Origin of the sequence: Agrilactobacillus yilanensis (assembly GCF_003946725.1) — a bacterium.
In the GTDB taxonomy this organism is placed as follows: Bacteria; Bacillota; Bacilli; order Lactobacillales; family Lactobacillaceae; genus Agrilactobacillus; species Agrilactobacillus yilanensis.
Genome location: NZ_RHOY01000003.1, coordinates 230,686 through 274,423 on the forward strand (window position 1 = coordinate 230,686; position 43,738 = coordinate 274,423).

Below are 43,738 nucleotides of genomic sequence, written 5' to 3' on the forward strand. Positions count from 1 at the left end.
AAACTGTCTGAACATCGCTCAAAATATGTGTTGAAAAAAGAATTGTGATTTTTCCCCTGAGGCGTGTTAACAACTGTAAAAAATCATGGCGGCCTTCTGGGTCTAATGCTGAAGTTGGTTCATCACAGATTAATAATTCAGGATCATTTAAAAGTGCTTGTGCGATCCCTAGCCGTTGCCGCATACCTCTTGAAAAGCCTTTAATCCGATGCTTGTTATTTGGCAGACCTACGAGTTGTAGCATTGTTTCAATTTTTTCAGCCCGTTCTTGTTTTGCTATTTTTGTAATTTCACCACATAACTGTAAATATTCTGTTGCTGTCATATAATCATAAAACTCAGGGACATCTGGTAAATAACCAATCACTTGATTTGTTGCCGTTTGCCCAAAATTAACTTGCTGTCCTTTTACAAAGATTGTGCCAGTGTCTGGTTTATCAAGCCCTAGAATTAACTTCATCGTTGTTGTTTTGCCAGCGCCATTTTCACCCACAAAGCCAAAAATACTGCCTTGTGGCACAATTAAATTTAAATCTTTTAATACTGACTTTGCACCAAAGGCTTTGGTGACACCCTTTAATTCCAACATGTTCATGCCGTTTCACCCCGGCCAAACATGAAATAAAATACTGGTCCGATAATTTGAAAGAAAATAACAATCACTAACCAGAGTACTTTATTGCCAAAACGATATTGGGGATGTTTGAGTACATGAACCACTGCAGCGATCATGAGACCAAATTCCAAAATTACTAGGGGAATCAATAAGGGTAAATTATCTAATAAAAGTTGTGCATTATTCATGATTTTACGCTCCTATACTTTTTATTTTCTGTAGAATTTCTTGAAATTCTGGCTTATTTTGATATGGCGCTAAATAGGGATTATTTATAATTAATGCGATTAAACCTGCCTGGACTTGTGAACTATTCCGTGGCATTTGCGCGCCTAAATCCAATTGATCTAACCATTCTTGAATTAAGTCAAAGTAGACATCCCCGTGGAGTTGCAACGGAAATTGTGTTTTTGCTAATAAGTCAGCATAGTTATTCAACACTTCAAACAGTTGAGGCTCTGCTTGCAATTGTGCAAAGCCAACAATTGCTGAAGCTTGAAAATTTAATAAGCTTACGGGATGTAACGTTTCTAATTCAAAAAGTTCGGCTAGTTTTTGTCCTCGACGATAGGTTTCATTAAATTTATCAGCATCATCCATAAGTTCAGCTAAATAATTGGAAAACAGACTCATCGTTACAAATACATATTGGGCTAAGGCACTCTGCAAAGTTCTTCTAGCGCGAACATGATCATTTTTTAGGCGAAAGGCCCCAGCAATTAAAGTTTCTGTGGGAAAATAAGGCGGAACATATGCGCCTAATGCGTCTAAAACAGCTTCAGGTTTTTCTAAAACTAATAACGTATAGGCTTCATAGTCCCGAGCCTGAATAATCAAAGCGGGATCCTTCGCATTTTTACGGACGTGGACAAATAAAGTTTGGGCTTCTTGCATGTATTTTGAGATTTTTGTTTCATCTTGCCCGGGAAATAAATCATAATGATTCATAATTAAGAGCCCCATCTGCAAAATGAATGGATAACATGCATAATAGCGTTGAATAAAACCACGAATTGTCTTTAAAACTTCTGCTCCAGATTGCTTATCAAAGGCCTTGGTCAACATTTTATAGATATGTCGAATTTCTTCACTTGTCAATTGAGCGTTATATCCTAATAAAGTATCTATACTAATGTCAAAATAAGCAGCCAAAAGCGGTAATAAATTAATATCTGGACAAGTTTGTCCAGTCTCCCATTTTGAGACGGCCGCTTTAGAGACACCAATAAAATCAGCGAGTTCCTGTTGTGTAATTTGTTTTTCTTTTCTATGCTGCGTAATAATAATGCCTAAATCCATTTCACAGCCCCCTTTATGTAACTTAATTGTACAGAAAGGAAAAGCGGCGTTCAACAGAGTTGTTGTTAACTTATAAGGTTTAAAAACAACTTAACGTTGACTAAAATCATTGCATAAGCAGTGCTAAATTTATATCAATCAAAAAAAACGCCAATTAAGTTATAAAACTTAATTGGCGTTCTCAACAGTTTATAATGACACAACCATGGACTATTTAATACTTTTAGATAAGCCATATCATTAAGATGTTTAAAACATTAACATTCTCTCATTATGTTGTCAAGATATTGTTAGAAATTAATTATCTTGTAGAATACATTTGGTTATGCTTCTTCTGCTGGTTCTAGCTCTACAGTTTCTTCAACATCAGGGTCTTTTTTAAAGACTTCTTTAAAATTGAAGAAAACATTTAAAGTAATTGCTGTGATTGACCCAGACAAGATCCCACTACCAAAAATATTTTGAACTAATTCTGGGAATTGAGCATAAAAGTTAGGATAAGTAGATGGTAACATTGCAACCCCAACACTCAAACCAATAATCAGCATATTTTGATTACCATCGAAATTGACGCCTTTCAAAATACCAACAGCACTACCGATGATAACTCCAAATAGGGCAAAGCCCACGCCCCCAAATACAGGTTTGGGAATAGCTGAAATCAAGGCAGAAAACTTAGGTACAAAACCTATCAGGATTAACATGAAGCCAGCCGTTGCAGTGGCATAACGACTCTTAACTTTTGATAAGTTCAAGACACCAACGTTTGGAATAAAAGCTGTTGGTTGAACTGAGTTAAATAAACCTGAAAGGAAAGTATTAATCCCTAATGTTTTTAGTGTTCTACCAAATTGATCTTTAGTCATTTTCTTATCCGCAATGTCATGAATACCCATGGCTGTTCCTGAAACTTCAACCATCCCTAAGATCATTACGATCAAGAATGAAATGATAGAAACAATATCAAACTTTGGTAAACCATAATGTAACGGTAAAATCAAACCAAAGAGTGGTGCTTCAGAGATCGATGAGAAATCCATCATGCCTAGGAAAATAGCCGCGATAGTACCAACAATCAATGAAATTAAAATTGTCAAATTACCTAATAAACCTTTGAAATATTTACTGATAATTATATGGAAGACAAAAATAGATAATGCAAGTAATAATGGCTTAGCATCAATACTTTTAGTTAAATCATATGCATTATTGCCCATCATCCAATGATAAGCGTTAGGTAATAGCGCGGTACTTAAAACGATTAGATTGGTACCAACGACAACTGGCGGGAAAAACCGCTGTAACTTAGCCCAAAACGGCGCTAACAAGAAACAGACAATACCACTGATTATCGTTGATCCGGCCATCACCTGAAAGCCGACATTTAGATTTGGTGCACTCTTTAACGTAGAAATCATAACTGGAACGACTGCAAAACTCGCACCCATGATCATAGGGACCATCGGGCTTGTCCTAGGAATAACATTTAATGCAGCTAAGATAGAAGATAACCCAGCACTGAAGATAACAGCACTGATCAAAAATCTGGTTTGTTCTTCAGGTAAGCCGACACTTGTTGCCACAATTAATGGAACTGGAATCGCACCTAAAACGGCAATAACTGTATGTTGAAATCCAAGAAGTAGATTTTTCCCCAAAGGTAGCTTTTCGTCTACTTCAGCAACGTGTTTATTTTCCATATGTTAAATACCCCTACATATTGACTGAACATCCGCTATTAACTACCTATTATTTAACTTTTCTACCTTCTGCAGCTATTTCAACCGCATCAACGATCTTTTGATAGCCTGTGCACCGGCACATATTCCCAGACAATGCCCGACGAATTTCTTCTCTTGAAGGATCAGGATTGTCTTCTAAGAATTGTTCACTAGAAACAACCATCCCTGGAATACAGAAACCACATTGAACTGCACCTGCTTTAACGAAGGCATCTTGAACATCGCTTAATGTACCATCAGGATTAGTAACACCTTCAATTGTTGTTACAACCTTGCCATCTACCCAAACTGCGAGATAGATACAAGAATCCACTGTTTCTTTATCTACACCGACTGTACAAGCGCCACATTCACCAACGCCACAGCCTTCTTTAGTCCCGGTTAAACCGAAGTCTGTCCGAAGCATTTCCAACAAACTTTTACGAACGTCAACACGGCATGATACGGGTTCATCATTTAATGTAAAATGAATAACTTTTTCCATGATTACGCCTCCCCAATTGCAGCCATAATATTACGGCCAGGCAAGATTTGAACTAAATGATCACGATATTCCTTAGACGCACGCCATGAATTCCGTGTATTCGTATCTTCTAAGCAAAGTTTACCGATTTCAGCCATTGTTTCTTCTGAAATTGCTTTACCTTTAGCATAAGCTTCGGCTTTTGCCATTCTGATTGGCGTTGGTGCAGCAACACCAAAGCAAACCCGTAGATCTTCAATAACGTCGTTTTCAACTTTAAGTAGACAAGCACAACTTAAGTTAGCAATATCTAAAGCATGACGTTGGGCAAATTTTGTGTAATGTCCTTGGTAGCCTTCGTAATCTGCTTTTGCAATCTTAATTTTTACTAAAATATCACCAGGTTCTAGGTCTACCCAACCAGCACCCTTATAAAATTCGGCAATTGGTACATTCTTAACACCATTTGGTGAATGAATTTCTAAAACTGCATTATAAGCAAATAGTGTTGGTGCACTGTCTGCAGATGTCGCTCCGTTACAAACATTACCGCCAATAGTTCCGGCATTTCTTGTTTGTGGTCCACCGACTAAAGCAACTGCTTCACTCAGTAATGGTGCATGTTCTTTAACTAATGGATTTGTTTCAACATCTGTAAAGGAATTCATTGAACCAATGACTAATGTTTCATCGTCATCAAGATAGATATCTTGTAAATCAGGAATACGTGTAATTCCGATTAATGGTGCATCCACAAAGCCTTCTTTACGTTCACGAGATTTTACTAACACATCAGTCCCGCCGGCAATTAAACGTGCCTTAGGATCTTCTTTGATTAAATCAAAAACATCTTGTAAGCTTTTCGCTTCATTATATCCAGTAATGTCATACATTTTTATTTGCCTCTTTTCTAAATGATGTCAGCTTTTTTCAAGTGTTCAAAGACGTTTTGGGTTGATAATGGCATATTGTTAATACCAACAGTTGTTGCATCTTTTACGGCATTACGTAAAGCTGCAGCTGGAGAACAAAGTGGGTTTTCACCTAAAGACTTGTTCCCATAAGGGCCCAAAGGATCTTCGCTTTCTACAAACATTTGATCTAGATCAGGGACGTCCATAAATGTTGGAATCTTATAATCCAACAAGTTATTGTTTAATGGTTTGCCTTTTGCATTATAGCGAACACCTTCGCCCATGCCATAGCCAATACCCATAACCATACCACCATCAACTTGACCAGAAGCCAATAATGGATTAATGATTTTACCTGAATCATGAACATTCATGATACTCAAAATCTCTGTACGGCCAGTTTCAACATCAACTTCTACTTGTGCAAAAGTACAGCCAGATGCATAAGAGTTATTATGGATATTCACTGAAGCGCTGGCTTCAAGAGCTTTACCATAATGCATATCATAATAAGAAGCCATTGCTACATCTTCAAGAGAAGCAATCTTTTGATTATTATGCACATAGACAACATTACCGTCTACAATATCAATAAATTCTGGACGAACATCATACATACGAGAAGACAAGTCAATTAACTTGTTCCGCATTTTTTCAGCGGCCTCTCGAACAGCATAACCAGAAATATAAGTTTGACGTGAAGCGTAAGCACCAGGATCAAACGGATCAATATCTGTATCGGTCATAGAATCTCTAATGATCTTGTCATAAGAAACGCCTAATGTATCAGCAGCCATTTGTGAGAAGGCTGTATCAGCCCCTTGTCCAATTTCAGTTGCCCCTAACATCAATTTGAAGGAAGCATCTGGCATTAAGATCAAGCGCGCACTAGAAACTTCTAGCCCGAATGGATAAACGGCAGTCCCATAAGAGAAGGCAGCTACACCAACACCACGACGTTTGTCGCCGGTTTTATGTTTTAAGCTATCTGCTAGTTTTTCATCCCAATGGAAAGCTTCTCTACCTTTTTCAAGACATTCAACTGGTTTGAAGTCAAATTGCTGTACCTTACTTAATTCATTAAAGAAGCCTTCTGGGCGACAGTTCATTGTTCTGAATTTAATTGGATCCATCCCAATTTTGTCACAAGCATCTTCAACTAAAGATTCTAAGGCAAATGTTACTTGCGGAATCCCGTAACCACGCATAGCGCCGGCAGTGGCGATATTTGTATAAACTGTTCTAGCATCATAACGGAAGTTTTCCATCTTATAAAGTGCATTGATGAATGAACCACCCTTACTACCAATTGCATGACCGTGTGATGCATAACCGCCTTGGTTAGAATAAACGTTAAAATCAACGGCAGTGATCGTACCATCTTTTTTAACACCCATTTCAACATCATAATCAATCGCATGACGTGTCCGTGTAAATGCAATTGATTCTTCACGAGTTAACCGTAATTGAACGGGTTTACCACCGCAAGCCATACTCATAGCAACGGTTAAAGGTTCAATTGTAATTTCCTGTTTGTTACCAAAGCCCCCACCGATAAATGGTTTTTTAACCCGAACTTGTGCCCATGAAATACCAATTGCTTGGGCAATAATCCGACGGCAAATATAAGGGATTTGTGTAGAACTGATACAAGTCCAACGTTGATCATCGCTTCTAAAAGCAACGGCAACTTGACTTTCCATATGAATATGTTGTTGTGGTGAAGTTGAGAATGACTCTTTCACAACGTAATCCGCTTCAGCCATGCCTTTCTTGACATCGCCATAGCCTGCTGTTGTATGTGCAATCGTATTATCACGTTCTTCATGAATACGCATTGCGTCATCAGCAATTGCTTCTTTTGGTGTCAAATAAACCGGATATTCTTCATATTCCACCTTAATTTTTTCAATTGCTTTAACAGCTTGTAATTCTGTCTTAGCAACAACGGCTGCGATTTCGTCACCATAAACTCGAATTTCACGTGTTAATAGTTGACGATCCTCAATATCCCGTTTAGCTGGATCCAAACCATAAGGATGGCCTGCTGTCCCGAACTTGTTTTGTGGTAAGTCCTCTGGTAAAAGAACTTTCACAACACCTGGCATTTTTTCAGCTTCAGAAATATCATACTTTACAACGCGACCGTGTGTAATTGTCGCATGCATGATTTTACCGTGTAACTGATTGGCAATCGGAAAATCCTCCGTGAATTTTGCCTGACCTGTGACTTTTGCAACCGCATCCCAGCGTTGCTCAGTCTTTCCAACGATACCTTTTTTCTCCATTGTGTTTTCCTCCTTCTTGAACTTTAGCTTTCATTTCAGAGTGTATGTAGTATTAAACAAAAGACGCTTTAATAATGTAAGCGTTTTTTGTTCCGAGTAAACTGTAACATATTGTTAAATTGTAAACAACAATAAATTATTATTAAAATCAGAATAACAAGACAGTTAAAATACTCTACAAACACTATTATACCACACTTTACAGCGGATTAATACAAAATTATCAATTTTGATTTTCGATCATTTTGCCATTAAAAACATTTTGGTTTGTGAATTTTTTTAGATGGTTTCTAGACAGATTATTTTTTAGGCACCTAAAAAATAATCAATCTATCTAATTGAGAGTGATTATTGATTAAGTGAAAAAAGCTGATTTTATCAGGCTTTTGATTCATTTTTGTTTGAAATACAACCATATTCTTTAAATATACTATTTTTATTCCTATGGTATATGATCAAGAACTGAATTTGAAATTAAAAATTATAAATCCTTTTCCTTCCTATTATAAGGGTCTATTTTTTGATTATAATTTAACGGCTAATTCAGCTGTTAGAGAACAGTTGAAAAAATGCATTAAAAAATTTGAATAATATTTTTAATTGTATTATTTAAAATTAAATAAATTAACATTTAATTTTAGTATAGTTTAACAAATTTAAATTATCTATTTTTGAATATTTCATTCAAAAATTACTTTGTGCAAAAAATCACTTGTAATTATTTTTTTGTCGTCTATAATGACAAGTGTGAACTACCTTAACAACGAGAGGGGAAATTAGCATGAAAGCTGCAGTTGTACGCGATCCAGTCGATGGTTTTGTCGATATTAAAGATGTTACACTCCGCCCTATCAAATCTGGGGAAGCACTAGTTGATATGGAATATTGTGGACTATGTCACACAGATTTACACGTTGCTGCCGGAGATTTTGGTGAAGTACCCGGTAGAATCATTGGACACGAAGGTGTTGGTATCGTTTCACAAATTGCCGATGACGTTACTTGTTTGAAAGTCGGTGATCGTGTATCTATCGCCTGGTTCTTTAGTGGTTGTGGTCATTGTGAATACTGCCTAACTGGTAGAGAAGCACTTTGCCGTAACGTTAAAAATTCAGGTTTCACTGTTGATGGTGCCATGGCACAACAATGTATTGTTGATGCTGCTTATGCTGTCAAAGTTCCAGAAGGTTTAGATCCAATTGAAGCAACTTCACTAACTTGTGCTGGCGTTACTACATATAAGGCTTTAAAAGTTGGTGAAACAAAACCTGGTCAATGGGTCGAAGTTGTTGGTGCTGGTGGTCTTGGTAACTTGGCCGTTCAGTATGCTAAAAATGTCTTTGGTGCACATGTCATTGCTGTAGATGGTAATGATGATAAACTTGCTGCTGCTAAAGAAAATGGTGCTGATATCTTGATCAATCGTCATGATTCAGATGTTGGTCAACAAATTCAAGAAAAAGTTGGCGGTGTTCATAATTCTATCGTTACAGCGGTTACAACAGACGCCTTTAAACAATCTGTTGATGCGCTACGTCCTGATGGCCGCTTAGTAGCCGTAGCATTACCTAGTGGTGCTATGGAATTAAATATTGCTAAAACTGTTTTAGACGGTATCCAAGTCGTTGGTTCTTTAGTTGGTACCCGGACAGACTTAGCTGAAACTTTCCAATTCGGCGCTGAAGGCAAAGTTCATCCAATTGTTCAAACTTGTCGCCTAGATGATATTAATGACATCATTAAAGAAATGAAGTCAAATAGTATCGTAGGCCGGATGGTTGTTGACTTTACCAAAGAATAATTTAAATTAATTAATTAAAAACGAATAAGTCCCTAACTTGACCAGTGATGATTGAGTTAGGGACTTATTTATTTAATTTAAAAACTGCTCTCTCTTTTAATGAACTCAGTAGCATACACCGTCAACTGAGGTGTATGTTTATGTTTCGGATCTTCTATTTGCTTTTTTAATAAAGAAACTGCTTTGCGTCCCATGAGTTCAGTTTGCGAATGGATCGTACTCAAAGCAGGTGTTGTAAATTTTGCAATGGCCACATCATCAAAACTCACAATATTAACCCGATCGGGTACTGCTATCTCATGCTGTGCCAAGGCCTTTAAAGCCCCTACAGCCATCGCATCACTCCCGATAATAAAGCCATGGGGTAATTGATCCCCTAGTTTTTGAATGGCATCAGACATCAATTTAAACCCTGATTCTGGTGTATATGCGCCTTTAAATACAAAGTTTGGATTAAACAAGTTCAATGATTTTAAATAATTAGTAAACGTAATTAACCTAGGGTCTCGAACTATTTTTTGTTCCCGCAAAGTTGCCTCTTGTCCGATCAGCATGCCAATATCTTCAATCTGATGCTGACGATAGTAATCAATAATTACCTCAATTGGTGTTTCATAGTCACTGCAAACACTGTCAAATCCTTGAGCCAATAAACTTTGATCTACAAAAACCAGTGGAACTTTTAATTGTTTTAAAAGTTCCACTTCCGTTAAGTCAAATTTACCAACTAAAATTAAACCATTTAAATCAACCGACTTCAGATCTAATAATTGCTCTAAGGTTAATATTTCTGTAGTCATGCCAAAGCCATTTGCCCGATCTTCAGCGCCATATTGCACCTGTAGATAATATAAATCACTGAGTTCTTGATTAATTTTACGCCATTGAACAATACCAATTTTAGCCTTTATTGGTTGTTTTGTCTTTTTGGATTTGCGTTTGTAATGTAGCTGTTCTGCAGCTTGCAAGACCCGTTGCCGTGTCTCTTCAGTCACTGAAAGTGTCTCGTCAAAATTCAAAATTCTAGATACAGTGGCAATCGACACTTCAGCTAACTGTGCAATATCTTTAATTGTTGCCATAATTTCACCCTTACATCTTTTATGCGTTAGTATAACTACAATTATACTTCACGAAACTATTTTTTAGTAAAAATTAAATAAAATACTAAATTAATTTAGCAAAAATAACCAGTACTGCTGCAAATGCTATAATGAAGTTAATTCAACAAAGGGGTGATTTGATGGCCAATTATATTAAAGACATCCGTGCTAAAGTAGATCACATGCCAATTCTGTTAAATGCTGCTGCAGGTGCGATTGTCAATGACCAGCACCAAATTTTATTGCAAGAACGGGCAGATACCCATGACTGGAGCCTCCCCGGCGGCTATATGGAATACGGTGAAAGTTTCGAACAAACTGTATTGAGAGAAGTTGCCGAAGACAGTGGTCTAAATGTCGAAATCATTGCACCAATCAATATTTTTGATCAGGGATTCACTGAATATCCTAATGGTGATGTCGCACAAGTCATCAGTATGCTCTATCTTGTTGCGCCAATCGGTGGCCACTTGATTGAAGCACCCACTGATGAAACATTAAGCTTGCGTTATTTTGATTTTGATAATCTTCCACCATTGTTAAATCAGCAAAACAAAGACATGATCCAAGCAACTAAAAATTATATCCCACAAACAAATATGTAATCAAAAAAGCCAGGTCAACATTGACCTGACTTTTTTTGATTATTAAACTAATTTACGTTCATAAGGATCTGAGCTAATACCGGCTTCAAGAATCACTTTAGACCATTCTTTTGCTGAGAATAATGAATGATCTTTATAATTACCACAGCTATAAATATCCGTTCCTGGTACATCTGACCATTGAATATCATTAGCGATTGCTGTTAAAGCAGACTTCAAAGCTTGTGCAACCTCTACAGTACTGTGTTGACCCCAAACAATCAAATGAAACCCAGTCCGACAGCCAAATGGTGAACAGTCAATTACACCAGTCATTCGATCACGTAAAAGCCCAGCTAGTAAATGTTCAATGGTATGTAATCCAGCCGTTGGAATGGCATTTTCATTTGGTTGAACTAATCGTAAATCATAATTAGAAATAATATCACCTTTTGGTCCTTTTTCTTCAGCAATTAAACGGACATAAGGCGCTAAAACCTTTGTATGATCTAATTTAAAACTTTCAACTTCTGCCATAATTTTACAACTTCCTTTATATTAAAATTTAAGAATTCAAGGTTCCATCTTTAATGTAACCACGAATTTAAAGAATACTCAAATCTTATTTAGTTATCCCCTAAAATACATCAAAAAATCACTTCAGGACCTACACTTATTTCACAGACTCTGTTATGATTAAATTCAACTTGTTTTTTCTAATCATAATGCAATAAAACATATTTACATTTTTGAAAAGTTAAACTAGGGTACATGTTGGGAGGCCCTCGTACATATGAATGATGTTCTTGATTTTCGAAATGGCATTAAAGATGTCGTGCCCACCTTATTTGGCTATATTGGGGTTGGGATTGCTTTTGGAATTGTTGCTAAAACCAGCCATTTATCCGTGTGGATGGTTTTATTTATGTCGCTGATTGTTTATGCTGGTTCAGCACAATTTATCATCGCCAGTATGTTGCTAGCCAGTAGTCCGATTAGTGCTATTGTTATTTCCACAATTTTAATTAACGCTCGGATGAGCCTGATGAGTATGGCTGTGGCGCCTTACCTTAAGGATGAAAGTTTTGCTAAAAATATCGGTGTGGGTACCTTATTGACCGATGAGACCTTCGCACTTTCGATGAATAAAATGAATTATACAGATAATAAATTAGATAGCCACTGGTTCAATTCCGCCAATTTAGTAGCTTATCTTGTTTGGGCTTTAGCAACCGTTGCTGGTAATTTGATTGGCGGCCTTTTTCCGGACCCAGCTGTGTTAGGTTTAGACTTTGCAGTGGTTGCCATGTTTATCGGTCTTTTATATTTACAAATCATCGCTGATCGTACGAGACCCCTAGCCCGTCATTTTCAAGTATTTTTATTTGTTGCCTTAGCCATGTTTATTTTAATGCGCTTTTTACCGGGTAATTCAGCAATTCTAGTAGCCACAATTTTAGGCTGCATCTTTGGTATGGTGGTGAATCATAATGACTAGTAAAGTTTATCTCACAATTTTTCTATGCGGACTAGCAACTTGGTTGATTCGAGTTGTACCGTTTATGCTTGTAAAAAACTTTAAGATTCCGCCAATGCTAATGCGATTTTTAAGTTTTGTCCCCGTGGCTATTTTGAGCGCCATTTTTGTAGAAAGTCTCTTAATCTACCATACTGGTCATTGGCCAAGTATTAACTTTGGTAATTTCTTAGCTTCAATCCCGGCGATTATTACGGCGATCATTTCAAAAAGTCTCTTAGCTGTGGTTGTTGTCGGTGTTATTGCGATGGCGTTAATTCGTTTTTTAGGATTAGTTTGAAAAAAATAATTAAAAAGTGTTGACAAATATATAATAATAATCTAATATAAATTTCATAATTTAATTCGTCCATAAACCGTTGAAGTGGAGATCAAGATTATCGTGCCCGTAAAGAGAGTTGCTAGTTGATGGGAATGCAACCGAACGCAGATAGTTAAATGGACCACAGAGGGTTCTTCTGAAAGTATTGTCTAGTATGAAGAAACGTCAGGTATACGTCAGTTACCGGAGGGGTGTTGGCCCCTTGCTAAGGGTGATCGAATCGTTATTTGGGGTAGTTTACTATCTAAAAATAACGTTATTTGGTCAAATTAAGGTGGCACCGCGGGTAAATCCGTCCTTAACAATTCAACTTGTTATGGACGGATTTTTTTGTACCCAAATGGAGGTTTTAACTATGAAATCATTTAAACGATGGCAAAGATTACCGTTAGACTTTAATAACCGTATTTAATATAAGTCAATTTTGGAGGTAATCTCATGATTAAAGAAGCATTAATGAAAGTTGTTAATCAAAAAAATTTATCTTTTGATGAAAGTCACGCTGTTCTGACAGAAATTATGACAGGTCAAGTTCCAGAATCACAAATCGCCAGTCTTTTGACTGCCTTAACCATTAAAAATACAACGCCTGATGAAATCGCTGGTGCAGCTTTGGCGATGCGTCAACAAGCTTTGGCTTTTCCCAAAACCGATGATCTTTTAGAAATTGTCGGTACTGGTGGTGATCATTCTAATTCCTTTAACATTTCTTCTACAGCAGCGCTAGTCATTGCTGCTGCAGGTACTAAAGTTGCCAAGCACGGCAATCGCGCTGCCTCTTCTAAGAGTGGTGCTGCTGATGTTTTAGAAGCTTTAGGCCTTAACATCAATCAAACACCAGCTGAAAGCTTTCAAAGTTTAGAAAAAAACAACTTCTGCTTCTTGTTTGCTCAAGAGTACCATCGTTCAATGAAATACGTCGCACCAGTACGCAAAGCTTTAGGTTTTAGAACCATCTTTAACGTTTTAGGGCCTTTAGCTAATCCGGCAAATCCACAAAAAATATTATTCGGCGTTTACGATGCCAACTTATTAGAACCTATGGCAGCCGTGTTAAATAAATTAGGTATTCAACACGCCTTGATCATTCATAGTGAAGATGGCCTAGATGAGTTAACGACCACTGCTGATAATCAGATTGTAACCTTGGATAATGGCAAAATGACACATAGCGTTTTGACACCAGAATCCTTAGGCTTCAAACGCGCCCGTTCCGAAGATCTTCTGGGTGGCACACCTTTAGAAAACGCACAAATTACTAAGGCAATCTTGAATAATCACGCCGGTCCTAAATTAGATACCGTCTTATTAAATGCCGGTGTTGCTTTACATTTAGCACATCCCGAATTCAGTATTCCCGAAGGCATTTTATTAGCCCGCGAAACAATCGCTAGCGGTGCAGCTACTCAATTATTAACTCGTTTAATTCGCTTTTCAAACAATCAGGATGTGGTGGCATGATTTTAGATGATCTCGTTGCAGCAACGACCAAAAGATTAGTTACTGAAAAATCAAAATTATCACTTGCTGCCTTAAAAGCAGAGGTCAGCCAGTTGCCAATAACAAAAAGTACCTTTGCTAAAACCTTACAACAGCCAGGCTTGCATATTATCGGTGAACTAAAACAAGCTTCCCCCTCTAAAGGCCAAATTGTAACGGATTTTCCTTATTTACAAATTGCCAAGGAATATGCATTAGCCCAAGTAACAGCCATCTCCGTTTTAACCGAACCGGACTATTTTAAAGGACAGTTAACTTATCTTGAAAAAGTCCATCAAGTCACCGATTTACCATTGCTGCGCAAGGATTTTACAATTGATCCTTATATGATTTACCAAGCTAAAATCAGCGGTGCCAGTATTATTTTATTAATCGTTGCTATTTTGACTGACGCTCAACTACACGACTATCTTCATCTAGCAAAGGACCTAGGTTTAGATGCCATCGTCGAAGTCCACGATGCCCAAGAAATCCGTCGCGCTTTAGCTGCCAATGCAAAAATTATCGGTATTAATAATCGTAATTTAAAAGATTTCTCTGTTGATCTACAGCACAGCCAACAATTACGACAATTAATTCCTGCAACGATTCCAGTAATTGCAGAAAGTGGTTTAAAAACACCGACCGATGTAAAAACAGTCTATCAAGCCGGATTTAACGGTGTTTTAATCGGTGAATCTCTAATGCGTGCCAAAAATAAAGTTCAATTAGTTCAGCAATTTCAGGCGGTGATTTAATGACCCAAGTCAAAATATGTGGGCTAATGACCTTAAGCGATGTTGCTGCGGTCAATACAACAACGGCAGATTTTGCAGGTTTTGTATTTGCCCCTAGCCGGCATCAAATTGACATCCCCACTGCAACACTTCTGAAAAAGCATTTAAATCCGCGAATTAAAACTGTGGGGGTCTTCGTCCATGAAAGTTATGAAACCATTACTAAAATTTATCAATCTGGCCTAATTGATCTTGTTCAGCTACATCAAAATTATGAGTCCAATTTAAATCAACGATTACACAAAGATGGTCTACCAATTATTCAAGTTTTTCAAAATCAATCCCCAAAGAATCAAGTTCAAGCCGACTACATTATGGTAGATAGTGGTCAAGGTAGTGGTCAAACACTCACTTGGCAGCCCTTGCCAACAATCACCAAACCCTTAATTTTAGCTGGCGGCTTAACACCAGAAAACGTCGCACAAGCCATCTCCGTTGTCCAACCAACTATTGTTGATGTTTCCAGCGGCGTTGAAGTAGCCCATCACAAATCAATTGCTAAAATACAGCAATTTGTAAATAATGCAAAAGGAGCTTAATTATGAAAAATTCAATTAAATTAGATAAAAATGGTTATTACGGTGAATTCGGTGGTAAATATATTCCCGAAACACTGATGAATGAACTGGAAAAAATCGATCAAGCTTACCATCACTTAAAAACAGATCCTAAATTTCAAGAAGAATTAACTGATCTGCTCCGTAACTACGCTAATCGTCCCTCTTTATTGTATTACGCTAAAAATATGACCGATGATTTAGGTGGTGCTCAAATCTATTTAAAACGTGAAGATTTAAATCATACTGGTGCCCATAAAATCAATAATGTTTTAGGCCAAGCTTTAGTCGCTAAACATTTAGGTAAAACTCGATTGATCGCTGAAACAGGTGCTGGTCAACATGGGGTTGCAACGGCCACGGTTGCTGCATTATTGGGCATGTCTTGTGAAGTGTTCATGGGTAAAGAAGATACTGATCGTCAACGTTTGAATGTCTATCGAATGGAATTGTTAGGTGCCAAAGTGCATAGTGTCACCAGTGGTTCCATGGTTTTAAAAGATGCCGTTAATGCCACCATGCAAGAATGGGCTAGTCGCGTAGATGACACGTTTTACTTAATGGGTTCTGCTGTAGGTCCTTATCCTTTCCCAGAAATGGTACACGACTTCCAAAGTGTTATCAGCAAAGAAACTAAAATTCAGTTGGCCGCTCAAAAACATCAACTACCTGATATGGTGGTTGCCTGTGTCGGTGGTGGTAGTAATGCAATTGGTAGCTTTGCCGACTTTATTGACGATCCCACAGTTCAATTGGTTGGCGCTGAAGCAGCCGGTCGAGGTATTGATACAAAAGATACAGCAGCCACAATTGAACTAGGCAGTACTGGTATCTTCCATGGTATGAAATCTATTTTCTTACAAGATGAAAACGGCCAGATTAATCCGGTCTACTCCATTTCAGCAGGCCTTGATTATCCTGGCGTTGGCCCAGAGCACTCTGCTTTAGCCAAAGCAAATCGGGCGCAATATGTTGGCATTACGGATGATGAAGCCGTAAATGCTTTTGAATATATCGCAAAGCAAGAAGGTATCATCGCCGCAATTGAAAGCTGCCATGCTGTAGCCTATGTTCAAAAAATTGCCCCTAAAATGCGCAAGGATCAAATTATTGTTTGCACCCTTTCTGGCCGTGGCGATAAAGATGTATCTAGCGTTTTAAAATATAAAGGAGTCGATCTTGATGTCTAATTTAAAATCTGTTTTTAAAAATCGTAAAGCTTTTATTCCCTTTGTTGTTGCCGATGATCCTGATTTTGATACCACCGTTGCTAACGTCGTAGCTTTAGCCAATAATGGTGCGGACATTGTCGAAATTGGTATTCCATTCTCTGATCCAGTAGCTGATGGCCCCGTCATTCAAGCTGCTGATCTACGGGCATTTGAAAATGATGTCACCCCAACTAAAATTTTTGCAATGGTTGCCGAAATCCGCAAACAAACCGCTATTCCAATTGTCTTTTTAACTTACTTAAATATTGTTTTCAAATATGGCTATGATGCGTTCTGCCAAAAGTGCCAAGCTTTACAAATTGATGGTCTTGTTATCCCAGATATGCCTTATGAATCTAGAACTGATCTGGCCCCTTTTGCCGACAAATATAACATCGATCTCATTCCATTAATTACCCCTACTTCTGGACATCGAATCGAAAAAATTGCTCAGGCAGCAACTGGTTTTATCTACGTTGTTTCTTCCTTGGGTATTACGGGTCAACGAGATAGTTTTGATGAAAAGTTGACCGATCTAGTGACCGAAATTAACAAATATACAACGATACCAACAGCTATCGGCTTTGGGATTCATACTCCAGAGCAAGCACAGCATATGGCAACCATTGCTGATGGCGCTATTATCGGCAGTGCTATTGTTGATATCGTGGCGCAATACAAACAAGATGCACCCACACATCTAGCAGCTTATGCACAAACTATGCGTCAAGCGTTGGATAATGCTACAGAGAAAGTTTAAACAATTCTAATACCAAAAAATAAAAATTGGCTTTATTACTTGATGCACCTACCGTCTAGTAGTAAAACCAATTTTTATGTCAAATTTTTAGCTATACAGACATTTATTTTGTTTTCTATTAATGATATAATATTATCAGATTGTTGGAATCGCTTACAGATAGTACCTTGAAACTTCGTTCTAACAAAGGCCTAACATTAAAAATAGTATTGTTTGGTAAATACTAATTAGCATAGTTCACCTGTTACACTACATAATATTTTTAACCCTTATTTTAATTATAGGGATCTGGACTTTAATGAATGAAAATTATTAGTTCACATCATGTGAATTGATGAGCAACAGTACTCAATGTAAATGATTCGTTTTATAAATTAGCATAGTTACATTTAATGAGGAGGAAACAATAATGGATTACATGAAATTAGCAGCTCAAGAAGCCGAAAAGAATCTAAAAACTGGTGATGGCGGCCCATTTGGTTGCGTCATTATTAAAGATGGCGAAATCATCGCACAAGCACACAACCAAGTGTTAATTGACCATGATCCAACTGCCCATGCAGAAGTGACTGCAATTCGACAAGCCACTAAAAAGTTAGGTACTCATGATTTAAGCGACTGTATTGTTTATACTTCTTGCTACCCATGTCCAATGTGCTTAGGCGCTTTAATTTGGGCAAATGTTAAAGAAGTTTACTATGGCAATACCGCTAAAGATGCTGCCAATATTGGCTTTAGAGACGATTTCATTTATGATTTCATTAAGGGTAATGCTAGTGATGTTAGTGTCTTGCCATTGGAACAAATGGAAAGAGATGCTACGATTAAATCCTTTAATGCCTTCATGGATATGCAAGATAAACAATTGTACTAGACGATAACATTAAAAGATTATTGATGAGACTTTCTTAAGCGTGACAACAATCTAAAAAAAGGTCGAAACGAAATTAAAAAATTTCGCTTCGACCTTCTTTATTTGCATTAAACGCTCTTAGTTTTCCCCCGATAGATGAGTTGGTAAACTACGAACATTGCAGCAACTGCAATAATTGAAATAATCATTGATACTCGCGTTGAAGGATCAACTAATAAGAAAACCAAAACACCAATGAAGAAAATTAAACTTAAATAATCACTAATCGGATAGAATGGCATTTTGAATTTTGCCACCCCTTTTGGATTTTTTTGCCGATATTTAATATGACACCATAGTAAGATGACCCAGACAATTACAAAATTAATTATTGAAACACCCGAAACTAAGTTAAACACACCGGCTGGCATGAAATAATTTAAAACAACGATAATTAATAAAACAACTGTAGAGAAATTAAGCGCTAGCCCCGGTACCCCATTTCGATTCAACTCAGAGAATCGTTTAGAGGCATTACGGCCATTAGACAAAGCATGCAGCGTTCTACTTGTACTGAATAAACAACTATTTGTCGCAGACATAGCGGCTGTCAGAACAACAAAGTTTAAAATTCCTGCCGCACCGGCAACACCGATCCCTGCAAAGACCTGAACAAAAGGGCTCACATCGGTTTTAATTTTGTCCCAAGGATAAACACTCATTACTGCAATCATAGAACCAACATAAAACAGTCCAATTCGAATTGGCAAACTATTAATAGCCTTTGGTAAATTAGTCTCCGGATCGTCCGTCTCCCCAGCTGTTAACCCCACCATTTCAATACCGACAAAGGCAAAGACTACCATTTGGAAGGACATTAAAAAGCCATAACCACCTTTAGGGAAAAAACCACCATGATCCACTAAATGTGAAAACGATGCTGTGACACCACCACTGGTTTTTACATGAAAAATGGCTAATGCAAAACCAACAACGACTAATAATACGATGGCCACAACTTTAATCATTGAAAACCAAGATTCCATTTCGCCAAACAAGCGAACATTAACCAGGTTAGCCCCAAATAGTAAAACTAAAATCACTAACGGTGCCACCCACTGAGGCAATTCTGGGAACCAATACTTGATATAAATACCCGTAGCTGTTAAATCGGCCATTGCTAAACTAATCCAACAAAACCAATAAGTCCAGCCGGTTACAAATTCAAAACGATCACCGAGATAAATTTTAACAAAATCTAAAAAGGAATGTTTATCTGTATCAGATAATAGTAATTCTCCAATCGCACGCATCATAAAGAAACAAAAAATACCAACGACTAAGTAAGATAAAATGATTGCTGGCCCAGAAGTATGAATCGCACTTCCTGAACCTAAAAACAACCCCGTTCCAATAGCGCCACCAATGGCAATCATTTGAATATGCCGACTTTGTAATGATCTGGATAAAGTCCGTTGCTTTGTTTTTTCCATAGTGCCCTCCTGAGTTTTAACTTTAAAGACTGTTTTTTGAAACTAAATATATAAAAAAAGAGCCCTCCTAGTACGCTGCAAGTACTAGGGGCGCTCATAAACGCGGTTCCACCCATGTTTTACAATACAATCTAAAAAACAGTATTGTTTCTTTATTTGCTGATAAAGGTTGCTACCATTAAGAAAGGATGCCATTTTAAATGTTGACTTTCAGCGCTGCCAACGTCTCTGTCTTACTAATACACGATTCAGTATACCAAGTAAAATTAGAATGTCAAGAGATTAGATTAAATTACAATGAGATTTGTTTTTTCTTCAAACTTAATTTTCCTTAAATTTACTAGACTCACAGCGTTTTCATCTTTGCCAAATTTTCTCGGATAATTTTAGCAGAAATTTGATATTTTTGCTGTTCTGCAGCGGTTAAAGTTAGATCCAGCGCTTCAACAATACCGTGTTTGCCAACTTTTCCAAGATGTCCAATATAAGTTTGGACTGCAGTATCAAAATAAGATAAAGCATAAATTTGATGGCTGTCACTCATAACCGCTTTTATAAGTTCAACCGCCGTCATTGCAATCCCATAAGAAGTGTAGTGTTTGCCATCAAAAATTGTCCAGCCGCCTAATCGAGCTGCTTTTTCAACTGCTGCTTGATCTAGATCTTTAACAGCTTGTTCATTTTGATTTAATAAATGAACCGTTGACCATGCAGTAAATTGTGATTCTCCATGTTCTCCCAAGTTATAACCTGCGACATCTGCAACTGAAATATGTAATGCCTCAGCAACGCCCCGACGCATTCGATTGGTATCTAGCATCGTACCGGTGCCAATAACTTGATTTTGCGGTAAGGTTAATTTTTCCTGCCAATAAGCCGTCACAACGTCACAAGGATTGCTGATGTTTATCAAAACACCATGGAACCCTGATGACAGTAAGTGCGGTAACACTTCATCTACAGCTTTTTTTGTTGTTTTAATTTCACTGTTACGATCCCCGTCGTCTGTGGCATCCCCTTGTCCCGCTGCGAAAACAACGCAATCAGCTGTCTTTAATGCTGAGTAATCGTTCATAATAATTTGTGTTTGCTGCTGAGGCACGGCCCCCAGTGCATCTTTAATATCCAGAAATTCTGCATTTGCTTTTGCGGTGTTTGTCTCAAAAAGCACTAATTGATCCACTAAATTCTGAGCGACAACATTAAATGCTGTTGTCATACCTACGTGGCCTAAGCCGATAATTCCAATAGTTCGCATTATAAAATACCTCGATACTTATCAAATTTTAATATAAAAAGCGTTTACCTCATTATCATAGCATGCTAGCTTATTCGAAACTAGCTTGTTCTCATAATCGTAAACGCTTTAATCCGTTTTTAAACTAGTGAATAAAAATACTTAAAATTAAGACAACTATTAAACCAACGACAGAGTTTGTCAATTCTAACGCGCCCCAAGTTTTGAAAGTGTCTTTCAAAGAGATACCAAAGGATTGTTGGAAAAGTAAGAATCCCCCATCATACATTAAGGTGATGGTGTTACTCCCACAGGCACATGCTAGAACCATTAGAACAGGACTAACATTAAAGGCACTGATCATTGGTGCAACGATACCCGCTGCTGTAATAGCAGCAACAGCGCCTTGTCCAGTCAAAATACGAATCAATACAGTGATTAACCAAGCTAAAATAAATGGCGATACTGGAATTTGACCGACTAAACTGACGATTTTATCCCCGATACCTGCGTCAATAATAACTTGTTTCATAATCCCACCTGCAGCGATGACCAATAAAACATTGGAAATTCCTTCAATAGCAGATGTCATTTGAGCTGTAATCTGTGCGCCTGTTTGATGACGCCGATAACCGAAGAAGATCATTGCTGCAATAACCGCCAGCAACATACTAATTTCTGCACTACCTAGAAATGATGCAAATTCGTAACCTAGACTTTTTTCAGGTAAAAATAATTTTGTTATAGAAGAAATAATCATTAAAATAGCTGGTAACAATGGTACTAGAATACTAATACCAAAACTTGGTAATTCTTCAGCTGGCTTTCTAGGTGCTGGCTTCATTACGTTACCTAGTGGCATTGCATCCAAACCTGGAATAAATCTACGAATTAGGACACCTGAACAAATAATCGTTGGAATAATGACAATTAAACCTAAAATATAAACTTGCGCAATATCCGCATGGAACGTTGTAACTAAAGCCATAGGCCCAGGTTGCGGTGGGAAAATACTATGCCCCATCGTCGCACCAGCAATTGTTGGAATAATTAACCGCATATAAGGGATCTTGGCTTCCTTAGCAATGCTAATAACTAGGGGCACTGTTATCAAGAAAGCAACTTCATAAAACATTGCCATCCCAAAGATCGTCCCGATAATTAACAGTGCAAAAGGTAATTTATTGATGCCAAATTTCGCAACAATTGTATCTGCAATTTGTTGCGACGCCCCAGATTCGGTCATTAGCTTCCCAATAATTGCCCCAAATATGACGATTAATGCCAGTGTAGATAAGACACCGCCCACACCTTCTTGAATGGTCGTAACAACTTTGTCAATCCGCATACCTTCAGCAAATGCGATAAACAGACCAGAAATTAATAATGCTAAGATATTATGAATCTTAAGCCCTACGATCATCCAAACTAATAAACCAATGCCTACTAGAACCCAAAGTAGTGCTAGTAAATCAACAGACATTTTCTAAACCTCCAAATTATATAGTAATCTAATATATGAGATTACTATATATTAATAAAATTTAACCATTGTACAGATTGTCATTGATACTACTCTAATCAATTTTAGTCAAAAATAAAAATCTAATGAATAATTAGAAGCTCTTACAGAGTTGTATTCATTAGATTTTTCATTATTAGCTATTATTAGAGCTTAATATCATAACTGAATGTTTTATTCTCGTTTGCAGCTAATTTAACATTACCTTCTTTTTCCATAATGTCTACAGGTTCTCCATAAACATCTGGTAAGCCTTCAAAAGGTTCAATGCATAAGAATGGAGCATCGGCACCTTCTTTAGTCCATAAGCAAACATATCTGAAGTCTTTCAAAGTCACTGTAATTGTATGTTCTGTCTTAGCTGATGTTAACTTCAAAGCGTCAATACCTTTATTTTCTAAAATAATCAATCCATCAGCAAACATATCATAGTTTAAATCAATTGCACCATTGTGATAATCTTTAATTGTTTCTAAATGACCTTCACGGAATGGATAAGGTTTTTTTACAATTTTAAAATGTTCTAGAGCATCTACTTTAGGTGTCACTTCTAATTTATAGTCTGAAAATTCACCTTTTCCATTGATTGGTACATTAAATGCGGGATGGGAACCTAATGAGAAGGACAAGGCGTTTTGGCCTTCATTGCTGACATTAAAGTCCCAATGCAAGCCATCATTCTTCAATGTGAAAACAATCTCTAACTTGAAGTCAAATGGATAAATCTTCTTCATTTCATCATTAGCAGCTAACGCTAAAGTAACTGAATCTTCAGATTTTTTGGCAACGTTAAACTCATATTCAGAAACAAAGCCATGTTGTGGCATTTCATATTTTTTGCCTTCGTAGAAATAACTATCGTCATTGGAACGGCCAATTGCTGGAAAAAGAACAGGTGCATGTTTTGGCCAAATATCGTTATTCCAAATGTAATCAAAATCTTCAGCCTTGTTATAAAGATGTGTTAATTGCGCACCTTTTTCATCAATAACTGCCTTAAACTTCCCATTTTCAATTGTCTGCATTACTCGATGCATCTCCTTTAGATTTCTTAAATCACTACTTGTTTATTGAAAATAATGTTAGCGCTAACAATAATTTTACAATAAATAGAGAATGGTTTCACATTCTCCACTTACAAGTTCTATTCTACCCATTATTTTGCTAAAGTTAAAGCCTTATTCTTAATTTTCTTCAAAAAAGCCAAAATAATCATGAGCGTTGTTATAAGAAATATCTGAAACAATCTGACCAAGATAGGCTTCATCATTAGGTACTTGGCCATCTTCTTCTAATTGTCCGACATAATCACAGAGTACCCGCCGGAAATATTCATGTCTCGGATATGATAAGAAACTCCGAGAATCTGTCAGCATACCTACAAAGTTCGCCAATAAACTTTGTTCTGCCATAATTTGTAATTGATCTTGCATGCCTCTGCGTGTGTCATTAAACCACCAAGCGCAACCCAATTGTAGTTTCTGAACACCGTCTTGATAGAAATTGCCCATTCCTGTAGCCAATTCTTTCCAGTCGTTAGGATTCAAAGAATATAGGATCGTCTTTGGAATATTATTCTCCGCTTGCATATCTATCAATAATTTCATCATTTCCTGGGCAATATCTGCTTGAGTTCCCATGGAATCAAATCCGGTATTCGCACCAATTTTTTCAAACATCGGTTTGTTTGCGTTTCGGATTGCATTTATATGGAACTGCATTGTCCAGTTGTGTTTTGTATTTAAACGCATTAAGGCTTCAATGACACCTGTACTATAAGCACTTACTTCTTCATCACTCAAGGCTTGATTTGCAATACCTTTTTCAATAATTGCATTCAATTCGGCTTCAGAAACTTTAACAAAATGGAATGTGTTTAGGCCATGGTCTGAAAGCCGGCCACCAACACTGCTGAAATAGTCAAACCGTTGATCTAATGCGGCTTCCAAACTAGCAAAATCAGAAATTGTGACACCAGAGACTTGGCTTAATTCTTTCAAGTAGTCCCCATAAGTTGCCGCGTCAATAGCCAGTAAATTGTCAGGGCGCATAGCTGGTAAAACTTTAAACCCATTTTCTTTTTCTTCTACTTTTAACAATTTATGATATTTCAAATCAGAAGCTGGATCATCCGTTGTACAAACGACTTTTACACCACTGTTTCGAATTAAGCTTCTAGGTTTAAAATCTTCTGTTGCTAGAAGTTCGTTCGCTTTTTCCCAAATTTGCTTAACATTTTTACGGGTGAATGGTTCTGTAATTCCAAAAAAGCGCTGTAGTTCAAGATGTGTCCATTCATAAAGTGGATTCCCAATGGCTTTTTCAATAGTTCCAGCCCAAGCTACTAACTTTTCATATTCATCGCCATCACCAGTAATCAGCGATTCTGGTACGCCATTAGCCCGCATTAACCGCCATTTATAGTGATCACCAAAGTTACCATCATTTATCCAAATTCTTGTCAAATTAGGATAATTTTTATTTTCATAAATTTCTTTTGGTTCTAAGTGGCAGTGATAATCAATAATTGGCATTTTCTCAGCATAATTATGGAATAATTTTTTACCCATTTCATTCGTTAATAAGAAATCTTTGTTTAGCAAAGTCATCATACACTACTCCCTTATTTATTAATTAATATCAACCAAGTTTTATTTCGCGTTATTTTCGTCCCAGACCTTATCATAGTCCCAGCCAGTCAATTCTTCGACTACTTCACGAGTTTTAGGATCAACGTCTGCTTTAGAACCACCATTTTGTAACCGAGTAATTTCTTCTGAAACAACATCATGTGTTTTCTTGTTTAACTTGAATGTTAGAGCAACCAATAGTGCGCATAAAATTAAACCACCAGCACCGAAGACTAATACACCAACAATAGCTTCTTGAGCAGACTTTGGTTCGTGGAGTAAATTCTGTGCCCCTTTGACATAGCCACTTGCATCTAAGATAACACCAACTACCATTGTAGCTACAGCGACTGTTGATTTTCTAACAAAGGTCATAAAAGCAGCATAGATACCTTCACGGTGTTGTTTTGTAACAATTAAATCCAAATCGGGGATGAACGGGAATACATTCCATGGTGTAAATTCCAGTGTCTGACGACCAATTTGATAAATCAATCCAATAGCGATCAACCAAACCATTGGATTATTTGGTTGTAATTTGTAAACTAAATAGTCCCCAACGATCATAAGTAGCATAACAATGTAGGCATTTGTAAATAGGAATTTAGGGCCTTTTTTAATCATCAAATAACCAGCTAAGATAGTTGTTGGAATCCCAATAACTGATAAAGATAAAATATTGGCTGAGTCAGTGGCTGTTAAACCTAAACAAGAAACGATGAAATAGACAAAAATAGTATTGTAAGTATCTTTACCTGTGAATGATAGCAAATAGATAGCGATATGTTTTCTAAAACTCTTAATTCTCATAGTAGAGATATAATCTTTAAATTCTTTACCAATAGTTTGGAAGAACCCTTTTTTAGGAACTGAATTATAAGCTTCTTCCATTTCTTTAGTTACTGGACGTTCCCAAGTAGCTTTATATGCTCCAAACACACAAAGTGCAAAAATAATTGCGAAGACAATCCCATTTACTAAATATGAATATGGATTATCTTGTCCCATAACTCTAATAATTTGACCTGGAATGAACGTTGCTAGGAAAGTCCCAGTAGAAGAAATGAACATCCGTGTAGAGGATAATTTTGTTCTAGAAGTATAATCATCAGTCATTTCAGTTGGCAAAGTTTCCCAAGGAATTAAAACTGAAGCTGCAATAATTTCAAATAGTAAATAAACAACTAAATAATACCAAAAGCCTTTACCAGGTACCCACATTAGAATATATTCCAGCATTAGCGGTGAGCCAATTAGTAGGAAAAAGTGGCGACGGCCAAAACGTCTTCCTAAGCGTGTACGCCAGAAATTATCTGTTAAACTCCCCATAACTAGGCTGGTTAAAGCATCAATAATTCTAGCGATCCCAATAATTGCTGCCCCTTCGGTAGCAGTTAAGCCAGCAAAAGTAGTAAAGAAGAACAGTAGAAATGCCCCGATGATTGTAAAACCACCGCCGCCCATCATATCTGGCAATCCATAAAGCAATGCCCTACCTATTGTAACTTTACGTCCATGTGGACCAAAAACTTTTCTGTCCTTATTTTCCATAATAGCACCTCACTATTAACATATATACAGATTTATTTTCTGAATTAGTGATAATTTACACAAATTTTTTCTAAAAGATAGACAAAACAATATATTATTTTTGTTTTGTCTTCTTTTTTTAAAGAACCAGATGTTAATTTAAAATTTCTTAGCCTTTAATACGTTTAAATTCAGCGACATATTCCTTAGCGTTTGCTGTAACACCAGCATAATCACCTTTGTCAGCGGGTTTTACTAAGCCACTACCAGCCCCAACTAAAGTTACACCAGCTGCAAACCAGTCTTTCATATTTTCTAAGTTCACACCGCCAGTTGGCATAATGCTGACTTGTGGTAATGGTGCTTTAATTGCAGAAACAGCACTTGGACTTGCCAAGCTACCAGGGAACAACTTAACGATATCAGCGCCATACTGTAAGGCAGTTGTAACTTCCGTAATAGTATAGCAGCCTGGCATATAAGGAATTTGATACAGGTTACAAATCTTGGCAACTTCTTTACTGAAGCCTGGGCTAACAATGAACTGTGCCCCAGCGATGATCGCAATTCTAGCAGCAACTGGATCTAAAACTGTACCTGCACCAATCATAACGTCTGTACCTTGATATTGTTGTGCTAAAGTACCAATTGCTTGATCTGCATTTGGTACAGTAAATGTTAATTCGATCCCTTTAATACCGCCATCAACAGCTGCTTGACTTGTCTTTACAGCCTTATCAGCACTTTCACCACGAACAACTGCGACAACACCAGCCGCTTCAATTTTCTTTAAAAGTTCAACTCTTTGCATTATTTACCTTCCTATCCATACATTAATTAGTTTGTTTGTAAAAAATCAGCTAAAGCTTCAGCCGTCGGATAACCATCACTATCCCCTTGATGCTGCACGGCCATTGCCCCAATCGCATTCCCTTGGCGTAGAATCTCTGCAATTGGTTTTTTTCTTAAATAACCATCGACAACACCAGTGGCAAAGCCGTCACCAGCGCCAACTGTATCAATAACCTTCTTGACTTTAAAACCAGCAACGAAATCTTGATGTCCAGCTGCATCCTTGATGAATGCACCTTTAGACCCCACTTTTACAATGACCATCTTTACACCTTCATTAAGGTAATAATCGGCAATTGTTTCCGGATCATCACTGCCCATCAAAATCTGTCCTTCTCCAATACCAGGCATTACAATTTCGGCTTGGGCACAAAGTCGATTCAGAATCGTTTTCATTTCTACTTCTGACTGCCATAATTGTGGCCGTAAATTAGGATCAAATGTCACTGGAATATGAGCAGCCTTTGCTTTTTGCAAACAATATTCTGCTGTTGCTAATGTCGTTTTGGAAAGGCCTGCAAAAATACCCGTTAAATGGATATGATCAAATTCACTTAAATCTAGTGCGTCAATCATCTCAGGCGTTACTTGTGATGCTGCCGAATTTTTCCGGTAATAAAACACCCCTGGATCACCTTGGCTAACTTGTTCTTTAAGTTCGAATCCCGTCCAAGCGGTATCAATGGTCTTAATATTTGACGCATCAATTTGATTCGCTTGCATTGCAGAAATAATAAATTGTCCAAAAGGATCATTGCCTACTTGTGTTAAATAAGTTACCTGATGCCCTAAGCGGGTCAGCCCTACGGCAACATTTAGCTCGGCACCCGCCAAAAATTTTTGAAAATGTTTGGCAGTTACTAAATCCTTATCTTGATCTTCAGAAGCAAAAACGACTAATGGTTCACCTAGTGTAAGAATTTTAGACAAAATGGCACCTCCTTCAGGACAATTATACCTGAATCTTTTCAAAATTTTAACGTTTGCATCTATTTATTTTTCTGAATTGCTTCCCACAAACCATTTAAATAAGTAGCACCTAACGCACGATCGTATAGCCCGTAGCCTGGACGACCATCTTCACCCCAAATATTACGACCATGATCTGGCCGAACATAGCCATCAAAGCCAGAATCTGACATTGCTTTCATAATTTCATACATATCCAATGAGCCTTCACTAGATAGATGTGGTGCTTCATGGAAATCGCCTTGTTCATTCATAAACTTAATATTTCTAACATGAATGAATGGTGCTTTATCCTTAGCAACAAATTCCCGGATAATTGCAGGAACATCATTAATCGGATTTTCGCCTAAGCAACCTGTACAAATTGTGAAACCATTATATTTAGAATCATGAAGCATTTCGATTTTATACATGTCATCTCTATTTTTATAAATTCTAGGTAAACCGAATAATGCCCGTGGTGGATCATCTGGATGCATTGCCATACGTACATCACATTCTTCGCAGACAGGGATGATTGCATCTAAGAAATACTTCAAGTTTTCAGTTAATTTCGCAGCGTCTACACCTTTATAGGCTTCAAATAGGCGTTGAATTTCAGCTAATCTTTCTGGTTCCCAACCTGGTAAAACATAACCTTGAGAGGTGTTTTTGACCCGATCAATCATTTCTTGAGGGTCGTCTGTCAATTTACCAGCTTCAAAAGCCAAAGCGTTTGAATTATCAGCAAGTTGGTAATGTAAGTCTGTTCTCAACCAGTCAAAAATTGGCATGAAATTATAGCAGATCACTTTAATGCCATATTCTGCTAAATTACGGATACTTTGCTTGTAATTTTCAATATATTTATCACGTGTTGGCAAACCAATTTTAATATCATCATGGATATTTACAGATTCGATGACATCAATTTCTAAACCAGCATCGTTAACTTCCTTTTTTAGAGCCGCAATTTTTTCTTTTGGCCAAACTTCGCCAACAGGAACGTCATATAGCGCACCAACAACTTGCTTAACGCCCGGAATTTGTTTGATTTGCTCTAAAGTGATTGGATCATCTTGTGATCCGAACCATCTAAAACCCATTTGCATCATATTTTATTCTTTCCCTTCAATAAACCCTTAATTATAATGTCGCCAATGCTTTCGCAATTGCCCCAGGACCTGCGATCAATGTCTTAAAATTAGCTTCAACAGCTTCTCCTAAACCAATTTCATACAAATCATGAGCAAAAATTTGTTTGTTTGTTAAAATCTTTTGTAATGTTTCATGAATTAAAATATCATCTTGTGTGCCTAAAGTAATTGGTGCCATAATCTTTTGAACATTAGCCAATAGTGGATCAGGACTTGGTGTAAATGCATTACCCTTGTCATCAACAGCCAATAAGTAACGGCACCAGCCAGCTAAGATAAATGGAATGTATTTCAAATCTTGAACAGATTTATCAGGATTATCTAAATAATGTTGAATGGTAACGCCATAACGAATTGGAATCTTTTGAGAAGTATCACTAGCAATCCGTTGTGGTGTATCTGGAATATTTTTATTTGGTAGTCTCTTATTAATTAACTCATTGATAAAATCAGTTGGGTTAATAATCTTTGGATCTTTAACAACTGGTAGATCTTCATCAAAGCCCAAGCCTTTAATCAATTTAACCAAATCTGGATTTTGCAATTCTGCAGAAATTGCATCATAACCCAACAAGCAGCCAAAGATGGCTAAAGCTGTATGCAATGGATTTAAACATGCAGTGACTTTCATTTGATCGGCATCGTTAACGGTGTCCCGATCTGTCAAAATAACGCCTGTCGCATCTTCTAATTTTGGCCGACCATTTGGAAAACTATCTTCGATTACTAAATAATGTGTTTCTTCTGTATTCCCAAAAGGTGCAATATTTGTATGCTTTGCAGTGTGCAAAATTTGTGTATCTTCAAAGCCTTTTTCTTTCAAAATAGCGGCTACTTTTTCAGAAGGATTTGGTGTAATTCGGTCAATCATTGACCAAGGGAAGCTGACCCGTTTTGGATCTTGAAGATAGTTTACAAAATCTTCTGGAACAGTACCTTTAGCAGCCCATCCTTTAGCAATTGTTAAGATTTCTTTTTCAAATCTTTGACCATTTTCAGAAAAGTTGTCAGTGCTAACCATCGCAATCGGATATTGACCAGCATTATAACGTGCTAACAGTAGCCGGGCAATTGCCCCCATGTTTGTTACAGCGTCATCTGGATCGGCTTGGATATCAGCTTGTGCTTGCGCCGTCAAATTACCGTCAATATCAGTTAATGTATAGCCTTTCTCAGTAATTGACATCGTCACAAACTGTAAAGAAGGTTTTTCAAAAATTGCTTTTAGTTTAAGCCAACCTGCCGAGTTTGCCTTGTTATAGTAAATACTATCAGCAACACTGGCGATTAGTGTTTGTTCATAAGTATCGTCACTCTTCATTACGACTTTTAACATACGGTTATCATATGGGTGGTACATATCATCAATAACTTGTTCATCATAAGTTTCAGCAACAATCACGCCACTCTTTAATTCACCTTTATTCAGTAAATCTTGAGCGACTTGAGCATGGAAGCATCGGAATAAATTGCCACCTCCGAAATGAACCCAAATTGGATTTTCTTCAGTATTTTTTGTGATTTCTGCTTGGTTGTATTCAGGTACAACAATGCCCGCTTGTTCAAATTGATCTGCTGCTTGAACATAATCATCTTTAATGTGAACCATGGAATCATCCCTTCTTCGGCACATCTAATATATTAGAATATTAATATTACAGACACAATATAACATTATCTGAAAACGGTGTCAATACCACTAATAAAAGTTATTTCTAAATTTCACAATTTTAAAAAAAGTAGTTGAAAGTATCTAATGTTCAGACTAAACTAAAAATAGTAGACCTTAAAATTGGAGATTACTATGGAGAACTTACAGGATCGTGTTTATAACTTATTATTTAAAGCAATTTTAGAATTAGAGTACATACCCGGGCAACGTATTGTTGATAAAATACTCATTCAAGAATTGGGTGTCAGCCGTACACCTATTCGTGAAGCTTTAGTTCGGCTAAAAAGAGACGGTCTGCTAACTGTGATTCCGCAAAGTGGCACTTTTATTTCGAAAATTGATCTTCACAGTGCCCTAGATGCCCGATTTTTACGAGAGAATATCGAAAAAATTATTGTTCGTGATAATGTTGGTTCTATCACAAAACAGCAGCTCACCGAACAGTACCGCATTTTAGATGATCAACGCGAGGCTATTAAAGCCAATGATACTTTGAAATTCTTTTATTTAGATAATAAATTTCATGAGAACTTTTACCACTTTATTGATAAAAGTGATATTTGGTCTTGGGTTGAAACAGCCAGCATTCAGCTTAATCGTTTTCGCTTACTACGTTTAAATAACTCTGAGCTACCTTGGCATAACATCATTGATCAGCATGTCCAAATTATTGATGCTGTTGCCAATGGTGACAAAGCTCAGGCTGAAGCAGTCGCTCGCTTACATTTAGAGTTGATGTTGAATGAAGAAGATAAAATGTTGCATACTTTTCCGGATTATTTTACTAACACTAACGACCTATCGCCACTTTAAGTTTAATAGTTATGTGTACACTATGTATGTCAAAAATGATGGAAATTATCTCTAAAAATGAAAGGGTTTCCGACATAAGCCTTTAAGTAAAAATTGAGTATAAAAATTCTACACTTTTAAGTGCTAGTGGACAAAAATCCACTGGCACTATTTTTTAAACCAATTTTAAATTGATAAAGGTTGTTCGTAACGTATAATTAGTTAAAAAACTTTAATAGAAAGAAAAGATAATGATAGGCAATCGCTGTATTTAAGCAAATTGTGGTCATTGCACCATTAGGTGTGATGACCACAGGCTTCCGACTTTGATCGGAAATGGTTGATATCTATTTACTTTCTGAAAGCCTATTGGTAATGTTATAAGTGGTTGTGACAAAAACCTTAGCTATGGAGGCTTATAATGATTAAACATCTGGAAAAATATTTTGAATTTGATGAATTAAACACCAATTGGCATAAAGAATTACTTGCCGGTGTAACAACATTCATCAGTATGAGTTACATCCTATTTCTAAATCCTACTATCTTAGGTGCTGCTGGAATGGACAAGGGTGCTGTTTTCACAGCAACCGCCTTAGCCAGTGCCATCGGCTGTATTATGATGGGGCTTTATGCCAAGTATCCAATCGCATCTGCACCTTCTTTGGGGATCAACGCTTTTTTTGCTTATACCGTGTGTATCGGAATGAAAGTTCCTTGGCAAACAGCTTTAGCAGGCGTTATGTTAGCGTCTATCCTATTCACATTAATTACAATATTTAAATTACAAGATATTATTATTCGAGCAATTCCAGCTGATTTAAAGTCAGCTATTTCTGCAGGTATTGGTTTATTTATTGCTTTTATCGGACTGCATGAAGGTGGCTTAATTGTTAAAAATAGTTCAACGCTTGTATCCCTCGGTAGTTTAACAACACCCACTGTTTGGCTGACAATTTTTGGTTTATTGATTTCTGCAATTTTAATGATTCGAAATGTCCCCGGTGCTATTTTTATCGGAATGGTTTTAACTTCCTTGCTGGGTATTATAACGCAACTAATTCCGTTACCAACAGGCATTGTATCGGCTGTCCCTAGTATTAGTTCGACGTTTGGGGCGGCTATTACAAATATTCCAAAAATTAATTCCGTACAATTATGGGTCGTTGTCTTAACTTTCTTATTAGTGACTTTTTTTGATACCGCTGGAACCTTAGTTGGCTTAGCTCAGCAAGCCGGATTTATGAAAAACGGGACGATGCCACGAGCTAAAAAAGCACTGTTGACAGACTCAGTTGCCATGTTTTCTGGTTCCTTGTTTGGGACATCCCCAGTAGGCGCCTATGTTGAATCGTCAGCAGGGATTGCCGTTGGCGGTCGTTCCGGAATGACGGTTGTCTTTACAGGCATTTTATTTATTCTAGGCATGTTCTTTTCACCTTTGCTGACTGTCGTTACCAGTCAAGTCACTGCACCTGCTCTAATTATTGTTGGTGTTTTAATGGCTAGTCATCTATCCAGTATTAATTGGAAAAAATTAGAAATTGCAATTCCTGCATTTTTAATTATCATCGGTATGCCTTTAACCTATTCAATTGCTGATGGCTTAGCTTTGGGGATGATCACCTATCCAATTACCATGTTAGCTGCCAAACGTGGCAAAGAAATTCCGCCAGCAATGTACATTCTAGCTGTCATTTTCATCGGCTTTTTATGGATCTTAAATCGTTAATCCCAATCGTGATAAAACTTATAAAACACATGATCAATCTCTGTTGATTCGTGTGTTTTTTTATTCAAAATTTCGTCAAAAAAAGAGACCCAGTTAAAAACTGGATCCCTTAGACAATCAGCTAAACTTAAGCTTCATCACTATTCTTTACAGCTGCTTTTTTGCCTTTCTTTTCAGGCAATGTTGGATCGTTGACTTCGTATTTTCTGAGTAAACGCATTACTTGTGTCAAGCAAATCCCGTAAATAGCAACAAAGACAACTAAGATATAGAATAATAATTTTGCAGAATAGTTCATGATAACAGGTGTAATTAAGGCAAAAGCTGCCGTAATTGCACGGACAATCCCTAATGAAAGACCGGTAAATGAAGCACGTGCATTAACTGGGTAGAATAATTGTGTCCAAATTTTGTATTGCGGTTCCCCACAGAGGACACAGCCCAATTGATAAAGTACATAACAAGCCGCAAAGACAAGCCACAAGTTACTTAATGCACCGGCGATTAATAAGGCAACAAAAGCACCAATAACCCCAACGAACATCAATGGATAACGCGCTTTTGTATCAGAAATTCTTAAGTAAATCATCCCAACGATAAAGGCTAAGATATTACCAATTAAAGCAATTGCTGTAGCAATCGCTGTAGATTGGTGATCAATGATTACAACGAAGTAATTGACAAACATCCCAAACGTATTAGCTGGTAAATTCCAGAACAAGTAGAAAGTCGTCAAGACAATCAATGACATTAGATAACGTCTTTGTTTCAACATATCTCTAAGCGAAACTTTTTCAACTTCTTCTTCAACTTCATCCGTATCTGGATTTGTAACAACCAAACCTGTTTCGATTTGCTGGAATTTCTTAGAAGAAACCCGTACAAGCCAGTTAATAAACGCAACTGCACCGATCCAAATGAATAAATATCTAGCAGACATCATACCCATCTTCGAAGTCAAGAAACCGATAAACTGAGATAAAATAATCCCCATCGTCCAGAACAATTGAGTTGAACTTAAAGCTCGACCATAATGCTCTTTTGACATACGTTCTGAAATAACGGCGAGTGACGTTGGCAAATCGGCCCCGGAAGCAAAACCTGAAATAAATAACCCAATAAATAATATCGTCATATTTGGTGCAAAACCAACAGTCAACGTCCCAATCGTTACGAATAAAATATCAATATTGAAGACTCGGACTCGACCAAACCGATCTGATAACCAGCCACCTGACATGGCCCCTAAAGCAATTGCAATTGTTAACACCGTGTTGACACTACCAGAAACAATTGGTTCCATATTATAATGCATCGTCCATAGTGGTAAAGCCACACCAGTACTTACAATAATGGCTGCATCTAGATAAGATGCAATCCCCGCAACTAACACTAACGCTATCTCAGCGCCACTCATTTTACTCTTTTTTACAGTGTTCATACTTGCCCTCCTAAGTCATATTTAGGTCATTAATTCATTGTAGATGTGTAACTAAACTGATAATGCCCAGAACCGATTTCAAAGCCCACTGCATCTTCAGGGATAACAGCCACTTTTTCGTCAACTTCATCAAAAATTTCAAATTCTGGACCATTCATAAATGTGTAAGTCTGTTGCTGTTTTTCTTGAAATTTAAAATCAGCACATTGATTGGTCACTTGATTAACTTGTTCAATCACAGCAGCTTTATCTTTAACATTGGGCAAAACAACAACCGCTGTCGTATTCGCAGGTATTGTAACCGTCATTTTAAGTTCAGAAGCCTCTAATTGCCAAGTGCAGGCTAGTGAACCGTAACTTGTTTCTAACTGACACTGGCAGTGACCAATCTTTTGATTAGGCAGCGGCGCAATCATTGATTTTTCAAATCCTGGTCGTAGCTGTGACAAGCCACCAACATAGGCATATAGCCACGCACCGATTGAGCCATAAGCATAATGATTAAAGGAATTCATATCATCTGACCAAAATGAGCCATCTACTTTAATGCCATCCCAGTGTTCCCAAACCGTTGTTGCACCATGTTTTACTTGATAAAGCCAAGAAGGAAAATCATCGTTAAATAATAGCTTATAAGCAAGGTCTCCATGTCCAGTTTCCGTTAAAACATGGCATAAATATGGTGTCCCCAAGAAACCAGTATTCAAATGATCATTATTTTTTGCCAATAGCGCCACTAAATTATCTGCAATCGCCGCAACATTTTCTTTTTGAGCCAATTCAAACTCTAAAATCAAAATATTAGCTGTCTGCGTATTCGTGATTGGATGAACGCCATCTGGTAGATAATTGGCTTGAAAAGCTGCTTTAATGCGCTGATACAAATCACGGTATTCATTGTAATCTGACATCTTCCGCAATAATTTTGCAGATTTTGCCAAAATTTTAGTGGAATACGCATAATAAGCCGTTGCTGCTAAAGCACCATCTGTTGCACCATAATAGCTGTCTTCCGTTGAATCTAAGCCGACCCAATCCGCTAATTGCAAGCCGGTGTTCCATAAAACTTCATTACTGCCTTGGCTTCTAATATAGTCAACCCAAGTTTTCATACTATCGTATTGTCTATTCAAAATAGCTAAGTCACCATAAGCTTGATACAGCGTCCACGGAATAATAGTGGCTGCATCGCCCCAAGCCGCCGTTGTATCACTTAAACCATCCCCAAATAGACCGTTAATAATATCAGGAATAATAACCGGAACTGATCCGTTTTGTAATTTTTGATCAATTGTCAAATCCGTCAACCATTTCCAGAAAAAGCGATTAACATTACGGTTAAAAGTCGCCGTCTTTGCAAAAATCTGAGCATCCGCGGTCCAGCCTTGGCGCTCATCTCTTTGCGGACAATCTGTCGGGATATCCACAAAATTGTCTAATTGTGACCATTCAATGTTACTTTGCAATTGATTGATTTCTTTGTTAGCGGTTTCAAAGATACCCGTTTTTGCGGTAGCGCTAGAAATTGCAATGCCCAAAAACTGTGCTGCTGTGACAGCATCACTAAAACCAGATAGGCGAACATATCTAAAACCATGATATGTAAAGTGAGGTTCATAGCGTTTACGATTATTAGGTTGAATGACAAACGTATCCGTCGCTGCAGCGGATCGCAAATTTGCGTTATAGAAATTCCCAGCTTGATCTAAGACTTCACCATAAGCCAATTCAATTTTGCCAATATTATTAATGTTTTGGAATTGTACCCAACCCACCATATTTTGGCCCATATCTAACACTGTATTCCCCGCTGGATCCTTAAATATTGCAACCGGTTTTATTGTCTTAATTTGTTGCACAGCAGGCCCTTCTTGAGGCACCAGACTAGCTTTGGTGCGCTTAAAGGTTACAAATTTTCCATTCGTCGGTGTTTCCAGATATTCATCATAGTATTCCCCATCGTAAATATCAGACATCACCACATTGGAATAGTCTAAGCACCAATCTTGATCGGTCGAGATTACAATTTTTTGATTGTCCAACGTCCAGATAACTAATTGTGCAATTACTGCATTACAATTACCATAAACATCCCGATCCCCATGCCAACCTAAATATCCAGAATACCAACCTTCACCAACTTGAATACTCAAATCATTTTCGCTGGCCTTGAGCATATCTGTCACATCATAGGATTGAAATTGCACATGGTGGTCATAATCAGTAAAGCCTGGTCTGAGATAGTCTGAACCAACCTTATGTTGATTCAAGCGTGCTTCATAAACCCCTAACGCCGAAATATAAAGTCGCGCTTTTTTAATATCTGACTTAAGTTCAAAAAGCTTCTTAGCAATAAACGGCCGATGATACGTTTTTCCATTTACAGTCACAACTTCAGTTTGTTTTGGCGTAATCCAAGTCCCTTGCCAATCCGAAATCGGCGTTTCAAAATAAATGGTCTCGGACCAATCACTGACTTCTTGCGTTGTCGTCACTTTGACACGAACAAAATATTTCGTTGCAGCAACTAAAGCAGCGCCTTTATACGGAATATGGGTTGATTTTTTAGAAATTTCAGAGTAATTCCAAATGATCTTGTCAAAGTCTTTATCCACAGCCATTTGTAAATGAAAAGTCTTTTGTATGACATTATTTGTATCACTCTTGATTTTCCAAGAAAAGGTAGGATCAACGATTCCAATCACATTTTTAGCATCATTGCAGTTTAAATTTTCAACTTTTAACATCTACGCCTAATCCTTTCTTTTTAGAATCTACTCAAACTGGTTTACGACACAATTAACGCATCACCACCTTTCCGAAAAAGCAGTTCCTTAAAAATAGTAAGCGCTTTCCGTTTTTTCATTAACGAACGCATCTATACCGATCCCCATAACTTATTTATGAAATCAGCACAGATGCGCCCGCTAAAACTTACCTTTATTTAACTAATGAATCTCCTGTCAAAAAATCAGGATTTGGGTGGATACTAAAACGTTTGGCCAAGTTCTCAAGATCCTTATCTGTAATCTCAGCTAAGAATTTGCCACCTTGAGATTGAATTGTTGTATAAATCATGGCTGCTTTTTCAGCAGTTTCAATCAAACCAAAAGCTTCGTCAATAGAATCACCTGTGCCAAAAATACCATGATGTGGCCAAACAACTAAACGATAATCTGCCATTTTTTCAGCAGTTGCTTCACCAATATCGTTGGTGCCAGGCGTCATATAAGGAATAATCCCAATACCTTCAGGGAAGACAACAATTGATTCAGCTTGCATCTTCCAAAGAATGCGGCTGAGTGTTTTTTCAACCAATGGAACTGTGAAAGTCATAGCTACCAAATTAGTTGGGTGACAGTGCATTACTACCCGTTGACTTGGGTCAATGCCTAAGCGTTTGATATGCGTCATCAAATGTGCTGGGAATTCACTGGTTGGTTGCCCACCGTCGTTAAAGCCCCATAATAAATCAGCACTCTTACCATCAGCTGCAATTTTAACTAAACCGGTATCTCTTTCAGGAAAATCATAAACATTCTTGAAATATCTGCCTGTCCCAGTAACTAAGAAATAAGTACCTTTTAATTCAACAGCATCAAAATCAATCGGAATGTTACGCTTAACTTCATGAACATCCTCAAAATCTTTAACTTCATCTTCCGTTAAACGTAAGCTAACGTTACCGCCATTCCGTTCATCCCAGCCATGTTCATATAAGTGGCTTGTAATTTTACGCATTTCCGTAACGTAAGTAGATTCAATAAATTTAGTCAAAATAATATCTCCCTTATCTCTTTTATTAAAACAGTTTACCGTTTGAATTGAACGTCTTTTTCATATTGACGAATATTTGCTAGCCAGTCCATCCCTACTGGAACATTGTTATCTTGGCAGAATTTATCCCAAACAGCGCCGAATGGATAAGATTTTAATTCTTCAGTTTCAACTAAACGTTGGGTGAAGTCAAAGTTCAATTCATCTTTTTTCATTTGATCGATTGGTGCTAACATAGCTTGTAACAATGCCTTTTGAGTTGCTCGAGCACCAATAATCCAAGCAGCAATCCGGTTGATTGTAGCATCAAAGTAGTCTAAACCGATATTCGTTCTGTGTAATTCGTTATCTCTAACTAAAGCCCGCGCAATTCTAATCAAAGCATCATCAAAAATAACAACGTGGTCAGAGTCCCAACGTACTGGCCGAGAAACGTGTAACATCAAGGCTTTTTCAAGTTTTGCAAATGGGAAGTACGCAGAGAACTTGTCTGAAACATCTTCAGTTGGATGGAAGTGACCAGCATCGATTGTCCACATCTTGTCACGGCTTAAAGCATAGTTTTGATAAAATTCATGGGAGCCGACAGTATAAGATTCAATGCCTGTCCCGAATAATTTGCCTTCAAAGGATTCAGTTGTATTTTTAATATCATATGGTGTTGCGATCATTTCATCTAAAGCAGAAATTAAACGCCGTCTTGGTGTTTCTTTATCAATTGGATTATCTTTAAAGCCATCTGGAATCCAAACATCATTAACAGACTGTTGGCCTAATGATTCCCCAAAGTAGTTAGCAATTGCCCGCGTCCGTTTGCCATGTTCAATCCAGAAATCACGGATACCCTTATCTGGGCTAGCTAATGTGAAGTTATTAACAACTTTAGGATGGGAGAAGAAAGTCCCGTTCATATCCAAGCCAATTTTTTCTTGTTTGGCCCAATCTACCCAATATTTAAAGTCTTCTGGTTCTAATTCATCTAAGTCTTTTTTCTTGTCCGTTACGGCATAAATGGCATGTAATTGCACTTTATGGCTACCAGGAATTAAGGCTAAAGCTTCATGCAAATCGTTAGCTAATTCGTCAGGTGTTGTCGCAATCCCAGGGTAATTACCAGAAACCCCAATACCACCTGTTAATTCAGCACCTGGGAATAAGAAACCATGAATATCGTCACCTTGCCAGCAATGAATGGACAATTTGACATCTTGCAATTGTTTCATAGCGGCGTCAGTATCAACTCCAAGTTCAGCGTAACGTTCTTTAGCAGCTTCATAGGCAGTATCGATATTTTGTTTTTTGACCATTATATAAATCTCCTTTAAAATCTCATTTAAAATCTTAACGTTCTAATCTAAGTGGAATACTTCCTTCAAGTCAGTAGCAATTGGGCTGTTGTCTGGATTCGTATCCATCAGTGGTTCCATGTAAGCCCACCACTTTTTACAAATTTCAGTATTTGCAATTTCATTATATTTTTCGGTATCCGGTACTTCTAAGTAAGCAAATAATTGACCGTTTGCCTTATTTAAAAAGATTGAATAGTTGGTTGCACCATGATCTTTAAGTTCTTTTTTCATCTCAGGCCATAATTCAGAATGCCGTTTTTGATATTCATCATAGACATCTTTGTGTAAATACATAATTTGCCCAATACGTTCCATTTGTAGAACCTCCTCATGATTTAGTTACTTGTTTTTAATCAACGACTGCTACTTTTTGTAAAAAAGCTTGATAGTCGGTTAATACCTGATTATATTGGTCGACCTCGGGTTCATAAGTTTTTAGATCAAAGGATTTAGCCACTAATTGTCGGCCTTGTGCAATGTTTTCAATCTGTCCTGAAGTAATCATTTGGACTAAAATATTCCCAATTGCGGTGGCTTCACTTGGACCAGCAACTACTTTAACTTTCGCTAAAGTACTCGTTAACTGATTCATCAAAGCAACATTACTGCCACCACCTACAATGTTTAAAGTGGTAATTGGATGGCCTAAAATATGCCCTAATTTTTCTAATTCATTGGCATAGAACAACGATAAGTTACTATAAATTGCCATCATAATTTCACTTGGTGTTTCTGGTACTTTTTGGTTTGTTTCTTGGCAATAGTTTTGTAACTCTTGAATCATGTTTTTAGGATTAGAGAAACGCTTGTCATTGACATCAATAAATTGTTGGAAAGGCTTTTCTTCGCCAGCTAATTGGGCTAAATCTGCAAAACTATATTGATTGTCATATTCTTTTTTCACACATTGGGCAATCCATAAGCCCATAATATTCTTCAAAAAACGATAAGTGCCATAAGCACCCCACTCATTGGTATAGTTCTCTTTAAAGGCATCTAAACCGTTTTCAGGTGTATCCAACTCAGCCCCTAATAACGACCAAGTACCAGAACTAATATAAGCCCAATCTTCACCTTTACCCGGTGTACCCACCACTGCTGAAGCCGTATCATGGGTCGTGCCAGTAATAACTTCTGTTTCTGGAATATCGTAACGCATATGCCATTTGTGACTCACATTGCCTAACCAAGTCCCGGCTTCAACGAGTCTAGGAAACTGATCCGGATACACATTAACCTTCTTTAATAGGTCTTTATCAAACAAACCTTCTCTTAAACTAAGCATTTGTGTTGTAGATGCGTTCGTAACTTCAGTCACCGCATTGCCAGTTAAAACATAACCGATATAATCTGGAATCATCATAATTTTATCCGTTTTTGCTAACTTAGCCTTGTCTTCTGTAAATAATTGGTATAATGTATTAAAGTCCTGAAACTGGATGCCTGTTTTTTCATAAATATATTCTTTTGGTAAATCACTGGTTAGATCTTTGATGGCATTGCAGGTCCGATTATCCCGATAACTTACCGGATCGTCTAATTTATTACCGTCATTGCCTACTAATACATAATCTACCGCCCAAGTATCAATGGCTAAGCGAACATGATCAATATGCATTTTTTTAATTTTCTCTAAGCCACTGAATATTTCGTTAATCAGATGATCAATATTCCAACGATCATGCCCATTTTCTTCTGTGAAGCCATTGCTAAAACGATGAACTTCTTGTAACTGAAGTTTGCCGTCTGTCACATTCGCTAGCATTAAGCGTCCACTTGATGCTCCAATATCGACTGCAACATAAGATTGCATAATGTCACCTCTTAATTAGATTCTTTAGCTTACTGTATGATACAAAATAATAATCTTGATACGTATCGCTGCTTTACCTTGTCTATAGTTTTCTGCTACAGACTTAATAACTCATTACACTCATTATTTAACCGTTTTCATGGCTGTGCTACAATAACAGTTAAATTCATGATGAGTAACATTTTTACAGAGGAGGATTTCACATGAGTCCGAAAACGCTTGATTATTTCTTGGAATTGAATCCCATCGAAAAAGCTCAAAAAAATAGCAAACATTTCGAAAATGATATTCCAATGTCTGCCATTAATAATCAGCTCTCATTCAAAGCAGAAGTTCCAGTTTTAAACAATTACTATTTCAAGAATAAAGATGTCTTTATTCGTAAACATAACCGCTTTGCCCCTTATCCTACCCACACCCATACTTTTTTAGAAATGAATTATATGTTGCAAGGTGAATGCGTCGAAATTGTAGACGGTGAAACCCTTCAACTCAAAACAGGTGATCTATTACTGTTAGATGTGGGCTGCAAGCACTCATTAGGTCAACTTTCCGAGAATGATATTTTAGTAAATATTATGTTTCGGGATCAAGACATTAGCATAAACATGCTTAATGATCTTCGCCGAAATCAAAGTGTCTTTTACGAGTTTTTATTAAATCGAACAATTAAAAAAGAAAATCAACGTAAATTTATGATTTTCCAAAATCGGAATGGTAACGAGGTTCAAGATACTTTAAACCATCTGATTGACGAATATATTCAATCTAAGGAATTTGCCAATACTATTATCAAAAGCTACCTTTCAATCCTATTAACGCAATTGATTCGAAATTATAACGTTAAAACTAAAGATACTTCACAATCTCAACGTTTGATTTTAAAAATACTAAAAGATATTACAAAAAATTACCAGCACATCTCTTTAGAAGCGCTAGCCGTTAAATATAATTACAACAAGAACTACTTAAGTAATTTATTCAAAAAAGAAGTTGGTAAGACTTTTTCTGAGACATTGACCCAAGAAAGGTTGATCCATGCACGAACAATGGTCACGTCCACAATGATTCCCATCTCTGATATTATCGAAGAAATTGGGATTACTAATAAGAATTTCTTCTACAAGAAATATAAAGAGATCTATCATACAACGCCTGGTGAAGACCGGACTCAAGCGGATAAAGACTCTATTAGCGCGAACCTATAACTGTAAATATGATACTTAATTTTAAATGATTTTGAACAATCCACTACAGAAATTTCATTTATTAAGTATCATTTTTTAATGTTTTGATTGTCTACTTATGAAATCGCTTGTATTCTAAATTAATTTGTGAAATGATAATCAATGTAAGTTAATTAGCATCCTAAAATTTCGTCAAAGGAGTTTTTTAGATATGAAAATTAAAGCTGCAGTTGTTGAAAAAAAAGGGGCCCCATTCGTCATTAAAAATGACATCGAACTC

The 43,738-nt window shown here is 37.1% G+C and carries 38 protein-coding genes (1 of these 38 cut by a window edge); 13 read left to right on the top strand and 25 right to left on the bottom strand.

All coding sequences use genetic code 11. The features are described from left to right. The 7 genes from EKM93_RS04050 to xdhA form a co-directional block, all read right to left on the bottom strand. A protein-coding gene (locus EKM93_RS04050) for an ABC transporter ATP-binding protein (protein ID WP_125713309.1) crosses the window boundary here: on the bottom strand, positions 1–595 show its 5' portion. 326 nt of this gene lie to the left of the window's left edge; only the first 595 of its 921 coding nucleotides appear in the window; the start codon lies at positions 593–595; its stop codon lies off the left edge, out of view. Continuing rightward, on the bottom strand, positions 592–804 hold the full coding sequence (locus EKM93_RS04055; RefSeq protein WP_125713310.1) for a PLD nuclease N-terminal domain-containing protein: 213 nt from the start codon (positions 802–804) through the stop codon (positions 592–594). Before EKM93_RS04055 ends, EKM93_RS04050 begins: the two co-directional genes overlap by 4 nt. Positions 805–808: 4 nt before the next feature. Next, a complete protein-coding gene (locus EKM93_RS04060) occupies positions 809–1,915 on the bottom strand; it encodes a helix-turn-helix domain-containing protein (RefSeq protein WP_125713312.1) in 1,107 nt (368 codons plus the stop codon). A 323-nt stretch (positions 1,916–2,238) separates the two neighbouring features. Continuing rightward, complete coding sequence (locus EKM93_RS04065; protein ID WP_125713314.1) at positions 2,239–3,615, bottom strand: uracil-xanthine permease family protein; 1,377 nt, start codon at positions 3,613–3,615, stop codon at positions 2,239–2,241. Between the two features lie 49 nt (positions 3,616–3,664). Next, positions 3,665–4,141 (bottom strand): xanthine dehydrogenase subunit XdhC, encoded by a 477-nt coding sequence (xdhC, locus tag EKM93_RS04070; RefSeq protein WP_125713316.1) that lies wholly within the window; start codon positions 4,139–4,141, stop codon positions 3,665–3,667. Between the two features lie 2 nt (positions 4,142–4,143). Beyond that, a complete protein-coding gene (xdhB, locus tag EKM93_RS04075; RefSeq protein WP_125713318.1) occupies positions 4,144–5,013 on the bottom strand; it encodes a xanthine dehydrogenase subunit XdhB in 870 nt (289 codons plus the stop codon). A 17-nt stretch (positions 5,014–5,030) separates the two neighbouring features. Continuing rightward, complete coding sequence (xdhA, locus tag EKM93_RS04080; protein WP_125713320.1) at positions 5,031–7,322, bottom strand: xanthine dehydrogenase subunit XdhA; 2,292 nt, start codon at positions 7,320–7,322, stop codon at positions 5,031–5,033. Positions 7,323–8,103: 781 nt separating this feature from the next. On the opposite strand from xdhA, the gene adhP reads away from it, so the two are divergent. Beyond that, positions 8,104–9,123, top strand: coding sequence for an alcohol dehydrogenase AdhP (gene adhP / locus EKM93_RS04085; protein ID WP_125713322.1), 1,020 nt, complete (start codon positions 8,104–8,106; stop codon positions 9,121–9,123). A 77-nt stretch (positions 9,124–9,200) separates the two neighbouring features. On the opposite strand, the gene EKM93_RS04090 is transcribed toward adhP, so the two are convergent. Further along, a complete protein-coding gene (locus tag EKM93_RS04090) occupies positions 9,201–10,205 on the bottom strand; it encodes a LacI family DNA-binding transcriptional regulator (RefSeq protein WP_125713324.1) in 1,005 nt (334 codons plus the stop codon). Positions 10,206–10,366: 161 nt separating this feature from the next. Here EKM93_RS04090 and EKM93_RS04095 point away from each other — a divergent pair, with 161 nt between their 5' ends. After that, positions 10,367–10,831 (top strand): NUDIX hydrolase, encoded by a 465-nt coding sequence (locus EKM93_RS04095; protein WP_125713325.1) that lies wholly within the window; start codon positions 10,367–10,369, stop codon positions 10,829–10,831. A 42-nt stretch (positions 10,832–10,873) separates the two neighbouring features. On the opposite strand, the gene EKM93_RS04100 is transcribed toward EKM93_RS04095, so the two are convergent. Beyond that, positions 10,874–11,347 carry an S-ribosylhomocysteine lyase gene (locus tag EKM93_RS04100; protein ID WP_125713327.1) on the bottom strand — a complete coding sequence of 158 codons (474 nt, stop codon included), beginning with the start codon at positions 11,345–11,347 and terminating at the stop codon, positions 10,874–10,876. A 256-nt stretch (positions 11,348–11,603) separates the two neighbouring features. Between EKM93_RS04100 and EKM93_RS04105 the strand changes: the two genes are divergently transcribed. From EKM93_RS04105 to EKM93_RS04140, 8 genes are all read left to right on the top strand, one after another. After that, positions 11,604–12,308 carry an AzlC family ABC transporter permease gene (locus tag EKM93_RS04105; RefSeq protein WP_125713329.1) on the top strand — a complete coding sequence of 235 codons (705 nt, stop codon included), beginning with the start codon at positions 11,604–11,606 and terminating at the stop codon, positions 12,306–12,308. After that, positions 12,301–12,627, top strand: coding sequence for an AzlD domain-containing protein (locus tag EKM93_RS04110; protein WP_125713331.1), 327 nt, complete (start codon positions 12,301–12,303; stop codon positions 12,625–12,627). Before EKM93_RS04105 ends, EKM93_RS04110 begins: the two co-directional genes overlap by 8 nt. Before the next feature lie 480 nt (positions 12,628–13,107). Next, a complete protein-coding gene (gene trpD, locus EKM93_RS04115; protein WP_125713333.1) occupies positions 13,108–14,130 on the top strand; it encodes an anthranilate phosphoribosyltransferase in 1,023 nt (340 codons plus the stop codon). Further along, the gene (gene trpC / locus EKM93_RS04120) at positions 14,127–14,906 is read left to right on the top strand and encodes an indole-3-glycerol phosphate synthase TrpC (RefSeq protein WP_125713335.1); all 780 of its coding nucleotides are present in this window, start codon (positions 14,127–14,129) and stop codon (positions 14,904–14,906) included. Before trpD ends, trpC begins: the two co-directional genes overlap by 4 nt. After that, the gene (locus tag EKM93_RS04125) at positions 14,906–15,484 is read left to right on the top strand and encodes a phosphoribosylanthranilate isomerase (protein WP_125713337.1); all 579 of its coding nucleotides are present in this window, start codon (positions 14,906–14,908) and stop codon (positions 15,482–15,484) included. Before trpC ends, EKM93_RS04125 begins: the two co-directional genes overlap by 1 nt. A gap of 2 nt (positions 15,485–15,486) precedes the next feature. Beyond that, positions 15,487–16,692 (top strand): tryptophan synthase subunit beta, encoded by a 1,206-nt coding sequence (gene trpB / locus EKM93_RS04130; protein ID WP_125713339.1) that lies wholly within the window; start codon positions 15,487–15,489, stop codon positions 16,690–16,692. Further along, positions 16,685–17,473, top strand: coding sequence for a tryptophan synthase subunit alpha (gene trpA, locus EKM93_RS04135; RefSeq protein WP_125713341.1), 789 nt, complete (start codon positions 16,685–16,687; stop codon positions 17,471–17,473). The genes trpB and trpA overlap by 8 nt, the downstream gene beginning before the upstream one ends. Positions 17,474–17,882: 409 nt before the next feature. Then, on the top strand, positions 17,883–18,347 hold the full coding sequence (locus EKM93_RS04140) for a nucleoside deaminase (RefSeq protein WP_125713343.1): 465 nt from the start codon (positions 17,883–17,885) through the stop codon (positions 18,345–18,347). A gap of 107 nt (positions 18,348–18,454) precedes the next feature. Here EKM93_RS04140 and EKM93_RS04145 read toward each other — a convergent pair whose 3' ends face one another. From EKM93_RS04145 to EKM93_RS04190, 10 genes are all read right to left on the bottom strand, one after another. Further along, entirely contained in the window at positions 18,455–19,819 is a 1,365-nt protein-coding gene (locus EKM93_RS04145; protein WP_125713345.1) for an amino acid permease, read from the bottom strand. A gap of 346 nt (positions 19,820–20,165) precedes the next feature. Then, complete coding sequence (locus EKM93_RS04150) at positions 20,166–21,080, bottom strand: lactate/malate family dehydrogenase (RefSeq protein ID WP_125713347.1); 915 nt, start codon at positions 21,078–21,080, stop codon at positions 20,166–20,168. A 121-nt stretch (positions 21,081–21,201) separates the two neighbouring features. Continuing rightward, positions 21,202–22,539, bottom strand: coding sequence for a gluconate:H+ symporter (locus EKM93_RS04155; protein ID WP_125713349.1), 1,338 nt, complete (start codon positions 22,537–22,539; stop codon positions 21,202–21,204). 185 nt (positions 22,540–22,724) lie between these two features. After that, on the bottom strand, positions 22,725–23,603 hold the full coding sequence (locus EKM93_RS04160; RefSeq protein ID WP_125713350.1) for an aldose 1-epimerase family protein: 879 nt from the start codon (positions 23,601–23,603) through the stop codon (positions 22,725–22,727). A gap of 159 nt (positions 23,604–23,762) precedes the next feature. After that, positions 23,763–25,187, bottom strand: coding sequence for a glucuronate isomerase (uxaC, locus tag EKM93_RS04165; protein ID WP_125713403.1), 1,425 nt, complete (start codon positions 25,185–25,187; stop codon positions 23,763–23,765). Between the two features lie 42 nt (positions 25,188–25,229). After that, positions 25,230–26,759, bottom strand: a complete 1,530-nt coding sequence (locus EKM93_RS04170) for an MFS transporter (protein WP_125713352.1) — start codon at positions 26,757–26,759, stop codon at positions 25,230–25,232. 148 nt (positions 26,760–26,907) lie between these two features. Further along, positions 26,908–27,549 carry a bifunctional 2-keto-4-hydroxyglutarate aldolase/2-keto-3-deoxy-6-phosphogluconate aldolase gene (locus EKM93_RS04175; protein WP_125713354.1) on the bottom strand — a complete coding sequence of 214 codons (642 nt, stop codon included), beginning with the start codon at positions 27,547–27,549 and terminating at the stop codon, positions 26,908–26,910. Positions 27,550–27,575: 26 nt separating this feature from the next. Next, on the bottom strand, positions 27,576–28,520 hold the full coding sequence (locus EKM93_RS04180; RefSeq protein WP_125713356.1) for a sugar kinase: 945 nt from the start codon (positions 28,518–28,520) through the stop codon (positions 27,576–27,578). A gap of 59 nt (positions 28,521–28,579) precedes the next feature. After that, complete coding sequence (uxuA, locus tag EKM93_RS04185; RefSeq protein ID WP_125713405.1) at positions 28,580–29,650, bottom strand: mannonate dehydratase; 1,071 nt, start codon at positions 29,648–29,650, stop codon at positions 28,580–28,582. A gap of 34 nt (positions 29,651–29,684) precedes the next feature. Beyond that, positions 29,685–31,304, bottom strand: a complete 1,620-nt coding sequence (locus tag EKM93_RS04190; RefSeq protein WP_125713358.1) for a mannitol dehydrogenase family protein — start codon at positions 31,302–31,304, stop codon at positions 29,685–29,687. Positions 31,305–31,499: 195 nt separating this feature from the next. Here EKM93_RS04190 and EKM93_RS04195 point away from each other — a divergent pair, with 195 nt between their 5' ends. Together EKM93_RS04195 and EKM93_RS04200 are read left to right on the top strand one after the other, a co-directional pair. Continuing rightward, on the top strand, positions 31,500–32,180 hold the full coding sequence (locus EKM93_RS04195; protein WP_125713360.1) for a GntR family transcriptional regulator: 681 nt from the start codon (positions 31,500–31,502) through the stop codon (positions 32,178–32,180). 400 nt (positions 32,181–32,580) lie between these two features. Then, positions 32,581–33,891 carry an NCS2 family permease gene (locus tag EKM93_RS04200; protein ID WP_376923119.1) on the top strand — a complete coding sequence of 437 codons (1,311 nt, stop codon included), beginning with the start codon at positions 32,581–32,583 and terminating at the stop codon, positions 33,889–33,891. Positions 33,892–34,018: 127 nt separating this feature from the next. On the opposite strand, the gene EKM93_RS04205 is transcribed toward EKM93_RS04200, so the two are convergent. The 6 genes from EKM93_RS04205 to rhaB all read right to left on the bottom strand — a co-directional run bounded on the left by EKM93_RS04205 (position 34,019) and on the right by rhaB (position 42,271). Then, complete coding sequence (locus tag EKM93_RS04205; RefSeq protein WP_125713362.1) at positions 34,019–35,332, bottom strand: MFS transporter; 1,314 nt, start codon at positions 35,330–35,332, stop codon at positions 34,019–34,021. A 29-nt stretch (positions 35,333–35,361) separates the two neighbouring features. Further along, complete coding sequence (locus tag EKM93_RS04210; RefSeq protein ID WP_125713364.1) at positions 35,362–38,079, bottom strand: alpha-L-rhamnosidase; 2,718 nt, start codon at positions 38,077–38,079, stop codon at positions 35,362–35,364. A gap of 193 nt (positions 38,080–38,272) precedes the next feature. Beyond that, positions 38,273–39,115, bottom strand: a complete 843-nt coding sequence (gene rhaD, locus EKM93_RS04215) for a rhamnulose-1-phosphate aldolase (protein ID WP_125713366.1) — start codon at positions 39,113–39,115, stop codon at positions 38,273–38,275. 29 nt (positions 39,116–39,144) lie between these two features. Further along, positions 39,145–40,416 carry an L-rhamnose isomerase gene (locus tag EKM93_RS04220; RefSeq protein ID WP_125713368.1) on the bottom strand — a complete coding sequence of 424 codons (1,272 nt, stop codon included), beginning with the start codon at positions 40,414–40,416 and terminating at the stop codon, positions 39,145–39,147. Between the two features lie 42 nt (positions 40,417–40,458). Further along, positions 40,459–40,773 (bottom strand): L-rhamnose mutarotase, encoded by a 315-nt coding sequence (rhaM, locus tag EKM93_RS04225; protein WP_125713370.1) that lies wholly within the window; start codon positions 40,771–40,773, stop codon positions 40,459–40,461. Between the two features lie 34 nt (positions 40,774–40,807). Then, positions 40,808–42,271: a rhamnulokinase gene (gene rhaB / locus EKM93_RS04230; RefSeq protein WP_125713372.1), complete on the bottom strand. Its 1,464-nt coding sequence runs from the start codon at positions 42,269–42,271 to the stop codon at positions 40,808–40,810. Between the two features lie 203 nt (positions 42,272–42,474). Here rhaB and EKM93_RS04235 point away from each other — a divergent pair, with 203 nt between their 5' ends. Beyond that, positions 42,475–43,479, top strand: a complete 1,005-nt coding sequence (locus EKM93_RS04235) for an AraC family transcriptional regulator (protein WP_125713374.1) — start codon at positions 42,475–42,477, stop codon at positions 43,477–43,479. The last annotated feature ends 259 nt before the right edge of the window (positions 43,480–43,738 follow it).

What these genes read in the sequence shown, in the direction of transcription:
- EKM93_RS04055 (WP_125713310.1), bottom strand. Translation starts at nt 804, where the DNA reads ATGAATAATGCACAACTTTTATTAGATAATTTACCCTTATTGATTCCC.
- EKM93_RS04060 (WP_125713312.1), bottom strand. Translation starts at nt 1,915, where the DNA reads ATGGATTTAGGCATTATTATTACGCAGCATAGAAAAGAAAAACAAATT.
- EKM93_RS04065 (WP_125713314.1), bottom strand. Translation starts at nt 3,615, where the DNA reads ATGGAAAATAAACACGTTGCTGAAGTAGACGAAAAGCTACCTTTGGGG.
- xdhC (WP_125713316.1), bottom strand. Translation starts at nt 4,141, where the DNA reads ATGGAAAAAGTTATTCATTTTACATTAAATGATGAACCCGTATCATGC.
- xdhB (WP_125713318.1), bottom strand. Translation starts at nt 5,013, where the DNA reads ATGTATGACATTACTGGATATAATGAAGCGAAAAGCTTACAAGATGTT.
- xdhA (WP_125713320.1), bottom strand. Translation starts at nt 7,322, where the DNA reads ATGGAGAAAAAAGGTATCGTTGGAAAGACTGAGCAACGCTGGGATGCG.
- adhP (WP_125713322.1), top strand. Translation starts at nt 8,104, where the DNA reads ATGAAAGCTGCAGTTGTACGCGATCCAGTCGATGGTTTTGTCGATATT.
- EKM93_RS04090 (WP_125713324.1), bottom strand. Translation starts at nt 10,205, where the DNA reads ATGGCAACAATTAAAGATATTGCACAGTTAGCTGAAGTGTCGATTGCC.
- EKM93_RS04095 (WP_125713325.1), top strand. Translation starts at nt 10,367, where the DNA reads ATGGCCAATTATATTAAAGACATCCGTGCTAAAGTAGATCACATGCCA.
- EKM93_RS04100 (WP_125713327.1), bottom strand. Translation starts at nt 11,347, where the DNA reads ATGGCAGAAGTTGAAAGTTTTAAATTAGATCATACAAAGGTTTTAGCG.
- EKM93_RS04105 (WP_125713329.1), top strand. Translation starts at nt 11,604, where the DNA reads ATGAATGATGTTCTTGATTTTCGAAATGGCATTAAAGATGTCGTGCCC.
- EKM93_RS04110 (WP_125713331.1), top strand. Translation starts at nt 12,301, where the DNA reads ATGACTAGTAAAGTTTATCTCACAATTTTTCTATGCGGACTAGCAACT.
- trpD (WP_125713333.1), top strand. Translation starts at nt 13,108, where the DNA reads ATGATTAAAGAAGCATTAATGAAAGTTGTTAATCAAAAAAATTTATCT.
- trpC (WP_125713335.1), top strand. Translation starts at nt 14,127, where the DNA reads ATGATTTTAGATGATCTCGTTGCAGCAACGACCAAAAGATTAGTTACT.
- EKM93_RS04125 (WP_125713337.1), top strand. Translation starts at nt 14,906, where the DNA reads ATGACCCAAGTCAAAATATGTGGGCTAATGACCTTAAGCGATGTTGCT.
- trpB (WP_125713339.1), top strand. Translation starts at nt 15,487, where the DNA reads ATGAAAAATTCAATTAAATTAGATAAAAATGGTTATTACGGTGAATTC.
- trpA (WP_125713341.1), top strand. Translation starts at nt 16,685, where the DNA reads ATGTCTAATTTAAAATCTGTTTTTAAAAATCGTAAAGCTTTTATTCCC.
- EKM93_RS04140 (WP_125713343.1), top strand. Translation starts at nt 17,883, where the DNA reads ATGGATTACATGAAATTAGCAGCTCAAGAAGCCGAAAAGAATCTAAAA.
- EKM93_RS04145 (WP_125713345.1), bottom strand. Translation starts at nt 19,819, where the DNA reads ATGGAAAAAACAAAGCAACGGACTTTATCCAGATCATTACAAAGTCGG.
- EKM93_RS04155 (WP_125713349.1), bottom strand. Translation starts at nt 22,539, where the DNA reads ATGTCTGTTGATTTACTAGCACTACTTTGGGTTCTAGTAGGCATTGGT.
- EKM93_RS04160 (WP_125713350.1), bottom strand. Translation starts at nt 23,603, where the DNA reads ATGCAGACAATTGAAAATGGGAAGTTTAAGGCAGTTATTGATGAAAAA.
- uxaC (WP_125713403.1), bottom strand. Translation starts at nt 25,187, where the DNA reads ATGACTTTGCTAAACAAAGATTTCTTATTAACGAATGAAATGGGTAAA.
- EKM93_RS04170 (WP_125713352.1), bottom strand. Translation starts at nt 26,759, where the DNA reads ATGGAAAATAAGGACAGAAAAGTTTTTGGTCCACATGGACGTAAAGTT.
- EKM93_RS04175 (WP_125713354.1), bottom strand. Translation starts at nt 27,549, where the DNA reads ATGCAAAGAGTTGAACTTTTAAAGAAAATTGAAGCGGCTGGTGTTGTC.
- uxuA (WP_125713405.1), bottom strand. Translation starts at nt 29,650, where the DNA reads ATGCAAATGGGTTTTAGATGGTTCGGATCACAAGATGATCCAATCACT.
- EKM93_RS04190 (WP_125713358.1), bottom strand. Translation starts at nt 31,304, where the DNA reads ATGGTTCACATTAAAGATGATTATGTTCAAGCAGCAGATCAATTTGAA.
- EKM93_RS04195 (WP_125713360.1), top strand. Translation starts at nt 31,500, where the DNA reads ATGGAGAACTTACAGGATCGTGTTTATAACTTATTATTTAAAGCAATT.
- EKM93_RS04200 (WP_376923119.1), top strand. Translation starts at nt 32,581, where the DNA reads ATGATTAAACATCTGGAAAAATATTTTGAATTTGATGAATTAAACACC.
- EKM93_RS04205 (WP_125713362.1), bottom strand. Translation starts at nt 35,332, where the DNA reads ATGAACACTGTAAAAAAGAGTAAAATGAGTGGCGCTGAGATAGCGTTA.
- EKM93_RS04210 (WP_125713364.1), bottom strand. Translation starts at nt 38,079, where the DNA reads ATGTTAAAAGTTGAAAATTTAAACTGCAATGATGCTAAAAATGTGATT.
- EKM93_RS04220 (WP_125713368.1), bottom strand. Translation starts at nt 40,416, where the DNA reads ATGGTCAAAAAACAAAATATCGATACTGCCTATGAAGCTGCTAAAGAA.
- rhaM (WP_125713370.1), bottom strand. Translation starts at nt 40,773, where the DNA reads ATGGAACGTATTGGGCAAATTATGTATTTACACAAAGATGTCTATGAT.
- rhaB (WP_125713372.1), bottom strand. Translation starts at nt 42,271, where the DNA reads ATGCAATCTTATGTTGCAGTCGATATTGGAGCATCAAGTGGACGCTTA.
- EKM93_RS04235 (WP_125713374.1), top strand. Translation starts at nt 42,475, where the DNA reads ATGAGTCCGAAAACGCTTGATTATTTCTTGGAATTGAATCCCATCGAA.